Raw genomic sequence first — 55,436 nt, forward strand, 5'->3', positions numbered from 1 at the left:
CGATCAGGAGAAGGCGCAGTCCCTCGGCGTGAACCTCGCGGATATCAACCAGACGATAGCCACGGCGCTCGGCGGCTCGTACGTTAACGACTTCATCGACCACGGCCGCGTGAAGAAGGTCTATGTCCAGGCCGATGCGCATTACCGCATGCTGCCGAAGGATATCGACAATCTGTACGTGCGCGGTACCTCCGGGCAGATGGTGCCGTTCTCGGCGTTTTCCACCTCGCACTGGATGTACGGCTCTCCACGTCTGGAACGCTATAACGGCCTGCCGTCGATGGAGCTGCTGGGGGAAGCCGCACCGGGGAAAAGTACCGGTGAGGCGATGGACCTGATGGAGCAGCTGGCGGCGAAACTGCCGTCCGGCATAGGCTACGACTGGACGGGGATGTCCTATCAGGAACGGCTTTCCGGCAACCAGGCGCCTGCGCTTTACGCCATCTCGCTGGTCGTGGTGTTCCTGTGCCTGGCGGCGCTCTATGAAAGCTGGTCGATACCGTTCTCGGTCATGCTGGTCGTGCCGCTCGGCGTGGTGGGCGCGCTGCTGGCCGCGGCAATGCGGGGGATGAACAACGACGTTTATTTCCAGGTGGGGCTGCTGACCACCATCGGCCTGTCGGCGAAAAACGCCATACTGATTGTGGAGTTCGCCAAAGACCTGATGGAAAAAGAAGGCAAGGGGCTGCTGGACGCCACGCTTGAAGCGGTGCGCATGCGCCTGCGCCCAATCCTGATGACCTCGCTGGCCTTCATCCTCGGCGTCCTGCCGCTGGTGATGAGCAGCGGAGCAGGGAGCGGCGCGCAGAACGCCGTAGGCACCGGCGTGATGGGCGGGATGCTCTCGGCAACCCTGCTGGCCATCTTCTTCGTGCCGGTGTTCTTCGTGGTGATAAGAGAGCGTTTCAGCAAGCCGAAGGAGTGATGACGTGCTGAAGTGCAGAAAGCCCGGACTCAGGTTCGGGCTTTTTTTTGCGTTCGGAATGGCGGATGTCTGTGGGGATAAACGAAACGTCAATCACGGGATATTTTAAAGACGAAAAAAAAGCCCGCATTTGCATGCGAGCTCTTCTTTAAATGTGGCGGTGAGAGAGGGGCTGATTCGCTGCGCTCACCCTGCGGGCGTCATGGCCATATCTGTCCCTGACGTCCAACAGGCTAAAGCCTGTTGTCGAACCCTGTCGAGGATTCTCACCCCTCTCTCGTGGTGCTATATGCGAAAAAAAAGCCCGCATTTGCATGCGAGCTCTTCTTTAAATGTGGCGGTGAGAGAGGGGTTCGAACCCTCGATACGTTGCCGTATACACACTTTCCAGGCGTGCTCCTTCAGCCACTCGGACACCTCACCGTATTGTTTTTGCTACCCACTTACGGGGGCAACGGGGCGCTACTATAGGGAGTCAGCCCCTTTCGGTCAAGCGTAATTTATTCTTTATAGCGCGTTTGCTTAAGGGGTGAGCAAAAGAGCCCGAAAAGATCATTTTGTCGTTTGGATGATAATAAACGGCGGATGACGCTGTGCTTATCCGCCCTACGTGTGGCCTGGTAGGGTGGATAAACGAAGTGCCATCCACCGAAGGTTTTAAAGACGAAAAAAAGCCCGCATTTTCATGCGGGCTCTTTTTTAAATATGGCGGTGAGGGAGGGATTGATTCGCTGCGCTCACCCTGCGGGCGTCATGGTCATATCTGCCCCTGACGTCCAACAGGCTAAAGCCTGTTGTCGAACCCTGTCGAGGGTTCTCATCCGCTCCCTTTTAGGGGCGACGGGCAATAAAAAAGCCCGAACGTGAGTTCAGGCTTTCCTATGAAATATGGCGGTGAGGGAGGGATTCGAACCCTCGATACGTTGCCGTATACACACTTTCCAGGCGTGCTCCTTCAGCCACTCGGACACCTCACCATATTGTTGCTCCAGCGCTGCTGGAACGGGCGCTAATGTAGGGAAAATGGCGGGGTGCGTCAACGCTATTTTTGCTGAATTCCGCGCGTTTAGCCAAACTTCAAACAACTTGCGCTTTAAACCAGCAAAGGGCGCTGCTTTTTTATTACATTCAGGACTTGAATTGATTTGCGTTTCGCGTAATCCTGGGGAAAAAAGAGGAGAAAGCGTGGATATCATATTTTATCACCCAACGTTCGACACCCGGTCCTGGCTGACTGGCCTGCAAAAGTTAATGCCCGACGCCCGCGTTCGCGAGTGGAAGCCTGGCGATAATGAACCTGCCGATTACGCGCTGGTCTGGCATCCGCCGGTGGAGATGCTTGCCGGGCGCGGCCAGCTGAAAGCGATTTTCGCCCTGGGCGCTGGCGTGGACTCGATTCTCAGCCGGCTTCAGGCGCATCCCGATATGCTGCCTGCCGGCGTGCCTTTATTCCGTCTGGAAGATACCGGCATGGGGCTCCAGATGCAGGAGTATGCCGTAAGCCAGGTGCTACACTGGTTCCGCCGCTTTGATGACTATCAGGCGCAAAAACTCGAGGCCAGCTGGCAGCCGCTGGAAGATTATCGTCGCGAAGAGTTTACGATTGGCCTGCTCGGCGCGGGCGTGCTGGGCAGCAAAGTGGCGGAAAGCCTGCTGGCGTGGGGATTCCCGGTGCGCTGCTGGAGCCGCAGTAAGAAGGATTACCCTGGCGTGACGAGCTTTGCGGGCGAAGAGCAGCTCGGTGAATTCCTGCAGGGGACGCGGGTGCTGATTAACCTGCTGCCCAACACGCCGCAGACCGTTGGCATCATTAATCAGTCTCTCCTGTCCCGGCTTGCCGACCAGGCCTTTGTGCTCAACCTGGCGCGCGGCGTTCATCTTGTTGAGGCCGATCTGCTGGCGGCGCTCGACAGCGGTAAGGTTAAAGGCGCAATGCTGGATGTCTTCGCCAAAGAACCGCTGCCTGCCGACAGCCCGCTCTGGAAGCATCCTTGCGTGGCTATCACCCCACACATCGCGGCGGTAACGCGCCCGGACGAGGCGATGGCCTATATCGCGAAAACCATCGGCCAGATAGAGAAGGGCGAGAAGCCGACAGGGGAAGTTTCCCTCCAGCACGGCTACTAAACCGGTGCCCGGCGGCCATGCCGGGCTAAAATTCAGCGGCGATAACTGCTATCCTTGGCTAAAAGAGAAAAGGAGAGAGCCATGTATCCCGTTGACCTGCATATGCATACCGTCGCCAGCACCCACGCCTACAGTACCCTTCACGATTACATCGCCATCGCAAAAAGCAAAGGCATTAAATTATTCGCCATCACCGACCACGGCCCGGACATGGCCGACGCCCCGCACTACTGGCATTTCGTGAATATGCGCATCTGGCCGCGCCTGGTTGACGGCGTGGGCATCCTGCGCGGTATTGAAGCGAACATTAAAAATACCAGCGGCGAAATAGACTGCACCGGCCCGATGCTGGACGCTCTCGACCTGATTATTGCCGGTTTCCACGAGCCTGTTTTCCCCCCGCAGGATGAAGCGACCCATACCGAAGCCATGATTGCCACGATGGCGGCGGGGGATGTGCATATCATCAGCCATCCCGGCAACCCTAAGTTCCCGGTTGATATTCCCGCTATTGCCGAAGCCGCAGCGAAATACCATGTGGCGCTAGAGCTGAACAACTCCTCCTTTACCCATTCCCGCAAGGGCAGCGGCCCCAACTGCCGCGCCATTGCGGCCGCCGTGCGTGATGCGGGCGGCTGGCTGGCGCTGGGCTCTGACTCCCATACGGCCTTTAGCCTGGGCGATTTCAGCGAATGCCGTAAAATCCTCGACGAAGTTGAATTCCCGGAGGAGCGTATTCTTAACGTTTCGCCGCGCCGTTTATTAGCGTTTCTTGAATCCCGTGGCATGGCACCGATTGCCGAGTTCGCCACGCTTTAATCTTCACCCCTGAATGGACCCTGAGCATGAATGAGTTTTCAATTATTTGCCGTATTTTAGGATCGCTGTTTTATCGTCAGCCGCAGGATCCCCTGCTGGTACCGCTGCTGACCCTGATCCGCGAAGGAAAGCTTGCGGCAAGCTGGCCTCTGGAACAGGACGAGCTGCTGGGGCGCCTGCAGCAGAGCTGCGATCCCCAGCAGATGGCGGCAGATTACAACGCGCTGTTCGTGGGCGAAGAGTGCAGCGTTTCACCTTACCGTTCGGCCTGGGAAGAGGGCAGCCAGGAAGGGGAAGTACGCGAGTTCCTGAAAGCGCGCGGTATGCCGCTGGGGGAAACGCCTGCCGACCATTTTGGCACGCTGCTGCTGGCTGCCTCATGGCTTGAAGATCAGTCTCAGGAAGACGAATACGAAGCGCAGGTCACGCTGTTCGACGAGTATCTGCTGCCGTGGTGCGGCACCTTCCTCGGCAAGGTTGAGGCCCACGCCGCAACGCCTTTCTACCGCACGCTGGCGGCCGTCAGCCGGGAAGCGATTCAGGCGATGCGTGACGAGCTGGAAGAGTCTGAAGAGGAATAAATGTGATTTTAATCGCAATTAATCTGCAATAAATTTCTGTTTCTTTCATAAAATGTGCGGCAGATCGTGGTGGGGCCGAAAGGCTCTGCTATGATACGCCGCCATGAACATACTCATTTCTCTTGCACTGACTACCGGTATTCTCTCAGGCCTTTGGGGCTGGGTGGCGGTGAGTCTCGGCCTGCTTAGCTGGGCAGGTTTCCTCGGCTGTACGGCCTACTTTGCCTGCCCGCAGGGGGGGCTGAAGGGCTTGTTTATCTCGCTTTGCACGTTGTGCAGCGGGGTAGTCTGGGCGCAGGTCATTATCCAGGGTAGCGCGCTTGCGCCGCATCTGGAGATCCTGGGCTATGTGGTTACCGGCGTTGTGGCCTTCCTGATGTGCATCCAGGCCCGGCACGTTCTGCTTTCATTTGTTCCCGGCACTTTTATCGGCGCCTGTGCGACCTTTGCCAACCAGGGCGAGTGGCGGGTCGTTGTGCCTTCTTTACTGCTCGGGCTGGCGTTTGGTTTTGCGATGAAGAACAGCGGGCTTTGGCTTGCGGCCAGAAAGGCAAAACAACTCTCGGCGATGGCTGAATAAATAAAAAAACCAGCCGAGGCTGGTTTTGGATTACCCGGGGGCATCAGGCTTCCGGCGGTACCGACATCTCTTTATATTTCACGAGAATCGGGTTTGTTCTGTCGGACGGGTTTTTCAAATCCCACAGCCCGCGGTCGATACCGTCATTCACCAGGTAAATGACCCCGGTTTCGATGGCGGACATCAGGCACATCATAACCGGTTCATTGCTGGTGTAGCCGATTTCACCCTCCAGTAAACGCTGGTAATCGATAAAGCGGAATACCCCGGCCTGCACTTCATAAGACAAAATAGTTTTGCTGGTGTTGACTGAAGAAAGGACTTCACCGGTGCTTACATTAACGACGCGTAAGTTCACCGCAATCTGATCTAGCTGATATTCCGTATTGGCGCCAATCCCGAAGTAACGCGCCCCGACCCCGCCGGATTTCACATTGCTTTCATAGCCAATAATAGACCCTTCAATCATGACGTTTGCCGCCATCAGAGATTGCAGAGGCTGCCGGTTATTATCTGCGACGGTGCCGTTTTCCTGGGCCGCACGGATAATTTTTCGTTCATTAAGCAGGTTTTGTAATCCCTGACGTTCCAGAGGAATAAACCAGCGCGAGTCCTTCAGGGCCGTCACCAGCATCGCGGTGGCGCTTTGCGGTACGGCCGTTGAGAAGTTACTCGCCGGATAAGGTTTAAACTGACCGGTTTCATCCTGAATGTTATAGACCGAGACAAACAGTTTTCCCTGAGCTTCCGGCAGATGGGTCAGATCGCGGTAGCTCTGGGCCCGAGGCATCAGAGTAGGTCGTGCAGCTTCTTTAGGTGGCGCGGTTAAACAACCACTTAATAAACACACTGCTACGATAAGAAGTAAGCGCTGCATGATGTTTATCCTTAAATACTTTTTGATTGTTTATGCCCACTAGAAATCAGTAGAGTTACTTTGTAAGCCAGCGACCTGAATGGTTGAGACTTTCCCTGTTTTGCGGTCAGTGACGTTGAGCTGCAGCTGGCCATCCGTATTGGCGATATCAACAATAAAGTCGTTGGTTACCATGCGACCAGGCTTGCCGGTATTAATATTGGTCAGCAGTCCGCCCAGTACCTGGGACTGAATAGCCTGAGTAAAGTTATCCAGCGCGGACGGGGTCTCAATACCAAAGTCGTCGTTATAACTCGGGTCTTTATACGAGTTTTGCGCCTGTGCTCCGTTTAATAAATATGAGCCGTTATTGGGGTTGCCGCCAAAGTTAGGGTTTACGAACTGGAAAACCATGTTTCCTCCCCAGGCCAGCGGTGTGACCAGCATTAACGGTAAAACTGCATGAACAATACGCATGACAGCCTCCTAAAACTCATCGTGGGTTAAATCACCGGTGCTCAACAACGCTTTGTCGACCTGCCGGCGTTTAATGGCCTCATCGGTTTGAATCAGTGCGACCTCGACGTTGCGGTCAAAGTCACGTTTCGTGGGGAATAAAAAAGCCTGGTAGATCACGTCCTGATCGATAGTAATGGTTATCCAGCTTCCCCAACGGGCACTGGGCCGCTCATTAATAGTCAGATTCCCGGTAAAACTGCTTTCCCACTTATCGCTGAAGGCACGGTAAAAGTCGTGGCCCACAGAAGAAACGGTGTGATCCGTCAGCAGTCCGGGGATTTCCACTTCAACGGCGCGAACGCCGCCTGAAGCGCACAGCAAAACTGCCGCCAGCAGTAAAGCAGGGTGTCGTTTCATGGCCTTATCGCCTGAGATTATCGTTTGCCCAGGAGACCGCCTGAGTGCGGTTCTTAACAGCTATCTTCTTGAAAAGGTTGTAGAGATGTGTTTTTACCGTGTTCTCACTAATAAACAGCGAACGGGCAATTTCAATATTCGAAGCGCCAATGCGTAATTTATTAAGGATTTCCTTTTCACGGTGCGTTAATAACGACGACTCAACGTTATTAAAGCGATAATTACCAGAGTGGTTGATTAAATAGCTGGCTAGCTTTTGTGAGAAGTAGCATTCGCCATCCATCACCCCCCTAATACCCTCGACGACACGCGGCTCCTCTTCCGTGGTATAGAAAACCCCATTAATATGCGGCCAGTTTTCTATGTCACGGAACTGATACTCTTCCGGGGTATTAAGAAGAAGGAGCTTGATGCTGCTGTGCTTGCGGCTTAAGGTATCCTGCCAGTAATTAATAAGCTTCTTATCCGCCTCTACCATATCGAAAAGCACCAGAACATTGCCCGCTATCTCTTCAAGAGAGCGTTGAATGTTATGAAGTTTTCCGTTGACAGCCAGAGACGACTTTAAATGCTGTAATAAAGCCGTAGCCTGCAGCGAAGGTTTGGTGATCAACAACAATGTGTGACCATTTAAAGTATGGACTTCATTAAACATGATGGAACTCCACCCGGTTTTTATGCACTATCAGCTGAATTAACAGGAAGTTAATTCACCAGAGGTACTGATAAATGCGGCACTGCTGTGTGTTAAAAATAAAACACTTTCATAAATGCGTTTTAAATACGCTGAGAGTGTTAAAGGAATCGTTACTGCTGATTCCAATCTAGCGGTTACTAATCTTAAAGCAAGTGTTAAACGTGTAACAGAATGTAACTCAAGATATTAAAATGTTGCATGATGAAATTTTGACTATTTAGTCCTGCTACTAAAGTTGTACAATTTTATTAGTTTGCACAATTATATATGTCATACAAACAATTGTAACTGCTTGTATTTAATGTGTTTTAGTAATTTAGTTGCGACGTGAATTAATTTTAACATATGTAAGTGACAGGTAACTTACTGAAAGTTGCCGCTTCGCTTAAGGAAACGCATCCTGGTGACATAGGTTATGAATAATTTGTTCTTACCCTCTCAAGTCCCACAGCCAGACGGTAAACATAGATCCCCGCAAAGTTCGGCTGTCGTCGGTTAATGCTGGCCTGTTTATTTATGCAAAGAACGCTTTGTTGATATTGGTTTTTTTTAAATAACTCATACTTTGAGGTGAGTATAATTATCAAAATACAACGTGCGGGTGAGATATTTTAAATGTTTCGACAGACATACTCATTTTCGTAACGCAGCAATAACTTCTTACCGCTGGCGTTAACAGGAAATAATTTTGGCTTAATTACCTGGCAGCATCCAGGTCCAGGATGACAACATGAAAAACAGATCGTTATTTATGGTGTTAGCATTGCTGGGTGCGCCTGGTTATGTATTAGCAGCAGGTTCTGACCTCGCTGCTTCAGAGTATAACTTTGCCGTTAATGAGTTAAGCAAAGGCTCTTTTAATCAGGCAGCAATTATCGGTCAGTACGGCAGCAACAACAGTGCTGACGTCAACCAGAAAGGGTATCGGCAGCTGGCGGAAGTCTCTCAGAGCGGGAGCAGCAACCGGGCAAATGTCGACCAATCAGGAAGTTACAATCTTGCATATATCTCGCAACAGGGCAGCGCCAATGATGCGGATATTAAGCAGAGTAATTCTGGAAATGCCGCGCTTATTATTCAGAAAGGCTCTGGTAATAAAGCAAGCATTATTCAGGACGGTACGCAAAAAACAGCAGTTGTAGTGCAGAAACAGTCACAAATGGCGGTTCGTGTTATCCAAAGATAATACACAAACTATTTGGGCTTACATTCTCAATCCGATGGGGGTTTCACCATGAACTTTTTCAAAATGGCAGCATTAGCAGCATTGGTGGTTTCAGGTAGCGCACTGGCTGGTTTCCAGCACAATTATGATGAAAATTCGACGTTGAAAATCTATCAGCAGGGCGGCGGTAACAACGTGACGGCGCTGCAGGCTGATGCCAGAGATTCAACTACCGATATTAAACAGTACGGCGGCGGCAACGGTGCTGATGTAGGCCAGGGTTCTGATGACAGCAAAATTACCCTGCTGCAGGATGGTTTTGCTAACAACGCCACCATCGATCAATGGAACGGCGATGATTCTAAAATCAACGTCAAACAACACGGTGGCGGTAACGGTGCTGTTGTAGACCAGACTGCTTCCAGTTCAAGCGTTCAGGTTACCCAGGTTGGCTTTGGTAACCATGTCATGGCTTCCCAGTACTAACTGAGAATCTGCGCTATATAAAAACAGGGCCACGGCCCTGTTTTTTTATGGGAGAAAATCATGCACACCTTAATTTTACTGGCTGCCCTTTCAAACCAGCTGACCTTTTCTACCCAGCAGCAGGGCAATGTTTACACCATTGAGCCCGTTGCCACGCTGACCACCGACTGCCGGTGCGCCATGCAGCTTGCGGCTACGCGTGCCGGGGCAGGGGGAAGCAGTATCAGCAGCCAGCGTACAACCCTCTTTATTAAAGCCAATGAGCCGATCAGGCTGACCAGCCTGAGCCTGAATATTGACCCCGGCGATACGGTGTCGATCACCGTTACGCTGAGCGACGGTAATAATATTAATTTAGAAAAACAGTGGGTTATGCCAGGAAAGATTTAAGAACGTTTCAAGCACTTTTTATTTGTAAATATATTGTTGCGAATGTGTCGTTCCTGAACCAATGTTTTACTGTAGTGCATTCATCGTTTGCCGATAACCCTCAGTACACTTTGCGTTGAGGAGTCAACATCGTGGTAAAAGCAACATTAAAGATGTTTTTATGTATTGCCGCGCTGGCCAGCGTTTCAACCTTCGCTCATGCTGACGGAAATAGCGGCGTAATTCATTTCCGTGGGGAGATAGTCGAAGGAGGATGCGGCCTCTCGCCACAGGAACAGCGGGTGAATATCACCTGCAGCAATAAAGGAAAACCTGTCACCCATACCGTTGCGCTGGCGGGCCTCAACGCCTGGTCCGTGCGCGGTGACAGCCTCATGCACACCAATATTCACTACCTCGATCCCCAGAAGCGCCTGGCTATTATCAGCGCGACCTACGAATGATCCCGCCTGGTCCGGTCCCCCCGGACCAGCCGTTTGCAAAAGTGATGATTTATTTCCGCGCTGGTTTTGTTACTATTCCGGGCCTTCGGATCATTCAATGATAGAAAGGCTTCATTTCTGAGGATTGTCCGAAGGATTAAGAGTTATTCGATAGCCCGCGCCATAAAAAAAAGCTACATATGCGGGCCGCAGCAAATGATGATGGTAGCGAGAATGAAGCTAGGGTTTAACATTACTGACTGGCAGGCCAGCGCCCCCGGTCTGTCTGACGTCGCGCTTTGGCGCGCGTGGGGAGACGCACCGGCAGCTATTGACGTGAAAGCGGCAATAGCCAAATGCACCCATCTGCCCATGATGACGGCCCGACGCCTGGCTTCCGGAAGCCGCCTCGCCGTTGACACGGCGCTTGCCGTGCTCGCCCGCAGCCAGGCCGATGCGCTGGTTTTTTCCAGCCGCCACGGCGAGCTGGAGCGCAACTACCGAATCCTTACCGCGCTTGCTGAACAGCAGGCGCTCTCGCCTACCGATTTTGCCATGTCCGTTCATAACTCTGCCGTGGGCAACGCCACTATCGCTGCGAAAACGCCGTATGTCTCCTCTTCCGTTTCGGCCGGGCGGGACACCTTTTCGCAGGCCCTGATCGAGGTGGCTGCTTTTCACCACGCTGGCTATCGGCGCGTGCTGCTGGTGGATTTTGACGGGGCGATCCCAGAATTTTATCAGCCGCATCTTGAGGAGGGTGAAGCACATTACCCTTACGCCGTGGGTCTGCTGCTGGAAGAGGGGGAGCAGCTGCAGGTTGAAAGTATGCCCGCAGCAGAAAAAAGCGCGCTGCCGTTACCCCAGAGCCTGGCTTTTCTTCATGCCTGGCTGGGTCAGGAAAGCAGTTTTGCCGTCACCGGCGAACGGTTAACCTGGCAGTGGACGCGCGGCTGATGTGGCTTTTGGTCCGGCGGCGGATGGCATGGGGCTGGCGCGTCATCATGACCGGCTTTCTGTTCATCCTGTTTGGCAGCGGCGGCCTGCTTTTGTCGCTGGTCTGGTTCAATTTGCTGCTTCTTGCCGTGCGCGAGCCGGATAAACGCCGCAGCGTTGCCCGCCGCAGCATCAGCGCAAGCTTTCGTCTGTTTTTGCGCATCGGCAGGCTGCTCGGCGTGTTTGATTATCAGATTGAGGGCGCGGAGGCTTTGCGAGCCGAAAAAGGCAGCCTCATCGTTGCCAACCATCCCACGCTGCTGGATTATGTTTTTATTGCCTCCCAGGCCCCGGAGATCGGCTGCCTGGTGAAAGCGAGCCTGATCGGTAACCCCTGTTTCCGGGGCGTGATTCGGGCCGCAGACTACCTGATTAACAGCCAGGGAGAAACGCTGCTGCCGGAAAGCCAGTGCAGGCTGGCGGCGGGGGAGAGCATCCTTATATTCCCCGAAGGCACGCGTACGCGCCCAGGCGAGCCTCTGACGATACAGCGAGGCGCGGCGCAGATTGCGGTGCGCAGCGCCTGTCCGCTTCGGCTGGTGCATATTGACTGTGACCAGCGCTATCTGGACAAGCATAGCCGCTGGTATCAGATCCCGCCGCGCAGGCCAATGATTAGGGTTTCGGTGCGACAGCGCATCGAAAGCCTGGATTTTGTGGAGAAGTGCGACGACGTCCCGGCGATGGCGGCGCGTCGCCTGAGCCACTATTTACGTCAGGCGCTCGTCCCTGACCCCCGTTAAGACCCGGATGCACATATGGAATCCTTACAGAACGACATTAAGCAATTAATCATCGACACGCTGAATCTGGAAGAGACGGCCGTGGATGATATCGACAGCAACGCGCCGCTTTTCGGTGACGATGGCTTAGGGCTGGACTCCATCGATGCCCTCGAGCTGGGCCTTGCGGTGAAAAAACGTTATAGCGTCGTCCTCTCAGCGGAAAACGAAGCTATGCGTCAGCATTTTTACTCTGTGGCGACGCTTGCGGCCTTTATTGCCAGCCAAAATCCCGGCCATAGCGCCTGAAAAAGAACGAGTCAGTTATGAATCAAGAAGCGATTTATCAAGAAGTTACCGATCTGCTGGTCAAGCTGTTTGAGCTGGACGCAGCGCAGATCAAACCTGAAGCCCGCCTGTACGAAGACCTGGATCTGGACAGCATCGACGCCGTGGACATGGTTGTTCACCTGCAAAAGCGCAGTGCAAAGAAGATCAGGCCGGAAGATTTTAAAGCGGTACGCACCGTACAGGATGTGGTTGACGCTGTTGAACGGCTGTATCAGGACTCCTGATGCGCGGGCAGGGCGCACAAGCGTTGAGCATTGCAGGCTGGCTGGCCGTTATCGGCTGGCCTTTTGCCGTCTGGCTTGCGCTAACTTACCCGCAGCTGCGCTGGCTGCTGCCGCTGCTGGCCCTGCTTTTTGTTCTGCGCCTGGCCGCGCTGCGCGGTAAAACGGGTACCTTAAGCCGTGCCGCTCAGGGTCTGGCGGGAGTCGGTATTCTTCTTACCCTGGCAAGCGTAGGGCTTCGCGAGGCCCGGCTGCTGATGTGGTATCCCGTCGTGGTGAACATCGTGATGCTCGCTCTGTTTGGCGGCTCGCTGTTCAGCCGGATGCCGCTCATTGAGCGTCTCGCCCGCTGGCGAGAAGGGGAGCTCAGCCCGGCGGCGGTTCGCTATACCCGGCAGGTCACCCAGCTCTGGTGCGGTTTTTTTGTCGTTAACGGGGCCGTGGCCCTGTGGACCTGCCTGCACGGCAATCTGCATATCTGGACGCTGTGGAACGGCATGCTCAGCTATCTTCTGATGGGCGCACTGTTCGCCGTAGAGTGGCTGGTACGCCAGCGGGTGAAGCGCCGCCATGGTTAATATTCTGCCGCTGGGCCAGTGGCTGAGCGCTTCGCGCAGGGCCGGACATCTGGTTGCCTTCGATGGTGATAAGTGCTGGACGCAGGCGATGCTGCAGCGCGATGTCCAACGCCTGTATGGCGAACTGCGCCACCGGCCCGGCGAACGCTGGGCGCTCTGTTTTGATAACGGCTACCGTTTTCTTGTGGCGCTACTGGCTACGCTTCACGCGGGTAAAACGCCCGTTCTTCCTGGCCACTGCCGCGAAGCGCAGCTGCGGGAACAGCACGCGTTTTTTAGCGGCGTGATTGCCGACCAGCCTTTCATGCTTGATTGCCCGGTCATCGTGCCTGACGGCCTTGCCCCCGATTTAGATATTGCTTTACCGCCCGTACCCGACGGCGCGGGTGTCGTGCTGTTTACCTCAGGCTCGACCGGGCAGCCCACGCAAGTCTTCAAAACCGTGCAGGCGCTGGATGAGGAAAGCGCCTGGCTCGCGGCGCTGTGGGGCGAGGAGCTGACCGGCTGCCGGGTTGTCGCGTCGGTCAGCCATCAGCATATGTACGGCCTGACGTTCCGCATTATGCTGCCGATGGCGCTGGGCCTGCCGTGCGACACCGCAATGATCCATTTCCCCGAGCAGCTCGCCGCCCGCAGGGGCTCTCCTTTACTGTTTATCAGCAGCCCCGCGTTTCTGAAGCGCCTGGATCCCGGGCTTACGGCTCCCCCCTGTCGGATGACGATTTCGGCAGCCGGTAAGCTGGATGACGACATCGCCCGGCGGGCAGGGGAGTGGCTGGGTGCGCCGGTTTGCGAAATCTACGGCACGACCGAAACGGGCGTGCTGGCGTGGCGAAAGCATCTGAAGGCCGGGCAGCCCTGGCAGCCGTTTCCGAAAGTTAAGTTTGCCGCTGACGAACAGGGATGGTCGGTGCGTTCCCCATTGGTTGGGGGAGGGGTGTGTACTCTTGATGACAACCTGGCTTTCAATGCGCAGGGCGAATTTACGCTGCTGGGCCGCCGCGACCGCATCGTTAAAATTGAAGAGAAGCGGGTGTCGCTCAGCGAAATTGAGCGCCGCCTGCTGGCGCTGCCGATGATCAAAGACGTAGCGGTTGTCACCCTGACGCGCGGCGGCCGCACGGTGCCCGGCGCCGTCGTGGTATTGCACAAGCCTCACGAACCGCTGATAAAATTAAAAGCCCAGTGGCGCGACTCCCTGAGCCCTTGGCTCGAGCCGGTGGCCATCCCCCGCTACTGGCGCATCGTCGAAAGCATTCCGCTGAACAGCCAGAGCAAGCGGGCGTGGGCGCAACTACAGGAATTATTTGATGAGACCCCTTGAAGAGAGCCGCACGCAGCCGGAAGCGAACCAGCTGTGCCTGCTGCTGCGCGTTCCGGCTGGCCTGAGCTGGTTTCGCGGCCACTTTCCGGTGCAGCCGCTGCTGCCGGGCGTTGCCCAGCTTGACTGGGTCATGGCCTACGGCGCGGAGCTTGCGCCAGGGCTGCGGTTCAGCTCGATTGAGAACGTCAAGTTCCAGCGTCCGGTGCTGCCCGACAGCCTGCTGGAGCTGAACTTACGCTGGGATGCGGGCCGCAGCGCGCTGAGTTTTGAATATCGGCTGGTAAACGACGATGTGCGCCAGCCGGTCAGCAGCGGAAAAATCAAGCTATGTCCGTAACGCAGCCTGATTTTCGCCCCTGCGTGGTGATCCCCTGTTATAACCACGGGGCCGCAATGCCGGACGTGCTTGCGCGCCTGCAGCCTTTCGCGCTGCCGTGTTTTATCGTCGACGACGGCAGCGAGCCGCAGACGGCAAACCAGCTCGTGGCGCTGGCCGCCAGCCATCCCGACGTGACGCTGGTTCAACTGGCCGTTAACGGCGGCAAAGGGCAGGCTGTGATTTCCGGTTTGCAGGCGGCGCAGCGGGCAGGTTTCACCCACGCCGTCCAGCTGGACGCCGACGGGCAGCACCGTATCGAAGATATTCCCCGCTTTCTTGATGAGTCCCGTCTCCACCCTGACTCGCTGATTTCCGGGCAGCCGGAATACGACGACTCGGTGCCAAAGGCGCGCCTTTATGGCCGCTACGTCACCCACGTCTGGGTATGGATTGAAACGCTGTCGCTGTCGCTGAAGGACAGCATGTGCGGCTTCCGCGTTTATCCGCTGGCCTCTACGCTCGCCCTGATTGCGCAGCATCCGCCGGGCAGGCGTATGGATTTCGACACCGAAATTATGGTGCGCCTTTACTGGTCCGGCGTGGACAGCCGCTTCCTGCGCACCCGCGTTACCTATCCCGCTGACGGCCTGTCGCACTTTGACGCCCTGCATGACAACCTGCGCATCTCGTGGATGCATACGAAGCTGTTCTTCGGCATGCTGCCGCGCATTCCCGCTCTGCTGATGCGCCACCGCCGTAACGCGGATCACTGGGCGCAGGTGCCGGAGCGCAAAGGGCTGGCGGGCATGCGCCTGATGCTGCGCATCTACCAGATTCTGGGGCGGGGAGCCTTTACGCTGCTGCTGTACCCGGTGGTGGCGTGGATGTGGCTGACCGGTGGCGCTCAGCGTCAGGCATCGCAAAGCTGGCTGCAGCGTGTGCAGCAGCAGGCGAAGAGTAAAGGAATAGCGCTGCCCGGCGGGCTGAACAGCTTCCGTCACTTTTTACGTTTCGGCGACGCGATGCTCAATAAAATTGCCGCCTGGCGAGGGGATATTAAATGGGGAAGGGATATCAGCTTCGCCCCCGGCAGCCGCGAAGTGTTGCAGCCCCAGCCGGGCAGCGGAAAGCTTATCCTTGCCGCGCATCTTGGGGACATTGAGGCCAGCCGCGCGCTGGCCCAGGTTGACGAAGGGCTGGTGATTAACGCGCTGGTCTTTACCGATCACGCCCGGCGCTTCCGGCAGATCGTTGAAGAGATTGCCCCGCAGGCCGCCGTCAATCTGCTGCCGGTCACCCATATTGGCCCGGAAACGGCCATGATGCTGCGCGAGAAGCTCGACGCCGGGGAGTGGGTTGCCATCGTCGGCGACAGAATTGCGGTTACCCCCCAGCGCGGCGGCGAAAGGCGCGTATGCTGGAGCCAGTTTATGGGCGCACCTGCGCCGTTCCCCCAGGGGCCGTTTATTCTGGCCGCCGCGTTGCGCTGCCCGGTGATCCTGATGATGGTCCTGCGTGAACAGGGAAAGCTCCGTATACATGCCGAGCCGTTTGCTGACCCGCTACTTTTACCGCGTTCTACGCGCCAGCAGGCACTTCAGCTGACCGTGGACCGCTACGCCGAACGGCTTGAGGCTTATGCTTTACGCTCGCCGCTCGACTGGTTTAACTTTTATGATTTCTGGCAGCTTCCGCCGGAAAAGGAGTCCGCATGCTGAGTGACCCGCGCTTTCACGTTGAGGTCAGCATTAAGGTGCCGTTTCACGACGTCGACGCCATGGAAGTCGTCTGGCACGGCAACTACTTCCGCTATTTTGAAATCGCCCGCGAGGCGCTGCTTGACCAGTTTGACTATGGCTATCGCGCCATGCGGGACTCCGGCTACGTGTGGCCGGTGGTCGATACCAGGGTAAAATACCGCGACGTGGTGACCTTTGGGCAGCAGATCCTCGTGCAGGCAAGCGTGCTCGAGTTCGAAAACCGCCTGAAGATCGGCTATCAGATCGTTGATGCCGCCAGCGGCAGGCGTACCACCTCGGGCTATACCATTCAGGTTGCCGTAGACGCCGCATCCGGCGAGATGTGCTTTGTCTCACCGGACGTGTTATTTGAACGCATGGGGATGAAGCCATGAAAAAACTCTTACTGTCCGCGCTGCTGCTGGTCAGCTACGCCGCCGGTGCCGTCACCCTCGACGATATTCAGCAGCGCTTTGCCGCCCAGCAGGTGGTGCGCGCCAAATTCCAGCAGGAGCGGCAGATAAGCGGCATGAGCCAGCCCCTGTACTCCAGCGGCGAGGTGCTGATCGCTAAAAATACCGGGCTGTGGTGGCAGCAGAAGCATCCTTTCCCGATGACGCTGATCCTCGACGACAGCCATATGGTGCAGGTGATGGGCACCCAGGCCCCGCAGGTGATCACCGCCGACAGCAACCCGCAGATGTTCCAGTTTAACCATCTGCTGCGCGCGCTGTTTCAGGCCGATCGTAAAGTGCTCGACGAGAACTTTACCCACGAATTTTCCGACCTCGGCAAGGGCGAGTGGCAGCTGGTGCTGACCCCGACCAGCACGCCGCTCGATAAGCTCTTCAGCACCATCACCCTGAAAGGGCAGAAGTACCTGAACGTCATTGAGCTTAACGATACCCAGGGAGACTTCACGGAAATCACCTTCAGCAACCAGCGCCCGGAACCGCGAACGCTAACCCATGAAGAGCAGCAGCGCTTTGCCTTCTGAGTGGCCGCGCCGCCTGGCGTGGGGCTGGCTGACCGTCGTCGCCCTGCTGATCGTTGCTCTGTGTCTGCTGCTGCCAAAAGCCCGGCTGGACAGCAGCGTGCTCTCTTTGCTGCCCGCTCAGAGCCTCGGCAAAGTACCCCCGGCTATCGAAGCGGGCTTCCTGCAGCGTCTCGACAGGCAGATGCTCTGGCTGGTCAGCCCTGGCACCAGTGCGGATCCCGCCGTGGCGAAAGCCTGGCAGGCCCGGCTTAAGCAGCAGCCTTTTTTAGAAAACGTTGAGGGGCCGATGGACGCGGCGGGCCAGCAGGCCTGGGGCAAATTTTATTTCGAGCACCGCAACGGGCTGGTGGACGCGCATACCCGCTCCCGCCTGCAAAAAGGAGGCGACGCCCAGGCCGACTGGGTGCTGGCGCAGCTCTACTCTGCCTTTTCCGGCGTCAGCGGCAAAGAGCTGGCAAACGATCCTTTAATGCTGGTGCGCGGTTCCCAGCTGGCGCTACAGCAGAGCGCCAGCCAGCTAAGGCTTATCGACGGCTGGCTGGTGGCGCGGGATAAACAGGGGCGCTACTGGTACATGCTGCACGGCGAGCTGAAAGGCTCTTCATTTGATATGCAGCGCGGGCGTGAGGCCGTAAGCCAGCTGCGGGCGCTGCAGCACAATCTGCAGCGGCAGTTTCCGGGAGCGGAAGTCATGTCCCGCGGCACGCTGTTTTACAGCGATTACGCCAGCCAGCAGGCAAAGCACGATGTCTCCACCCTGGGGCTTGCGACGGTTGCTGGCGTGCTGCTACTGATCCTTCTGGTTTTCCGTTCGCTTCGTCCTTTGTTGCTTTGCGTGACCTCCGTCGCGGTCGGCGCGCTTGCGGGTACGGCCATCACGCTGCTTTGTTTCGGCCAGCTGCATCTGATGACGCTGGTGATGAGCCTGGGAATTGTTGGCGTATCGGCTGACTACACGCTCTATTATCTGACGGAGAGGATGGTGCACGGGGCGGAAAGTTCGCCGTCTGAGAGCATGCGCAAAGTGCTTCCCGCGCTGCTGCTGGCGCTGGGTACGACGGTGCTGGCCTATCTCATCATGATGTTCGCGCCTTTCCCGGGTATCCGGCAGCTCGCCGTATTCGCCGCCAGCGGGCTAACCGCTTCCTGCCTCACGGTTGTCTGCTGGTATCCCTTCGCGGTGCGCGGCCTGCCGGTGCGTCCGGTTCCCTGCCGTCGCTGGATGCAGGCCTGGCTTGCGGCCTGGCAAACGAAGAAAGCCGTGCGGGTGGGGATCCCCTGCGTTTTACTGGCTATCAGCCTTGCGGGCATCTCGCTGCTGCGCATTAACGACGATATTTCCAGCCTGCAGGCCCTGCCGCAGGATCTGCTGCGTGAAGAGCAGGCGATGACCCTGCTGACCGGGCAGGGCATGGATCAGAAATGGTTTATGGTTTACGGCACCAGCGCGGAAGAGACCTTACGGCGCCTGGAAAAGCTGGCGCCGGAGCTGGCGAAGCTGCGTGAACGCAAGCTTATCGACGGTTACCGCCTGCTCCCGCTGGCCTCCCTTGAGCGCCAGCAGGCAGATTTACGCCTGCTGCGCGAAGCCGCCCCGGTGCTGCAAAAGCGCCTGGCGGAGACGGGCATGAACGTGAGCGCGCCGAATTTGCAGCAGATGCCGGTCACGCCGGATCTCTGGCAGAAAAGCGTCATCAGCAGCGGCTGGCGCTTATTGTGGCTGTCGCTGCCCGACGGGCGGAGCGGGGCGCTGGTGCCGGTAAATGGCGTGCATGACGGCGCGGCGCTGAACAGCCTTGCCGCTAAGCTGCCGGGCGTCAGCTGGGTGGATCGCAAATCCTCCTTCAACGAGCTGTTTGGCTTTTATCGCGCTCTGCTGGCCGGTTTGCTGGCCGCGGCCGTGGCGGCGATTGCCGTCAGCTATGTGCTGCGCCTCGGGGTTAAAAGAGGGTTGCTCAACGTGGTGCCTTCGCTGCTTTCCCTTGGCGGCGGGCTTGCGGCACTGGCGTTTAGCGGTCACGATCTGAACTTATTCTCGCTGCTGGCCCTTGTGCTTGTTCTGGGGATCGGCATTAACTACACGCTGTTCTTCAGCAATCCGCGCGGTACGCCGTTGACCTCCATGCTGGCGGTGAGCGTTGCCTTGCTGACCACGCTGCTGACGCTCGGCATGCTGGTCTTTAGCCAGACCCAGGCTATTGCCAGCTTCGGCATCGTGCTGAGCTGCGGGATCTTCTGCGCATTTTTAACCGCGCCGCTGGCAATGCCGGTCAGGGATTAAGGAAAATCATGAACACCATAAAACAGAAATTTTTTGCACTCGCAGGGTGGAAAAGCGGTAGCGTCTTCCACCATTTTTCCGCTTTCGTTCTGGTTCTGAGCGTATCGCTGCTTAGCGCCTGTAACACGCCAAAGCAGGATCCGACGCGCCCGCAGGCCTGGCTTAAGCCGGGGACGCTGGTAACGCTGCCCGCGCCGGGCATTACGCCCGCTATTAATCAGCAGCAGCTGCTGACCGCCAGTCTGAAAGGCAAAACCCAGTCGCTGATGGTGCTGCTCAACGCCGATGACCAGAAGGTTATGCTGGCGGGCCTGTCGCCGCTGGGCATCCGCCTGTTCCGCCTGACCTATGACAAAAGCGGCGTGAAAACCGAGCAGTCGATAACGCTGCCGGAAATGCCACCGGCAAGCCAGGTGCTGGCCGATATTATGCTGAGCCACTGGCCGGTCAGCGCCTGGCAGCCCCAGCTGCCGAAGGGCTGGACGCTGAAAGATATCGGCGCAACGCGCGAACTGCGTGATGACACCAACGCGCTTATCGAGACCATTAGCTACGTCACCCGGGACGGCAGGCGCCTGCCCGTCAGCATTCAGCACCATCGCTTTGGCTACCTCATCGCGATCCAGAACCTGGACGGCCAGCCATGATTTTCGTGACCGGGGTGGGCATGGTTAACGCCATGGGGAATACGCTCGATGAGATAGCCGACAGCCTGGCTGCCGGACGCTCCCCCGGCATGGTGCCGGACACCGACGGCTGGCTGCAGCAGGGCGACTGTTGGGTTGGGCGGGTGACGGGAGAGCTTCCCCCGATGCCCGACACGCTGCCCCAGCACAACAGCCGAAACAACCGTCTGCTGCTGGCGGCGCTGGCGCAGATCGGGCCGCAGATAAATGAGCTGATTGCGCGCTATGGCCGGGACAGGGTTGCCGTGGTGCTGGGAACCAGTACCTCGGGGCTTGATGAGGCAGACCGCAAAGTGAGCGGCACGCACGATACGTACCATTACGGACAGCAGGAGCTGGGCGACCCGTCGCGCTTCGTCAGTGAATATCTTGACCTCGACGGTCCGGCCCTGACGGTTTCGACCGCCTGCTCCTCCAGCGCCCGGGCGGTCATTACCGGCAAACGCCTGATTGAGTCCGGCATGGTGGACGCGGCAATTGTGGGCGGGGCAGATACGCTAAGCCGCATGCCAATAAACGGTTTTAGCAGCCTGGAATCCCTGAGCGAGCGGCGCTGTCGGCCTTTTAGCGCCGAACGTAACGGTATTACCATCGGTGAGGCGGCCGCTTTGCTGCTGCTCAGCCGTGAATCCGGCCCGGTTCAGCTGCTCGGCGTGGGGGAATCTTCCGACGCCTGGCATATGTCCGCGCCGCACCCGGAAGGGGCGGGAGCCATTCGCTCCGTTGAAATGGCGATGAAAGAGGCTGGCTTAACCGCGAAAGATATCGGCTATATCAATATGCACGGCACGGCCACGCGCTTAAATGACGAGATTGAAGCGAAGGTGGTCAATACGCTGTTTGGCGACGGCGTGCCGGGCAGCTCAACGAAGCATCTGACCGGGCATACTCTCGGCGCTGCGGGAGCCTGCGAGGCGGCGCTTTGTTATCTGATGTTAACCCGCCGTTTACCCTTGCCGGCGCAGGATTTCAGCGATAGTACTCAGGACGCAGAGCTGGCACCGTGCGGGTTACTGACTTCACCTCGGGCGGAGTATAAGCCGGTCATGCTCTCTAACTCTTTCGCCTTTGGCGGCAACAACGCCACCCTGATTTTTGGAGCGACGCATGACTGACTATTCCCCCCCGCAGCGCTATCTGCCCCATGAAGCGCCGATGTGCCTGCTGGAAAAGGTCGTGGAGGTCACGGAATCAGGTGCCCATTGTCAGGTAAAAGTCAGCTCAGCGGGCGTGCTGGCTCCTTTTCTTAGCGATGATGGCTCGCTGCCGGGCTGGTTTGCCATCGAAATCATCGCGCAGACGGTGGGGGTATGGTCCGGCTGGCATACGGTGAGCGCCGGTGAAGAGTCGGTTGGCGTGGGGATGCTCCTCGGCGGGCGCGGGCTGCGCTGTCCTGACGGAAAATTTGCGGCCGGTACGCTACTGGATTGTAAGGTCACGCTGTTAATGCGTGACGATAAAATTGGCAGTTTTGAAGGCGAAATCCTCGCGGATAACCGCGTTGTGGCAAGCGGGCGGGTGAATACGTATCAACCAGATAAGAACGAATTAGAACAATTATTTTAATGGGATAGCAGGTATGACACGAACAGTACTGGTGACCGGAGCCAGCAAAGGCATCGGCAGGGCAATAGCCCTTGGGCTGGCGGAAGACGGGTTTTCCGTGGTGGTGCATTACCACCGCGATATTCATGGCGCACAGCAAACGCTAAATCTTATTGAACAGCAGGGCGGCACGGGCCGTCTGATGCAGTTCGACAGTGCGGACCGGGCGCAGTGCCGCGCAGTCCTGCAGACAGATATCGAAGCTCACGGCGCCTACTGGGGCGTGGTTAACAACGCGGGTATTGCGCGCGATGGCGCGTTTCCCGCGCTGAGCGACGAAGACTGGGACGGGGTTATCCATACCAATCTCGACAGCTTCTATAACGTTATTCAGCCCTGCATGATGCCAATGATTGGCCTGCGCGACGGCGGACGCATTATTACCCTGTCGTCGGTATCGGGCCTGATGGGCAACCGTGGTCAGGTGAACTACAGCGCGGCCAAGGCGGGCATTATCGGCGCCACGAAAGCGCTGGCGGTTGAGCTGGGAAAACGCAAAATTACCGTGAACTGCATCGCGCCGGGGCTGATTGATACCGGCATGATCGAAATGGAAGAGGCCGCGCTCAAAGAGGCGATGCGCACTGTTCCCCTGCGGCGCATGGGCCAGCCGGAAGAAGTGGCCGGGCTTGCCCGCTACCTGATGTCGCCGGTGGCAGGCTATGTCACCCGCCAGGTCATCTCCATCAACGGAGGCATGCTGTGATCCGCCGCGTGGTGGTAACGGGAATGGGGGGCGTGACCGCCTTTGGAGAAGACTGGCAGTCGGTCTCCGCCGGGCTGCGCTCCGGTCAGAATGCGGTCAGGCACATGCCGGAATGGCAGATTTACGAAGGGCTGAATACCCTGCTCGGCGCGCCGGTGGATAAATTTGTCCTTCCCGGGCATTACACCCGCAAACGCATCCGCGCCATGGGGCGTGTTTCGCTGATGGCTACGCGGGCAACGGAGCTGGCGCTGGAGCAGGCTGGTTTGCTTGACGATCCGGTGCTCACCAGCGGGGAGACAGGCATTGCCTACGGCTCGTCTACGGGCAGCACCGGGCCGGTGAGTGAGTTCGCCACCATGCTGACAGAAAAGCATACGCGCAATATCACCGGAACAACCTACGTGCAGATGATGCCGCACACGGCGGCGGTGAACGCCGGTTTATTCTTCGGCCTGCGTGGCCGGGTGATCCCGACTTCCAGCGCCTGTACATCAGGCAGCCAGGCCATCGGCTACGCCTGGGAGGCGATTCGCCATGGCTACCAGACCGTGATGGTTGCAGGCGGCGCGGAAGAGCTTTGCCCGTCGGAAGCCGCCGTGTTCGACACGCTGTTTGCCACCAGCCAGCGCAACGAGCAGCCGAAAAGCACGCCGGCTCCCTTTGACCAGACGCGTGACGGCCTGGTGATTGGCGAAGGAGCGGGCACGCTGATCCTGGAAGATCTTGAGCACGCCCGGGCACGAGGGGCGAAGATCTACGCCGAGATTATCGGCTTCCACACCAACTGCGATGCGGCGCATATCACCCAGCCGCAGAAAGAGACCATGCAGATTTGTATCGAACGCGGCCTCGGCTCCGCCGGGCTTGCCGCCAGCGACATCGGCTACATCAGCGCGCACGGCACGGCGACGGACCGGGGTGATATAGCCGAAACTCAGGCGACCGCCGCCGTGTTCGGCGACAAAACGCCGATCTCCTCGCTGAAGAGCTATTTTGGCCATACGCTCGGGGCATGCGGTTCGCTGGAAGCGTGGATGAGCATTGAAATGATGCGGGAGGGATGGTTTGCGGAGACCCTGAACCTGCGTAACCGGGACGAAGCGTGCGGCGAGCTGGATTACATCATGGGCAGCGCCCGGTGCCTGGATACCGAATTCATCCAGAGCAATAACTTTGCTTTCGGGGGGATTAACACTTCGCTGGTGCTGCGCCGTTGGCCGTAAAACCCTATCGCCTGGCCTTTGCGGACGTCAGCCGCCTGGCGGACGACGCGCTGGCCGGGCGCTGGCTTTCCCCCGAGCTGTTCGCCACGGCACCGCACGGCAGCCGCCGCCAGGTATGGCTGGCCGGGCGTATTCTGCTGTCTATACTGCTGGATAAAGGGCCGCTGCCTCTGCTGGCTATTGGCCCTAACGGCAAACCCTCCCATCCGCAGCTTCCCCACTTTAATATCAGCAACAGCGCAACGGGCGTGGCGGTGCTGCTGGGCGAGAGGGAAGTGGGCTGTGATATGGAGCTGCTGCGGCCGCGCCCTCGTTTTATGGCGGTGGCGCGACACAGTTTTTCAGCCGGGCTGGTGGAGTGGCTCGAGGCGCTGCCGGTGGAGGAGCAGCTGCATGCTTTCTGGCGCTTATGGACAGCACATGAGGCGGTACTGAAGCAGCAGGGGGGGACGGTATGGCAGATATCTTCGCTGGATTTGCCGCTGGACACGCTCTGCCCGGCGGGCCGCTGGCTGACGCATCTGGCGGTCAACGGTGCGCTGATTGCCTGCTGCGGGCGTGAACCTTTTCCTGCCGAATTCACGCCCGAGCTGGTTTTGCTTTAGCTCTGCTGCTGGCCCGCTCCCGCGAGCGCCGTCAGGTTACGCATATCATTCCCGGTAGGCGACTGATAAACCCGCAGGCCAAATTCGCCCATCACCGCATAAATATGATCAAAAATATCTGCCTGAATCGCTTCATATTCCAGCCACGCGGTGGTGTTGGTAAAGGCGTATATTTCCAGCGGCATGCCCTCCGCGCCCGGAGCCAGCTGGCGGACCATCAGCGTCATGTCCTTACGAATTTTTGTATGGTGCTGTAAATATTCCGCCAGATAGGCGCGGAAGGTGCCGATATTGGTCATGCCGCGGCAGTTAAGCGCGTTACCTTCATCCTCGTTATATTGCTGATTATAGCTGCTAATTTCTTTATTACGCGCTTCAATATAAGGCTTTAACACCCGGGATTTATACAGGCGTTCAACTTCTTCAGGGGTAAGAAAATGAATGCTGGTGGCGTCAATATTAATGCTGCGCTTAATACGGCGGCCGCCGGATTTTGACATGCCGCTCCAGTTTTTAAACGCATCAGAAACAAGGGCGTAGGTCGGGATAGTGGTGATGGTATTATCCCAGTTCTGCACTTTTACCGTGGTCAGGCCAATATCAATCACCGAGCCGTCCGCGCCAAACTTCGGCATTTCCAGCCAGTCACCGAGCATCAGCATATTGTTGGCGGAAAGCTGAATGCCCGCCACCAGGCCGAGAATCGGATCTTTAAAGACCAGCATCAGCACGGCGGCCATGGCGCCCAGGCCGCTAATCAGTATCGCCGGGGACTGATCGAGCATCACGGAAATCATCAGGATGCCAATAATAATGGCGGCGACCAGCTTAATGCCCTGAACGATGCCCTTCAGCGGCAGCTGCGAGGCAATGGCGAATTTGTGGGAGATTTTTAAGGCAATATCCAGCAGCGAGAAAAGCGACAGCAGCGCGAAAAGCATGATCCACAGCTGCGCGCAGGAGGAGATAAGTTCGCTGGCCTGGCCATTTTTATGCAGCCAGATCACGGCCTGGAAATTGACGATGATCCCCTGCAGCGTAAAGGCGACGCGGTTGAATAATTTATTTTGGGTAATAATCTGCAGCCAGAGCTTCGAGCTGGCGTTGGCGTGCTTTTCAAAAATACGCAGGACAATGCGGTGCAGAATAAAATGTACGACAACGGCGGTCAGTACAATCACGCTCAGCATAACGGCTAAATAAGTATATTTATTTAATTCCATGCCGTAATTTTTCAGAAGCAGTAAAAAGTCCTGCATATCATCTCCAAAGCAAAGGGCGCTATGATGCCTATCTGAGCAGCATATTTCAATCACACAAGGGAGATTTGTCTTAATTATTACCGGCAATTAAGACGTTTCTTGCGTGAGTAATGGGCGCGGAAAATAACTTATATTAAGAAATAATATTACAAATTATATTCCCGCATTTACCTTCAGCGGCGTTTGTTTACGGCCTGCCGCTGGCAGGGCGGAAATGTCCTCAGATGCGGATGATATATCCTGAAACGCCGTGTCATTTCTGCTTGCAATTCTTAGCTGACAAACGATAATCATGCGCAAAATAAGAAGCATTCTCATTATTATTTGTCAGGGAAAATCTCATGCAACGACCGACTCATGCTCAGCCAGGGCTGCGACCGCGCCTTCTCGCTGCGCTTATCAGCGCCAGCCTCACGCCTGCCGTGGCTGCCCCGAACCTGGCGGACACCACCGCGAAAGAAGATACCATCACCGTGACCGCCACCCCGGAAACTCCTTTCCGCGCCGGGGGCGATGAGCTGGTGCCTGCCTATCTTGACGGCCAGGTTGCCAACGGTGGCCGCCTGGGCATGCTGGGCGAGCAGGAGGCGAAAAACGTCCCCTTTAATATCATTGGCTATACCTCAAAGATGATTGAGGACCAGCAGGCCACGACCCTGACGGACGTTATCCGTAACGATGCCACGGTCCAGGCGGTGCGAGGCTACGGCAACTTTGCCGAGTCCTACAGAATTCGTGGCTTCCAGCTGGACGGTGACGATATCGCCTTCGGCGGCCTGTACGGGGTACTGCCTCGCCAGGTGGTGACGACAAATATTGCGGAACGCGTCGAAGTGATTAAAGGATCGAACGCATTTCTTAACGGCGTGCCGCCGGGCGGCTCGGGTGTTGGCGGCTCCATCAACGTGGAGCCGAAGCGTGCGGATAGCATCCCGCTAACCCGTGTCAGCGTGGATTATGGATCTGACTCGCAAATTGGTACCTCGCTGGATGCCGGACGCCGCTTCGGCGACAGCGACCAGTTTGGCGCGCGCGTAAACGTGCTGCACAGGGAAGGTGAAACCGCCGTTGATAACGAGAAGGATCGCACCACGCTTGCCAGCATTGGGCTGGACTATAAAGGCGATCGCCTGCGCGGCTCCCTCGATGCGGGCTGGCAGAAATCCACCATGCATAACGGCAGGATTGGCGTCGGGGTAGGGGACATCACGGAAATGCCGGAAGTCCCCGATAACAGCGACAACTACAGCCAGCAGTGGGTCTATTCAGATATGACGACCCATTTTGCCGCCCTGCGTGGGGAATATGACGTTGCGAATAACTGGACGTTTTATGGCGGCATCGGCGGCAACAATACCGACGAGCGCGGCGAGTACAGCCTGCCGAAGCTGCTGGACAGCGAGGGCAACGCTAGCGTCAGCCGTCTGGGAACGCGCTACGTTGCCGACAGCTTCTCCGGCATGACCGGCATTCGCGGCAGGTTCGACACGGGCGTAATTGGGCACAGCGTGAATCTGGGCTACTCCGGCGTCTATCGTAAAACCCGCTCGGCCTACACGCTGTCCGACGCGAGCAGCACCATCAATATTTATGATCCCACGACGATTAACTACCCGCCGACGCTTTACCGCGGCGGTAATATGGATGACCCGAACGACCGCAGCCGCACCAGAACCTCAGGCGTTTCCGTATCCGATACGCTTTCGGCGCTTGATGAACGAGTCCTGTTGACCGTTGGCGCCCGTCGCCAGGATGTCACCGTGCGCAACTACGATTATAACGGCGTGGAAACCCCAGCCACCCGCTTTGATGCCTTTAAAGTTACGCCCGTCTATGGCCTGGTGGTGAAGCCATGGGAGCAGGTTTCTTTCTACGCCAACCATATCGAAGCGCTGCAACCGGGGCCAACCGCCAGCAGCAAAGCCTCTAACGGGGGCCAGGTGGTCGGTATCGTGCAGTCGAAACAGAACGAAGTCGGCATGAAGGTGGACTTTGGTCGCGTTGGCGGCACGCTGGCGCTGTTTGAAATCAAGAAGCCTGTCGGCATGGTCGATGATAAAAACGTCTACGGCCTGTACGGCGAGCAGCAAAGCCGCGGCATGGAGCTGAACGTCTTCGGCGAACCGGTTTACGGCGTGCGTCTGCTGGGCAGCGCGCTGTGGCTCGATCCTGAACTGAGCAAAACCGCCGGTGGGGTGAACGACGGAAACGACGCCGTGGGCGTGCCACGCTATGCCGTCACTCTGGGCGGAGAGTGGGATCTGCCGTGGATCCAGAATCTGACCGCTACCGGCACCGTAACCCGTACCGGCTCGCAGTACGCTAACGCCAGCAACACCATCAGGCTGGACGGCTGGACGCGCCTTGACCTGGGCGCACGCTACAGCATGAAGGTGAACGAGCAGACGCTGACCTGGCGTGCGGCCGTGGAAAACGTCACCAATGAGAAGTACTGGGCGTCGGTAGACGATTCCGGCACCTATCTCACCCAGGGCGACCCGCGCATGCTGAAACTTTCCATGTCCGTGGACTTCTGATGTAACGCTTTTCTTCAGCTTTGCGGCACGCCCCGACAAAAAGAGGCGTGCCCATCGCCCCCGCCGTTTTCTGTCGTTAAAGTGCCCGTCCGCGTTCATGTCGAACTTGTTTTTATTCTTAATAAGCTGTTTAACATTCCTGCTGAGCATTTGATCGGCAGTTAACGGCTTTTTCCGTCGCTGACGCTGGCCTGCGGGTTGAACCACAGGCGCAGCGTCATCCGGTCGCTACGCCTTCATCGCCCAGATATGGTAGACGCCGTCGATAAGCTCGGCGCCCTCCAGCTCCTTCTCAAAGCCCGGGAACTTCTCGCCCCATTCCGCGATGCTGCGGATGTACTGCAGCCACGGCTCGTCTGCGGCACCAAAGCTTTCGCCCGGCATGACGATCGGGATCCCCGGCGGGTAAGGGATCACGCCGACTGCCGACACGCGATGGGCAAGCTGGGTGATAGGCAGATGCTCCGCTTTACCGGCCATATGGTGCTGGAACGCGATGCGGGGGCGGGTGACCGGCAGCGGGATATTGCCAAACGCCTCGGCCTGTAGTTTATCCATCTGGCTGGTTTTCATGTAGTTGAACATCTCATCGCAGAGATCTTTCAGCCCCATGCCCGCATAGCGCTGTGCATCGGCGGCGATCAAATCGGGCAGACAGCGCTTGAGCAGGGTGTTGTTGTCATAATCATCCTTGAACTCCAGCAGCACGTTGATCAGCGTGCCCCATTTCCCCTTCGTTACGCCGATGGAGAACAGGCACAGCACCATAAAGTCCGTGGTGCGTGACGGGACAATGCCGCGCTCGCCGAGATAGGCCGTGACCATCGCCGCCGGAATGCCGCTCTCCAGCAGGTTGCCGTCGTCGCCCATGCCCGGCGCCAGAATGCCCGCTTTGATTGGGTCGAGCAGGCACCATTCATCTTCCAGCTGCTCAAAGCCGTGCCACTTTTCGCCGGGTTTCAGCGTCCAGCAGCCGGGGTCGGTGGTCAGCTGTTCGCGCGAGGCTTTGGCAAACGGGACTTCCTGGCCCGAGCTGTCGGTAACGGTTGGCGCATTCCACGGCGAGAAGAACCATTCGCCTTTCTTAGCGAATGCGGCGTGAACCTTCGCCAGCGCCAGGCGGAAATCCACCGCCTCGTTAATCACTTCCTGGGTCAGCGCCTCTCCCTGGCCGCCGTCCATCATTGCCGCGCCTATCTCATTGGCGGCGATAATGGCGTAGAGCGGGGAGGTGGTGGCCTGCAGCATATAGGACTCATTGAAGCGCGAGTGCTCCACCGGCTTCCTGCCGTTGCGAATGTGGATATAAGACGCCTGGGAAAGCGAGGCGAGAAGCTTGTGCGTTGAATGGGTGGCGAAGACGGTGGGGCCACTTGCGTCGAAGTCTTTCGGGTCGCCGCGCATGGCGAAGCGGCCTTTGTACATTGGATTGAAGCGCGCGTAGGCGTACCAGGCTTCATCGAAATGAATCTGATCCACGCTCTGCGCCAGCAGATCCTGCGCGGCTTCGGCGTGGTAGCACATGCCGTCATAGGTACAGTTGGTGACCACGGCATAAACCGGCTTATCGCTGACGACCTCGTGCTTCAGCGGGTTGGCGTCGATAGCCTTGCGGATGCTGTCCGGTTCGAACTGACGCTTAGGGATAGGGCCGATTATTCCGAAGCGGTTGCGGGTCGGGATAAAGTAAACCGGCAGCGCGCCGGTCATCACCAGCCCCTGCTCGATGGATTTATGGCAGTTGCGGTCACAAAGGGCGATCTCCTGCTCGCCGACCACGGCCTGCATAATCGCCCTGTTGGAGCCGGATGTGCCGTTCAGAACGGAGTAGCTCATGTGCGAGCCAAAGACCTCGGCGGCATAGATCTCCGACTCTTTTATCGGGCCGCTGTGATCCAGCAGGGAGCCCATAGCCGCACGTTCAATCCCCGTGTCCGTACGGAACAGATTTTCCCCGAAGAAATCCAGGAACTCCCGGCCCACCGCCGACTTGGTGAACGCCACGCCCCCCTGGTGACCCGGCGCTGCCCACGAGTACTCCGGATTCTCCATCGTGTAATTAAACAGCGCGCGGGTAAACGGTGGCAGAAGCTGCTCGTAGTAGCGCTGGATGAGCGAGCGGGCGCGGGCGGCAATAAACTCCGCCGTGTCTTCGTGCATCCAGACAAACTCGTTCACCAGCCGCATCGAGTCGAGCGTCAGCGTGTCGATACAGGAGTGCTCCGCCATCAGCAGCACCGGGACATTTTTGTTCCGGTGGCGGATGGTTTGCAGCAGTTTAAACGCCTGGCTGTGGGATTCATCGTCATCCCCGCCGGAGGTCCAGTCGACAAAAATGCAGCACAGCGAGGCGTCGGAGGTTACCGTCGCGATGCCGTCTTCGAAAGTGGCGGCGCTGATCACCGCGAAGTTATTCTCCTCAAGCGCCTCAATCAGTTCGGCAATTGCCCTGCCGTTAGCCGTGGTGGCGTCCTGAATGCTGCTGTCGACCACCAGAATTTTACGTTTTTGATGCGTGCCTAAATCAAGCATGGTGCCTCCTGTTAATCGTTAACCACGGGTTTATCCAGCGGGTAGGGGTTTTTGTGGCGACGGTTGTAGTTCACGGTATACATCGCGGTGATGAGCATGATGGCGACGAACGACCACATGACCTCAGTCGCGCCCGAACCGACCACGGCCCAGATGCAGTAGATAAACGCGATCAGCGTGATGAACAGGAACGGCAGGCGCTGGTTGCCAAGATGCCCCTGACCAACGAGCATTAACGCGGCGCAGGTATAGATGTAAGGCACTAAGGTAAAGATGACGGAAACGGACGATACAACCGCAAACTGCGAGGTGGCGTCCGGGGAGATGCTCGCCAGCTGGAACAGCGTCATCAGCACGCCGACGATGATTAAGCCATAGACCGGCGTCTGGTCTTTATTGACCTTCGCAAAGACTGGTGGAAATAGCCCGTCGTCCGCGGCGGCCTTCGCCGTTTGTCCCGCAAGCAGTGTCCAGCCCCCAGGCTACCTAAACACCCGGCGGCGGCGCAGAAGGAAACAATTGCCCCGGCCGTTGGCCCAAGCGCCATCCGCGCCGCATCCCCGAACGGCGAGGCGGAAACTTTCAGATCGGCGTTGGGGATCATCCCCATGATGGCCGTCGTCGACAGCACGTAGCAAACCGCCGCAATCAGCACCCCGCCAATCGTGGCAATCGGCACGTTGCGCTTGGGGTTTTTCACTACCGCTGCGGCAACCGAGGCGCTTTCCACCCCGATGAATGACCAGAGCGTGACGCTTAAGGTGCTTTGTATCGCGCCGAAAGTGCCTTTCCCGCTGACGTTCCAGGCCGCCATGTAAGTATCGCTCTGGAACCAGAACCAGCCGAGCACCGCCACGGCCACAATCGGGATCAGCGCCAGAATCGTCGCCACCGCCTGCACGCGGGTGATCATCTTCGGCCCGAGAATATTCAGACCGACAAACAGCCACAGGATCGCGATACAGGTAACGGTAAGCGGCCAGGGCTGGTTGAGGATGGGAAAGAAGTAGCTGAGGTAGCCGACGCCGATAACCACCATAGCAACGTTACCGATCCAGCATGCCAGCCAGTACAGCACGTTCGTTTGATAACCGAGGAACGGCCCGAACGCTCGCCTGGCGTAGGCGTAGGAGCCGCCTGGGCTGTCATCAAGGGACGACATTTTGGCGTACACCATAGAAAGAGACAGGGCGCCGATGATGGTCACCGCCCAGCCGAATATGGCAATTCCCCCCGTGGCGGCAAGGCTTGCCGGGAGTAAAAAGACCCCGGAACCCATGATATTCCCCGCCACCATTAGCATCACCGGGACCAGCCCGACTTTTTGCGCTTCACTAGCCATAGAACCTCTCCTGAAAAAAGTATCGTTTGAGATGCGTGTTGCGTTGCATTTCATCGCTCACTTTTGCAGCGAAAGCCGCCCGGACAGGGGCGCCTGCAGTCTTAAAGTCGATCAAGAGTTTCTGGAAATTTCTGGTCATCAAAGAGCATGCAGAGGTATTGCGAATCGGGAGTCGGGAAAACCCTCAGTAAGTGGTATACGTCAGCTGTTGGCTAAGTTTAGACTACTATCAAAGACTAACTGGAGGTTTGCCAATGAGTGAACGAATGTCGGTAGTTCAGGGCGATATTACGACCGCTGCCGTGGACGTCATTGTGAATGCGGCGAATGCTTCGCTGATGGGCGGAGGCGGCGTGGATGGCGCCATTCATAAAGCTGCCGGTCCCGCACTGCTGGAAGCGTGCAAACTCATCGTACGTCAACAGGGCGAGTGCGCGCCGGGACACGCGGTGATTACCGAGGCCGGGAATATTCCGGTAAAAGCGATTATTCATACCGTCGGCCCGGTCTGGCACGGCGGTGACCGCCATGAGCCCGAGATACTGGAGCAGGCGTACCGCAACTGCCTGGATCTGGCTGCGGCGAATGGCTACCGCACGATTGCGTTTCCGGCTATCAGTACCGGCGTCTACGGCTATCCGAAAGAGCAGGCCGCGCGCATTGCGGTGGACGTAGTTTATAAATATATCGGCATCAGGCCGCTGCCCGAAGAGGTGGTTTTTGTCTGTTTTGACACCGAAAATACCCGTATCTATCAGCAATACCTTGCCCAGCTCTGACGTGGAAAACCAACACGCAACCCGCCTGGGGCGGGCCATCACCCCTACGACCGCCGAGCACCCGGGTCTGAGCGGTATTCATACGCTAGGCGACAGCCTGGACGCCTTTGCGGCGCGCTATTTGCTGTGCGGCATGGCTGAAAAAACGCTGGATGTGCAGTACTACATCTGGGAAGACGATATGTCCGGCCGCCTGCTGTTCGGCGCGCTGCTGGCGGCAGCCGATCGCGGCGTAAAGGTCCGACTGCTGCTGGACGATAACAATACCAACGGCATGGATGACACGCTGCGGATGCTCAATGCCCATCCGGAAATCGAGATCCGTCTTTTTAATCCCTTCTCGTTTCGCCTGTTTCGCGCTATCGGCTATCTCACTGATTTCGCACGCTTAAACAGGCGCATGCACAACAAGAGTTTTACCGTAGACGGCGAAACGACAATCATCGGCGGGCGTAACGTCGGGGATGCCTATTTTGGCGCCGGGGAGCAGCCGCTGTTTTCGGATCTGGACGTGCTGGCGGTGGGGCCGGTGGTGACCGAGGTCTGTCACGATTTCGAGCGCTACTGGCACTGTCAGTCCGTCTCCACGCTGGAGAAGGTGCTCGACGTGGATCAGGAGGTGCTGCACGAGCGCGTGACGCTGCCGGAAGACTGGAAGGATGACCCTATCGCGAGGCGCTATCTTGACCGCCTGACCACCAGCCAGTTTGCTACCAACCTCGTTTCCCGCACGCTTAGCATGTACTGGGCGAAAACAAAGCTGCTGAGCGACGACCCGCGTAAAGGGCAGGGGAAGGCGCGTAACCATACCCTGTTGCCGCAGCGCCTGCTGTCGGTCATCGGCCAGCCGAAAGAGGAGATCGATATTATCTCCGCCTACTTCGTCCCAACCCGGGCGGGCGTCGCGCAGATACTTGGGCTGGTTCGCAAGGGGGTAAAGGTCGTTATCCTCACTAACTCGCTGGCCGCCAACGATGTGGCCCCGGTTCATGCTGGCTATGCCCGCTGGCGTAAAAAACTGCTGCGCCACGGCGTGCAGCTGTTCGAGCTCAAGCCTAAACACGATGGCCGCTATGTTCCCCACGACCGGGGGCTGACGGGGAATTCCGGCTCCAGCCTGCACGCCAAAACCTTCAGCGTCGATAAGCAGCAGGTGTTTATCGGCTCGTTTAACTTCGATCCGCGCTCCGCCATGCTGAATACCGAGATGGGGTTTGTCATCGAGAGCGCAAAGCTTGCCGAGGATATCCACGCCAAATTTACGAAGAGCCAGAAAGAGGCCGCCTGGGCGCTGCGCCTGGACCGCTGGGGGCGAGTGAACTGGGTGGAAAACAGCGAGGGCAAAGAGATTGTCTGGAAGAAAGAGCCGCACACCCGCTTCTGGCAGCGGGTGCTGGTTCGCCTGGTCTACCGGCTGCCGGTGGAGTGGCTGCTCTGACCTGACTCTTTGCACTTGAGCCAATGCATCAGGGGAAACCGCAGGATCTGGTTCCCGGAGGGACGCCAGACCCGGTGGTCGCCCCCGGTAACCCGATCGCAAACGTCAGGGCGTTATGCTTTAGCCGCTTTATTCTGCGGCTTGCCGGAGAACAGGAAGCGCAGCACGGGAATGCGCAGATGAATTTCATACAGCGCGATGGCAATGCCCACCACAAAGATTAGGCCGGTGAAGAAACCCAGCGCGTTGGAGCTGATATGCGGCGTGATATACGCGCCGAAGAACAGCGTCAGCGGATGGTGGACCAGATAAATAAACAGCGACGCATTCACGAAGTAGGTCACGCGCGGGGAGTGGAAGTTCAGCAGCTTGTGCCCCAGCGAGAAGACGACGTTGACCATCCACAGCCCCATCAGCATGGTAATCACGCTTTCCGTTTCATACATCCACGCGTCACCGCTGCCGTAGCGCTGATTCAGTAAATAAGCGGCAAAGGCCAGCGCTGCGCCAACGGCGCACCACGGTGAAGTCCTGGTGAAAAGGTTTTTCAGGCCCGGACGGGTAAAGGCCAGCGCGCCGAGCAGGAAGAAGGGCAGGTAAAAGAGCGTCTGCATCACCGCGAAATTGAACAGGCCATCGCTTAACAACGGCGCGTGAATAATAAAAATCGTCCGGCGAAGCGCGCCATACAGTACGCCGCAGGCCAGGAAGATGAGTGAGAGGGTTCCTAAAGACCAGGGGGCATCACGGGTTTCTTTATGACGGGTAATGTATCTGTTCATCTTTTTAAACACAAAAAGACAGACCGTGGTCAGGACGACCATCACCAGCAGGAACCATAAATGTGAGATCAGCTCCCACACCAGCGTATTGTACTTTTCATAAGCCGTGAGGTTGTGCCAGTCCGCGCCTTTACCACTGATATGCTGCAGCATCAGAAACTGAGGCAGCGTCAGCAGCGGAATGGCCGTCAGCATCGGGATGCCTACACGCTCGACGCGCACTTTCCACCAGCGCTTAAGGGGATAGCGCAGAAAAAGCATGTAGGAAAAATAGCCGGAAATGACAAAAAACACCTGCATACGAAACGCGTGAATAAAGTCATTAAACAGGGTCAGCCACCAGGAGGGCAGGGCGCTGTTCACGTGCCACTGGTGACTGGAGTAAATCAAAGAAATGTGAAAGGGAATGCCCAATAACATTAGCCAGGCCCGGATAGAATCCAGGAAAAACTCGCGTTGAACAGGTGCGTTACTCATAATACTCCAGACATTATCGGACTAATCGTCTTATCCTTAAGAACATTATCCATCAGGCTCCAGCACTAATAGGATACTTTCCGTGGCAACCCTACACTAACCGTGACATTCTGTCTGTAGAGTGGACTCTTAAAGCGTAAGCAGTTGTCTTTTTTTGCTTAAAGCCTGAGCCGGCGCGCTGAACGATGCGGGTATTTGGTTGTCGGAAAGCAGAAGTTTCCATTAAAATGGATTGGATTGATTTAAGCACACAAAGGGGGATGTGCTGGTTAATATGAAACATAAACCAAAAATGATGAAGATGTGTGCGCTGGGTGCTGCAGTGATGCTGTCCCTTTATACCACTACGGTTTGGGCCTTCACTATCGATGACGTCGCAAAACAGGCGAAAACCTTAGCGGGCAAAAGCTACGAGGCACCTAAAACTAATCTGCCTTCGCAATTTCGCGACATGAAATATGCGGACTATCAGCAGATCCAGTTCAACCACGACAAAGCCTACTGGAGCAAGTTAAAGACCCCATTTAAGCTCGAATTCTACCATCAGGGTATGTACTTCGACACGCCGGTGAGCATTAACGAAGTGACCGCCACCGCCGTTCATAAGATCAAGTACAATCCGGATTACTTTAATTTCGGTAACGTCAAACACGACAAAGATACCGTCAAAGACCTCGGCTTCGCCGGGTTCAAAGTGCTCTATCCGATCAACAGCAAAGATAAGAACGACGAAATTGTCAGCATGCTCGGGGCGAGTTACTTCCGTGTGATCGGCTCCGGTCAGGTCTATGGCCTGTCTGCCCGTGGTCTGGCTATTGATACGGCGCTGCCGTCCGGCGAAGAGTTCCCGCGCTTCCGCGAGTACTGGATTGAACGTCCTAAGCCTGGCGAAAAAACGCTGACCCTTTATGCGCTGCTGGATTCCCCTCGCGCCACCGGTGCGTACCGCTTTGTGATAACGCCAGGACGTGACACGGTAGTTAACGTGCAGTCTAAGGTCTACCTGCGCGATAAAGTGGGCAAGCTGGGCGTAGCGCCGCTGACCAGTATGTTCCTGTTCGGGCCAAACCAGCCGTCGCCGGCCACCAATTTCCGTCCGGAGCTGCATGACTCCAACGGTCTGTCGATTCATGCCGGTAACGGTGAATGGATCTGGCGTCCGCTGAACAATCCTAAGCACCTGGCGGTAAGCTCATTTGCGACCGAAAATCCGGTAGGCTTTGGCCTGCTGCAGCGTGGCCGTCAGTTCTCTCGCTTCGAGGATCTTGACGATCGCTACGACCAGCGTCCAAGCGCGTGGATCGCACCGCAGGGCGACTGGGGCAAAGGCCGCGTTGAGCTGGTAGAAATCCCGACCAACGACGAAACCAACGACAACATCGTTGCCTACTGGACGCCGGACCAGCTGCCTGATCCGGGCAAAGAGATGAACTTCAAGTACACCATTACCTTCAGCCGCGACGAAGACAAAATGCACGCGCCGGAAAGCGCCTACGTCTTGCAGACTCGTCGTTCAACGGGTGATGTGAAGCAGTCTAATCTTATCCGTCAGCCGGACGGCACCATCGCTTTCGTGGTGGATTACACCGGTGCGGAGATGAAAAAACTGCCGCAGGATACTCCGGTAACCGCGCAGACCAGCATCGGCGACAACGGTGAAATCGTTGACAGCAAGGTGCAGTACAACCCGGTCACCAAAGGCTGGCGCTTAACGATGCGCCTGAAAGTCAAAGACGACAAGAAGCCGACGGAAATGCGTGCGGCGCTGGTCAATGGCGATCAGACACTGAGTGAAACCTGGAGCTACCAGTTACCTGCTAATGAATAAGTCTACCGAAATTTCGCCTGACTATATTGAGGCACTCCCCCTGACCGCCGCCGAAAAGGCGGCGCTTCCTGCAAGCGATCTGCAAGCTGTGCATGAAGCCCTGGATGAGCAAAAGCAGCATTTCGACCGCGCGGACGACTCCCCTTTAGCGTCCGTTAAGGCCCGGCTTAAAGCAAGCTGGCCCGGCTCGCTGGGCGGCAGTCAGCTGATTCAGGATGAGGAAGGGCGTACTCAACTTCAGGCCATGCCGAAAGCAACCCGCTCCTCGATGTTTCCGGATCCGTGGCGCACCAACCCGATTGGGCGCTTCTGGGACCGTCTGCGAGGCCGCGAGGTTAACCCCCGTTACCTGTCTAAAGAAGAGGCGGAAGCCGAACAGAAGTGGCGTACCGTCGGGACTATCCGTCGTTACATCCTGCTGATCCTTACCCTCGCGCAGACGGTAGTCGCCACCTGGTACATGAAGACCATTCTGCCTTACCAGGGCTGGGCGCTGATCAACCCTTCCGACATGGTGGGGCAGGATCTGCTGGTCTCCTTCATGCAGCTGCTGCCTTACGTGCTGCAGACGGGGATTCTGATCCTCTTCGCCATCCTCTTCTGCTGGGTCTCCGCCGGTTTCTGGACCGCGCTGATGGGCTTCCTGCAGCTGCTGATGGGCAAGGACAAATACAGTATTTCCGCCTCAACCGTTGGGGATGAGCCAATCAATCCGGAGCACCGCACCGCGTTGATTATGCCTATCTGTAACGAAGACGTGGATCGCGTGTTTGCCGGCCTGCGGGCGACCTGGGAGTCGGTTAAGGCTACCGGCCAGGAGAAGCAATTCGACGTTTACATCCTGAGCGACAGCTACAACCCGGACATCTGCGTTGCCGAGCAAAAAGCCTGGATGGAACTGATCGCCGAAGTGCAGGGCGAAGGGCAGATCTTCTACCGTCGCCGCCGTCGTCGCGTGAAGCGTAAAAGCGGCAACATCGATGACTTCTGCCGTCGCTGGGGCAATCAGTACAGCTATATGGTGGTGCTGGACGCGGACTCCGTAATGAGCGGTGACTGTCTGACCAACCTTGTGCGCCTGATGGAAGCGAACCCGAACGCCGGGATCATCCAGTCTTCCCCGAAAGCGTCCGGTATGGACACGCTGTATGCGCGCTGCCAGCAGTTTGCGACACGCGTTTACGGGCCGCTGTTTACCGCCGGTCTGCACTTCTGGCAGCTTGGTGAATCTCACTACTGGGGTCACAACGCGATTATCCGCGTGAAGCCGTTTATTGAGCACTGTGCGCTTGCGCCGCTGCCGGGTGAAGGCTCCTTCGCGGGCTCCATCCTGTCCCACGACTTCGTGGAAGCAGCGCTGATGCGCCGTGCGGGCTGGGGCGTGTGGATTGCCTATGACCTGCCGGGCTCCTATGAGGAGCTGCCGCCGAACCTGCTGGATGAGCTGAAGCGTGACCGTCGCTGGTGCCACGGTAACCTGATGAACTTCCGCCTGTTCCTGGTGAAAGGCATGCACCCGGTTCACCGCGCGGTGTTCCTGACGGGCGTCATGTCCTATCTGTCCGCGCCGCTGTGGTTTATGTTCCTGGCCTTGTCGACCGCCCTGCAGGTGGTGCATGCGCTGACCGAGCCGCAGTACTTCCTGCAGCCGCGCCAGCTCTTCCCGGTATGGCCGCAGTGGCGTCCGGAGCTGGCGATAGCGCTGTTCGCGTCAACCATGGTGCTGCTGTTCCTGCCGAAGCTGCTGAGTATTATCCTCATCTGGTGTAAAGGCTCGAAGGAGTACGGCGGCTTCCTGCGCGTTACGCTCTCCCTGCTGCTGGAAGTGCTGTTCTCCGTGCTGCTGGCGCCTGTGCGCATGCTGTTCCACACCGTGTTTGTGGTCAGCGCGTTCCTGGGCTGGGAAGTGGTGTGGAACTCGCCGCAGCGTGATGATGACTCTACCCCCTGGGGCGAAGCCTTCATGCGCCATGGCTCGCAGCTGCTGCTGGGCCTGGTCTGGGCGGTTGGCATGGCGTGGCTGGATTTACGCTTCCTGTTCTGGCTGGCTCCAATCGTGTTCTCGCTGATCCTCTCGCCGTTCGTGTCGGTGATTTCCAGCCGGGCAACGGTGGGGCTGCGGACCAAGCGCTGGAAGCTGTTCCTGATCCCGGAAGAGTACTCGCCGCCGAAGGTGCTGGTGGATACCGACAATTACCTGAAGCTCAACCGCAGCCGTACGCTGGAAGATGGCTTTATGCACGCGGTGTTCAACCCGTCGTTTAATGCCCTCACCACGGCGATGGCAACGGCCCGTCACCGTGCGAGCCAGGTGCTGGAAATTGCCCGCGACCGTCACGTTGAGCAGGCGCTGAACGAAACGCCGGACAAGCTCAACCGCGACCGTCGTCTGGTGCTGCTGAGCGACCCGGTCACCCTGTCGCGCATGCACTACCGCGTGTGGTCGAACCCGGATCGCTATTCGTCCTGGGTAGACAGCTACAAAGCGGTCACGCTGAACCCGGCTGCTTTACCGGCTAAGTAAAAGCATTTACAGTAAATGGCTTTGGTGGACGGTGCGAAATACTGTCCATCCTACATAACGCGAAATGCCGACCAACTGGTCGGCATTTTTTTGCTGAAAGGAGACCTGCGTTGTTAAGAGCGATAGTTGTGATAGTGGCGGCCTGCGCGCTGAGCGGCTGCGGCAGCATCATCAGCCGTGCGGTGCCGGGGCAGGGACATGGCAATCAGTACTACCCCGGCGTGCAGTGGGACATGCGTGACGGCGCGTGGCGCTACGTCACGGTGCTTGATTTACCGTTCTCGCTGGTGTTTGACACGCTGCTGCTGCCAATTGACGCCAGCCACGGCCCCTACGAGTAACGATTACCGTTCATCCCATTCGTCCGCGGCGGCCTGCCCCTCTTCGGTATCCAGCGGCGGCTCGAGCTGGAACTCTCCTTCATCCCATTCGTGCAGCGTGTTCTCTTCCAGCCACTCCTGGCGCAGTTCGATCTCATCAAACTCGCCGTCAAACACGCTTTGCGCTGCTTCACCGCTCAGCATCGGTAAACACTCACCGTCTTCACTGTCGGTGGCGAAAAATTCCGCCTGCCACATGATATCGCCATCCTGCAGGATGTATTTCTGGACGTTGAGCTGCTGGACGTTGGCAGACTCCTCATCCACATCCGTATTGTCGGCGAGGAATAACTCTCGTGCGGCATCTATGGCTTCTTCAAGCGTTGCGTACATGCTCATGAAATATCTCCTTATGGCAGAGGTCGGGGAGCGGGTGCTCCATTACAATTTCATGTTAATTGTTGACGCTGTTCGCAAAGTTGCAAGTATGAGATTGCTCTGGGGCGTTATTCTCCGGGAATGCGTATCCGTGCCGCCGGGCGGCGCAGGCTGTACCAGGAATAAAACGCATTGAATAACACCACGCTTGCGGTGACCAGGAACACGGTTCGGAAGCCGTAGTTAGCAGAAACCGCCGCGCCGATGAGCGGGCCCGTGACGTTACCGATATCGCGGAAGGACTGGTTGTAGCTGAATATGCGTCCGGCAATCTGGTTGCTGGAGTTATAAACCAGCAGGGTCTGCACCGCAGGAAGCAGCGCACCGTCGGCAGCGCCCAGTAAGAAGCGCAGCAGCCCAAGCTGCCAGGGATTCTGCACCATCGACATAGGGATCAGCAGCAGAACGGAGATCACCAGCGCGCAAATAAGGATCTTTTCCGGCCCGATGCGATCGCCAAGCTTGCCCAGACGCGGCGCGCTGATCAGCGCGGCGACGCCGGGCACCGAGGCTATCATGCCGCTGATAAACGCCAGGTTGTTTACGTTGCCTGCCAGATCGCGCACGTAGAGCGTAAGAATCGGCGCAATCGAGCCGGTCGCGACCTGAATAATCATCGTGGTGACAAACAGGCTAAGGATCAGCTTAGGATTTTTGAGCGAGGTCAGCACCTGGCGGGCGTGCAGCATGTCTTTTTTGGTGACCGGGGTGAACTCCTCCCGGATATAGAGCAGCGTCAGGATAAAGCAGGCGAACAGCACCGCAGCGGTAATGAAGAAGACCGGCCGCAGCCCGTAGCTGTCCGCAAGCAGGCCGCCGATCAGCGGGCCAAGCAGCGCACCGCTCACGCCGCCGGTGGAAAGCGTGCCGAGCGCCCAGCCGCTTTTATGGCGCGGCACCTGGGTGGCTATCAGGGCGTTAGCATTGGGAACAAAGCCGCCCAGCAGCCCCAGCAGGGCGCGCAGGGCAAGAAACTGCCAGATATTCTGTGCAAAACCCATCAGCACCATCACCACCGCCATGCCCAGCGCCGAGCGCAGCAGCATGATCTTGCGGCCTTTACGGTCGGCAAGTCCGCCCCAGAAGGGAGAGGCGATGGCGGAAAACAGGAAGGTGATGCTGAACACCAGGCCCGACCACATATTCAGCGCGCTGTGTCCGGTGACGCCGAGCTGTTCGACGTACAGCGGCAGGAAGGGCATTACAAGGCTGAAGGCTGCGCCGGTGAGAAAGCATCCCAGCCAGGCGACGGTGAGATTACGCTTCCAGTTGATACTGCTGTCAGGGGGGGTCATACCGCTCCGGTAAATAGCTGGTAACAGGAAAATATTACCCTGCTAAGTATGCGCCCGATGAATGGAAAGTGGCAAACCGGAAAGCTTTTTTAGCTAAATGACGAGCAGGAAGAAGAGACTTCCGCAACCGCAGGAATACTGGAGGGCGCAAGCGCCATCCAACCTGCGTTGCGAAACAGGATCAATACCGGGAAGGCACGCCCTCCGGGCGGGTCTTAAAGCGGCGGTGCAGCCACATATACTGTTCCGGCGCCATCAGAATGCACTGCTCGACGATCTTGTTCATCCACAGCGCGGTGCCTTCCGGCGTTTCCAGAGGCGGGTCAAATTCGGCGGGCAGAATAATCAGCTCGTAGCCTTTACCGTCTGGCTTTCTGCGCGGCACCATCGGCACAATCGCCGCCCCCGACATTCTTGCCAGCGTATAGGTACCCGAAGTGGTAGCTGCCTGGTCTACACCAAAAAACGGCACGAAGACGCTGCCGCGCGGGCCGTAGTCATGATCCGGGGCGTACCAGATTATCTCGCCCTGCTTCAGCGCGCGGATCATGCCCTTCAGATCTTTACGGTCAATCATGCTCTTATTGGAGCGCATACGGCCCCACGTTTGTAGCCAGTCCAGCAGCGCGTTGTCATTCGGACGGTAAACGCCGATACCGGGCGTATTCATCCCAAACATGCGAGCGCCCAGCTCCAGCGTCAGGAAGTGGATGCCGATGAGCAGCACGCCGCGCTTTGCTTCCTGTACCTTGTGAATCTCTTCCACGCCCGATACGTCGCACCAGCGCTGAATGCGCCACAGGGGCCAGAACCAGGCAATCCCCGTTTCCATCAGTCCCAGACCAACGGACTCAAAGTTTTTAACCAGGATGGCTTCGCGTTCCGCTGGCGTTTTCTGCGGGAAGGCCAGCTCCAGGTTGCGTCGGGTGATCCTGACGCGGCGCTTCATAAACTTCATGGCTAACTGACCAAGGCCGCGGCCAAGACGATAGATAACCGGGTAGGGCAGCAGGGTCACAACATACAGTAGGCCAATGCCAAACCAGGTTCCCCAGTAGCGGGGATGGAGTAAGGCGCGCGAGAATTGCGGTAAGTTCGTCATGTAAAACCTATTGTGACGGCAAATGCCGGATCTTCGTGATAAGACTATTGTGGCATTTTTTGAGGTCCAGCCAAAATTAACGGCGGCGGAGTGGCTGAAATTTCGCCACAATGTTATTTTATATGCCTTCAGATGAGGGAAATGTAGCGCAAAACGTAGGGATGTAAATTAACGTTAATTGCTTTATGATGCGCACCTCTTTTTTTTTTTTACGATTGCAGAGCGAACACCATGCCAGTGTTACACAACCGCATATCGAATGAGGAACTGCGCGTGCGCATGCTTGCCGAAACCGAGCCGCGCACCACTATCTCATTCTACAAGTATTTCACCATTGATGAGCCGCAGGCCACCCGCGACGCGCTGTATAAAGCCTTCGTGGCGCTGGATGTTTTCGGCCGTGTCTACCTCGCCCGGGAAGGGATCAACGCACAGATTAGCGTGCCGCAGAGCCGCGTCGATGCGTTCCGTGAAACCCTGTATGGCTTCCATCCTGCGCTGGAAAACCTGCGTCTGAACGTTGCGCTGGACGATGACGGCAAGTCCTTCTGGGTGCTGCGCATGAAGGTGCGCGACCGCATTGTGGCGGACGGGATTGAAGATCCTGACTTTGATGCCAGCGACGTGGGTGACTACCTGAAAGCCGCGGAAGTGAATGCGATGCTGGATGACCCGGAAGCGGTATTCATCGATATGCGTAACCACTACGAATACGAAGTGGGCCACTTCCAGAACGCGATGGAAATTCCGGCGGATACTTTTCGCGAACAGCTGCCCAAAGCGGTTGATATGCTGCAGGATGATAAAGATAAAAAGATCGTCATGTACTGCACCGGCGGTATTCGCTGCGAGAAGGCGAGCGCCTGGATGCGCTATAACGGTTTTAAAAACGTCTATCACATTGAAGGCGGAATAATCGAATACGCCCGTCGTGCCCGCGAGCAGGGGATCCCGGTTCGGTTCGTGGGTAAAAACTTTGTCTTTGACGAACGCATGGGCGAACGCATTTCAGACGACGTTATCGCACACTGCCACCAGTGCGGCACCGCCTGCGACAGCCACACCAACTGTAAAAATGACGGTTGCCACCTGCTGTTTATCCAGTGTCCTGAATGTGCGGCGAAGTTTGAAGGGTGCTGTAGCGAGGTCTGTCGGGAAGAGCTGGCCCTGTCGCCGGAAGAGCAGCGCCGCCGCCGCGCGGGCCGTGAAAATGGTAATAAAATCTTCAACAAATCTCGGGGTGCGCTGAACACCACGCTGGGTATCCCGGACCCGGAATAAATCTAAGGCCTCCTGATGAAGGAGGCCTTCACACGTTTACTGACGAACGCCTTCCACAGAGATTATCAAATCTACCTCCTGCGAGGCCGGGCCGAGATCGGTCGTGATATTAAAATCCTTCAGCTTGATCTTCGTTTCCGCTTCGAAACCGGCACGCACGCCGCCCCACGGATCGTTACCCTGACCAATCAACTTCGCCTCCAGCGTCACCGGTTTTGTCACGCCGTTGAGCGTCAGGTTACCGGCAATATCCAGATCCTCGCCGTCCTTCTTCACCCCGGTAGACACGAATGTCGCCTGCGGGAATTTGCTCACGTTGAGGAACTCGGCGCTGCGCAGGTGTTTGTCACGCTCGGCGTGGTTGGTATCGACGCTGGTGGTGTTGATGGTGACGCTGACTTTATCCGCAGCCGGGTTCTTCTCGTCGAAGGTGAAGGTACCGTCAAAATCGCGGAACGTGCCGTACAGCCAGCTGTAGCCAAGGTGCTGAATACGGAAGTTAACGAAGGCGTGCTGCCCCTGTTTGTCAATTTTATAATCGGCGGCAACGGCCGAGCCGGTGGTGAACATCAGGGCGCCAGCGGCAATGCCCAGCAGGCTTTTTTTCATCATCATTCGCTCCATAATTAACGAGAAGGTTTCCCAAGCATCCGCCTGAGCGTAACGTCTTTATCAATAAAGTGATGCTTCAGGGCCGCGAGGCCGTGCAGCACGGAAAGCACCACGACTCCCCATGCCAGCCAGAGGTGCAGGGTACCGGCCAGATCCGCCTGGGCGCCGTAGTCGCTGAGGGTTGCGGGGATCTCAAACAGGCCGAATACGCTGACGGGCTTGCCGTCTGCGGTAGAAATCAGGTAGCCGCTCAGCAGGATGGCGAACAGCAGGACGTAAAGCAGAATATGGGCCGCTACGGCGCTGACGTGCGTCAGACGTGTGTAGCTGGCAAGCGCGGGCGGAGGAGGGGAAATAAAGCGCCACAAAACGCGAACGACCATTGCCAGCAGAACGACCATGCCGATGCTTTTGTGCAGTTCCGGTGCTTTGTGATACCAGCCGTCATAATAGCCGAGGGTGACCATCCACAGACCGAGGCCGAACATCCCGTATACGGTTAAAGCGATAAGCCAGTGGAGAAGGACTGATATATGCCCGTAGCTTTGAGAAGTGTTACGCCATTGCATATTAATGCGCCCGCTGTCCGTTCCGAATAAGGCAGAACATAAACTGACTGTTAACGTCGACGCAACATAAAAAGGGCCGGGAAGAAATAATAAAAATCTCAACCTAAAAATTTGAATGAAACCTGGCTATCAACATCATTTGATTAGAATGAAGAGGCGATTTATTGCCTGGAGTGCACTGTGTGAGCGGGATTTGTTATGCGAAGCGTGAAGTCGACTTCAGCTAAAAATTTGTCCAAAACTATATTTATATCAGCAGTATGTCAGGTTTCGTCAATATCACATGCAGTTATAAACTCAGTAGAAATAAATATAAGCGATGTCGAGCAGCGCCAGGCAGGACCATAAAATAAGGTACAGCATTAAGTGTTCGCGAACATTGTTAACAAGAAACAGAATAAAGCGACGCATCATTTGCAATCCAAAAACCAGAGCCCCTCTGCTGGCGGGCTCCGGCAGCAGTTATTTGAAACGCTGGAGTGAAAAAGGCGTCAGATCGTAGTCCGACGCTTTCCCCTGAGCAAACAGGCAGGCGATTTCCCCCAGTACGGAGGCGAATTTAAACCCGTGCCCGCTCAGCCCTGTTATTACCAGCGTGTTGTCATGGTCGGGGAGAGTATCGACGATGAAATCTTCATCCGGAGAATTATCGTAGGTGCAGGCCGCGCCGTGAAGGCAAACGCCGACGCCGGGGAGGAACTTACGCAGGAAGCCAAATACTTCGCTGCCGTCGCTTGCCACGCTGCCGAAAGGCTTGCGCTGCGCGGGCTCGCTGAGAGGCTGCCCGCCGTCGTGCCTGCCGATCTTCAGCTCGTTATCCTGAGACGGGAATCCGTAATACTGGCTGCCGTCGGGCATTTCGCCCGTAAAGGCCGGGAAGTGGTTCTCTTCGCTGTAGCGTCCGTCCGCCTGGTGCCAGGCGAAGATCTTACGTACCGGGGAAACGGGCAGGTCAGGCAAAAGTTTTTTTACCCAAGTACCCGCGCTGACCAGAAGCCTGCTTGCGGAGAATTCGCCTTCGGCAGTTTCGACCACCACGCCCTCTTCGTTATGACGAATGCCGGTTACAGCACAGTTGAACAGCTGAGCGCAGCCGCCCTGTTTCGCCAGGCGGATATAGGTGGCCACGGCGGCTTCGCTGCGCAGTACGCCGGAATTGGGTTCGAACAGGCCAACGTAGCCGTCGGGAACGCTTATGTTGGGCCAGCGTGCCATAACGGCATCAGCCTCCAGCGTCTCGAGAGGTAAAGAGAATTGTTGCGCGCTGCTTTGCACCGTAGAGATAAAAGTGGAGTCTTTCGGACCGAGGTTGATAACGCCTGTGCGATGGAAAAGCTTTTCGCCACCGATCTCTTCCAGCGCCTCCCAGAGCTTCTGCGCGCGCAGCACCAGCGGGACATACTTCTCACCTTCGCCGTAGGCGTGGCGCATCAGGCGGGTATCGCCATGATGGCTGCCCTGCTGATGAGGTGGATGGTCGCTGTCGATCATCAGGACATTGAGCCCGGAATGCGCCGCGTAGCATCCTGCGGCGGCACCCACCGAACCACTGCCGACAATGATAAGATCGTAATGCATGTCGCTTTTTCTCCTCCCGCAAATAGTAGCCAGCAGAGTAAATAATTCTTAACTGGCAGGCAAATGAACCGGGCATAAAAACGAAAAAAGGCACCACTTCGGTGCCTTCGCTTAAACGTTCGCATTATTCGTCAATGCTTACGATGATCGTTTACCTGGTATTCACTTGATTCAATTTTTGCGATCCCGGCCTCTAAAATAGAAATAAACTGCCGGGCAACATCCGTGGTCAGCCACAAAGTCTGGCCGATTTCTGTTTCATCTTGCTTTTGCTTATCGGATGTCAGGTAGTGCAGGCGAAGCATCAGCGCATCGTAGCTATCAACGGTGCTGATGTCCCATCCGACGAGGGGATGGGTCTGGATTACATCACTATTTTTTTCCATCATAACCCCTTTTATACGTGTGTTGAGACAACGGCTAGCGAGGTTTAATGCTTGTTTAATGTGAAGCCAGTTAAGTATATCAATGATTAAGGGATTTCGCGGAAGAAATAAATACCTTACAGCACTTTTTTTATATTATTGAAGACGATTGAACAATAAAGCGGCAAGTTATTCGGAGGATTCTGTGCATTATCGATAGCAATCGGAAATGTGCCTGAAATTTCGGCGGAGTGACAGAAAGGGATAAAAAAACCGGATGGCGACACCCGGCAAAAAATAAAACAAGGAGGGATTCTTTATTTATTCTGAGTCAAACCAGTCATCTGCGCTCTCCCAGGTTTCCTGCAGGATTTCGCTGATGCGGTCTTTATCTTCTTTAGCCCCGCCCAGCACCGACAGGTTGTTACCCGTGGCGTAGCGCACCTGGACGTGGTTGTCCGTTTCCGGAAAATGCTGGCTGATACGGCGAGTCAGTTCTTGTGTCAGCGCATCTACTGCGCCGGCCGGCAACTGCGTGGTTTTGGCAATGGTCACTTCAATACGCATAACAACCCCCTGTACAATATACTGTTTATTTATACAGTTAAAATGCGCGTCCTGCAACAGGGGGAGTTAAAATAGTTAGCCTTTCACAGACCAGGCCACCTGCTCGCCCGCGAGGAACGGCACGATGGTGTCCTCGCTGGTGGCGATGGTTTCCGGGATAAGCACGGGTTCACGAACCAGCTCGATAGACTCTTCGTTAACCGGCAGACCGTAGAAACGCGGGCCGTTAAGGGACGTAAAGGCTTCAAAGTGTTCCAGCGCATTCAGCTCTTCAAACACCGTGGCGTAGGCGCCCAGCGCGGAAGGGGCGTTGAAGCACCCGGCGCAGCCGCAGCTGGCTTCCTTGCGGTGGCGAGCGTGAGGGGCTGAGTCCGTACCGAGGAACACACGGTCGCAGCCGCTGGCCACCAGCGCACGTAATGCTTCCTGATGGGTGCTGCGCTTTAAGATTGGCAGGCAGTACAGGTGAGGACGCACGCCGCCCACCAGCATGTGGTTGCGGTTAAACATCAGGTGCTGGGGGGTGATGGTTGCCCCGAGCAGGGAGTTACCTTCCTGCACGTACTGCGCCGCATCTTTGGTGGTGATGTGCTCGAAGACGATTTTTAGCGCGGGCAGCTGGCGGCGCAGCGGCTCCATCACCGTTTCAATGAAGCGGGCCTCGCGGTCGAAAATGTCGATGTCGGCATGGGTAACTTCGCCGTGGATCAGCAGCGGCATGCCAATCTTCTGCATGCGCTCCAGCACCGGCATGATGGCCGCGGTGCTGGTGACGCCGTGGCTGGAGTTGGTCGTGGCGTTGGCAGGGTAGAGCTTGGCGGCGGTGAACACGCCTTCGTTAAAGCCGCGCTCAACTTCGTTGGGATCCAGCGAGTCGGTCAGGTAGCAGGTCATCAGCGGCTCGAAGCTGTGCCCCTGCGGCACGGCGTCCAGAATGCGCTGGCGATAGCTGATGGCGGCTTCTACGCTGGTGACCGGCGGCGCCAGATTTGGCATCACAATTGCGCGACCATAGGTTTCAGACGTCATTGGCACCACGGTTTTCAGCATGTCTCCATCACGAAGATGAACGTGCCAGTCGTCTGGGCGGCGAATTTTTAATACCTGAGGTAATACGGTCATTGCGATGCTCCGGCTGGAAGGGAAAATCAGTCATGTTGGGCTGGTTTTATGCCGGGCACTAAGGATAGGCGGAATCGTTTTCGTTTGCACGACTTTGTTGCGAGATTTCTTTGCGGGACCGCGCCGGGCAGCGTGGGCTGCCCGGAGGGTAAGATCAGTTAACGAAAGGAATGATGATTTCCCCGGGCTTCACTTCAATGCCCTTGGCATATTTCTTCGCCATGGATTCACCTTCGCTTCTGTCCTCGCTAAGCACGTAGGCCGGCTGCTCGTTGAAATACTTGCGCAAAGACTGATTCAGGTAGGGAATAAGGGTCTGCACAATCGTCTGCATTTTTTCCGGCTCGACGGTGGCGTCGACCACCTCCATCTCCTGCAGATAGATAGCCCCTTTCTCTTTGTTAAACACCGGCAGCGCCTTCAGCTTCAGCCTGATGTTGGCTTTTTGACTGCCAAACAGCGAGGTCATATCCAGCTTTGCATCGCCCGTCAGGGTCACTTTATTGGGTTCTTCGCGGCCAATCTGCGAGGCAAGATTAGAGAGAATAATGTGCGCATCGGCCACGCCCGGCAGGCCAATATCCTTCGAAAAATTGTTGTGCTTAGCCAGCGCCTGGTTGATCTCTTGTTCGCTAACGGTGTACTGCGTGAGTTGGTTACAGCCAACCAGCAGGCCGGTCAGTATTAACAGTCCGGCAAAAATAATCTTCTTCATGACGCTCCTCAACATCCTGCTTTGGCCCCGAATCGTGACATAAAGCAGCATGATGCACCAGCGCAGGCCGTGCTACAGGAAAAGGATGAAATGCCGGCGCGGGGCCGGCAGAAGATTAAAGCGCGATGGAAGAGAGCAGGTTTATCTGCGTTTGCTTGGCCATGTTATCGCGGTAGTCCCTTACCCGGCTTGGGTATTCAATGCCTGCCACCAGGGAGAGGCTACGCAGCAGCGGGAAGAGGTGGATATCATCTTCCGAAAGTTCGCCGTTAACGGCGTTGGGCTGCACGATAAGCTTGTCGAGCTTGCGCAAATCGTCGCTGATTTTTTTAATCAGGCCCGGCGAGTGGCTGAGGTGCTCCTCGAAAGAACCAATCATCGCCTCTTTCTTTTTCACGAAGTAAGCGCGGGCTTCGGGCGTGGCGAACTCATCGAACGGCGCTTTTGCCACGCGCGGGATGATGAGGTTCTGGGTATAAGCCTGCACGTGGCGCAGCCATTCGCCGATGGCGGCGTTGGTGGCTCCCGTCAGCAGCGGCTTGCCGTCCAGCCTGTCGATATAGTGAACGATGTCCATGCTCTCAGGCAGATAGCGGCTGTCATCTTTTTGCAGAATCGGCGCCATTTTCTTGCCAATCATCTTCGTTGGCGTCGCCTCGTCGTCGTTGAGCAGCACGTTCAGCTCAACGGGAACATTCTTGAGGCCAAAAATCATGCGCGCTTTTACGCAGAACGGGCAGTGATCGTAAATATATAATTTCACGTTCTCCTCCATTGATAAGCGGATAAAATCCGTTAACAAATGAGTATGGAAGAGAACGTGGGCTACCGCAAATCAGCTGCCCGGTTCCAGCATGGAAGGTGCAACGGGCTTCATGCTGAACTGCCACCACAGGGCAAGCAGGGTGATAAAGCCGACGATGCCCAGCATCATCCACGGCAGCTCCGGCTGATTCATCACTTTACCCGCGTCAAATAGCCAGCCGCCTCCCGCATAGCCAACCGCGCCTCCCAGAGCCAGACCCAGACGGCTGAAGCCCATATAGCTGCCGCGCGCTCTTGAGTCAGCGAGCGAGGCCCCGAGCGTTTCGCGGGCAGGCTCAGCGATGATGGTGCCGACGTAGAACACGCAGATCAGGGTGAAGAGCTGCTGCAGCGTGCTGGTGAAGCCGATGGGTATCATGGCAAGCGTCATTAGCAGCAGCCCGGCCATTAAGCGCTGTTCAAGCCGGAAACGCTTTTCGCTCCAGCGGGCAACGGGATAGAGCAGCGTCAGCGACAGCGCCGCCTCGATGGCATACATCCATTTCACCGCCGCCGGCGTGCCCGCGATTTCGTTCACCATGATCGGCAGCATCAGCATCACCTGCACGGCCAGCATGTAATAGCCCGCCAGGGTCAGCACATAGGTAACGAAACGCCTGTCCCGCATCACGCGGCCCATGCCTTCGAGCACCGGCGTGCGGATGGTGGAAAGCTTGTAGGCGGGCAGAAGCCAGGCGTTGACCCCGGCGCAGATAATGAACATTACCGCCCCGGCGGCGCAAACCAGACGGAAGTCATACTGTAACAGCCAGCTGCCGAGCAGGGCGCCGATCACGGCTCCCGCGCTGTCCTGCATCATCAGCAGAGAGAAAAACCTCCCGCGCTGGTGTGGACGAACAAGTTTGACCACTAGCGCCGCACGAGGCGGGTCGAAGAGCGTGCCGCCAATGGCCGAGATAAAGCAGGAGAGCCACAGCACCCAGGGTTCATGCGCGATGCCCATCAGCGCGAAGCCGACCGCGCGCAGCAGCATGCCGGTGACGATCATCGGTTTGGCTCCCAGCCGGTCGGCAAAGGCGCCGCCAAATATCCCCAGCCCCTGCTGCGTAAGCTGCCGCAGGCCCAGGGCAATCCCGACCATTAAGGCCGCCCAGCCCATCTGGTCAACGAAGCGAATAGAGATTAACGGGAAGACCACGAAGAAGCCTAAAACCACCAGCATGTTATCAAGCAGCAGAAAATATTTACCCAGGCTTCTTGCCTGCGCCACCCGCGCCATCTCCCCTCCCGGGTAAGTGTTCAAAATGCGACAGAGATTCATTCTCCACCGCCTTTACATTTTTTGACAGATGGGCAGGCGACAATATTTTTTTATCGATCGGCCCGTTTGATTGAAGCCATTCATCGAAAAAATGTATGACGGAGGAAGAATTCTGCATGTTGTTGTTTTCCTTCCTCCGTAAGGGGCAGGTATAGTAGTTATGATAGGTAGAAAACTATGGGATGTGAGGAGCTGGGGACATGTTTGGTTATCGCAGTAACGTGCCGAAGGTGCGTTTAACTACCGACAGGCTGGTGGTGCGTCTGGTCTATGAACGGGACGCCTGGCGGCTGGCTGATTACTACGCTGAGAATCGCCAGTTCCTGAAGCCCTGGGAACCCGTTCGCGACGACAGCCACTGTTATCCCTCCGGCTGGCAGGCTCGCCTGGGCATGATTAACGAAATGCACAAAACCGGCAGCGCTTACTACTTCGCCCTGCTCGATGAAGAAGAAAAAGAAATTCGCGGCGTGGCCAACTTTTCCAACGTGGTGCGCGGCTCGTTCCACGCCTGCTATCTCGGCTATTCGCTGGGTGAAAAATGGCAGGGGCAGGGGCTGATGTTTGAAGCGCTCACCACGGCCATCCGCTATATGCAGCGCACCCAGCACATTCACCGCATCATGGCCAACTATATGCCCCATAACCAGCGCAGCGGCGACCTGCTGGCGCGTCTGGGCTTTGAGAAAGAAGGCTACGCCAAAGATTATTTACTTATTGACGGCGTCTGGCGCGATCACGTTCTGACGGCGCTGACGTCAAAACTATGGACCCCTGGCCGTTGAGGATATGAGATGAAGTATCAGTTAACTGCGGTAGAAGCGCGCGTGGTGGGCAGCCTGATGGAAAAACAGGTCACGACGCCGGAGCAATATCCCATGTCGGTGAACGGCGTGGTGACGGCCTGCAATCAGAAAACGAACCGCGAACCGGTGATGGATCTTAAAGAGCATGACGTTCAGGAAACGCTGGATACGCTGGTTAAACGCCACTTCCTGCGCACGGTCAGCGGATTTGGCAACCGGGTCACCAAGTACGAGCAGCGCTTCTGCAACTCTGAATTTGGCGATCTGAAGCTGTCCGCTGCTGAAGTCGCCGTGGTTACCGCGCTGCTGTTGCGCGGGGCGCAAACGCCGGGTGAACTCCGCAGTCGGGCCGGGCGAATGTTCGAATTTACCGATATGGCCCAGGTTGAAAACGTGCTTGAAACCCTTGCCGGCCGCGAAGACGGCCCGTTTGTCGTGCGTCTGCCGCGCGAGCCGGGCAAGCGTGAAAGCCGCTATATGCATCTGTTCAGCGGTGAGTCAGAGACGCTGGCTACCGTTGCGGACGCCGTGGCTTCCGCACTACCCGCCGACGATCTGAATGCGCGGGTAGCCCTGCTGGAAGAAGAAGTAGCCGAATTAAAACAGCGCCTGGACTCACTGCTCGCGCATCTCGGGGATTAAACCATGACTAAATTACGAGTCGGCGTAGTCGGGCTGGGCGGCATTGCGCAGAAGGCCTGGCTGCCGGTGCTGAGTGTCGCAGGTGACTGGCACCTGCAGGGGGCTTTCTCCCCGACTAAAGAAAAAGCGCAAAAAGTTTGCGATGCATACCGCATACCCTACGTTTCCTCCATTGCGGAACTGGCCGCGCAGTGCGATGCGGTCTTCGTACACAGCTCCACCAGCAGCCATTTTGCCGTAGTCAGCGAACTACTGAACGCGGGCGTTAGCGTCTGCGTGGATAAACCTCTTGCCGAAAGCCTCGCGGATGCGGAGCGGCTGGTCGAACTGGCGGAACGCAAAAAGCGCACGCTGATGGTAGGGTTCAACCGCCGTTTTTCGCCGCTTTATCGGGAGCTAAAAGAGAGGCTCTCCAGCGGCGCGTCTTTGCGCATGGACAAGCACCGCGCTGACAGCGTAGGGCCAAACGATCTGCGCTTCACCCTGCTGGACGACTATCTTCACGTGGTGGATACCGCGCTCTGGCTTGCCGGTGGCGAAGCCCAACTGCAAAGCGGCACGCTGCAAACCAACGAGCAGGGGCACATGCTTTTTGCCGAGCATCATTTCGCGAAGGAGCATCTGCAAATCACCACCAGCATGCACCGCCGGGCGGGCAGCCAGCGCGAGTGGGTTCAGGCCGTTACCGACGGCGGCTTGTATGACGTCACAGATATGCGTGACTGGCGCGAAGAGTGCGGTGCGGGCATCGTTACTCGTCCGGTCCCTGGCTGGCAGAGCACGCTTGAGCAGCGGGGCTTCGCGGGCTGCGCTCGTCACTTCCTTGACTGTGTGGCAAATCAGACGGTTCCTGAAACATCCGGGGAGCAGGCGTTAATGGCGCAAAGAGTGGTGGAAAAGCTCTGGCGCGAGGCGATGAGCGAATAGCCTGTAACAACTGATGGTAGTATTTCCGCGGTGTATCGGTAGACTACGCCGCTGGATTTGACGAAAAGCCGTTGCTGGCTGGTCGGGCAAGCGAAGCGCCACCCGACAAATCAAGCCATACGGTGGATGAGGCGCTGCTTATCCACCCAACAACTGCTGTTATCGACAACGCCTGCGCCGCAGGCGTTGATGTTTGTGGAACCGAATAACAATGAATCTCTTAAAATCGCTGGCTGCCGTCAGCTCGATGACCATGTTTTCTCGCGTGCTCGGCTTCGCGCGCGACGCCATTGTGGCAAGGGTGTTTGGGGCAGGGATGGCGACGGACGCCTTTTTTGTCGCCTTCAAGCTGCCGAACCTTTTACGCCGTATTTTTGCCGAAGGGGCTTTCTCCCAGGCGTTCGTGCCCATTCTGGCCGAATACAAAAGTAAGCAGGGCGAAGATGCGACCCGCGTGTTTGTCTCCTATGTCTCGGGCCTGCTGACGCTCGCGCTGGCGGTTGTCACCGTGCTGGGCATGATAGCCGCGCCGTGGGTGATTCTGGTGACCGCGCCGGGCTTTGCCGACACCGCGGACAAATTCACGCTGACCACTAACCTGCTGCGCGTCACTTTTCCTTATATCATGCTGATCTCGCTGGCATCGCTGGCCGGGGCAATCCTTAATACCTGGAACCGCTTTTCCGTTCCGGCGTTTGCGCCTACCTTCCTCAATCTGAGCATGATTGGCTTTGCGCTGTTTGCCGCGCCGCACTTCCACCCGCCGATTATGGCGCTGGCGTGGGCTGTCACCGTGGGCGGGGTACTGCAGCTGGCCTATCAGCTGCCGCACCTGAAGAAAATCGGCATGCTGGTGCTGCCGCGCATCAACCTGAAGGACGCGGGCGCTACGCGGGTGATTAAGCAGATGGGGCCTGCGATTCTGGGCGTTTCCGTCAGCCAGATCTCGCTTATCATCAACACGATTTTTGCCTCTTTCCTGGTTTCCGGCTCGGTTTCCTGGATGTACTATGCCGACCGCCTGATGGAGTTTCCGTCCGGGGTGCTGGGCGTGGCGCTGGGGACTATCCTGCTGCCTTCCCTGGCGAAGAGCTTTGCCAGCGGCAACCACGACGAATATTCGCGTCTGATGGACTGGGGCCTGCGCCTGTGCTTCCTGCTGGCGCTGCCAAGCGCCGTCGCGCTGGGTATCCTGGCTAAGCCTCTGACCGTCTCCCTGTTCCAGTATGG

General features: G+C 57.0%; 58 protein-coding genes, 2 tRNA genes and 1 pseudogene (2 of these 61 cut by a window edge). 38 read left to right on the forward strand and 23 right to left on the reverse strand.

From position 1 onward, the window contains the following. Positions 1-925, forward strand: partial view of an efflux RND transporter permease subunit gene (locus AAE045_RS09940; RefSeq protein ID WP_455547576.1) — the final stretch only. Its footprint begins 2,186 nt before the window's first position; 925 of the gene's 3,111 nt are visible here — the last part of the coding sequence; its start codon lies beyond the left edge, outside the window; it ends in the stop codon at positions 923-925. A 335-nt stretch (positions 926-1,260) separates the two neighbouring features. Here the strand turns inward: AAE045_RS09940 and AAE045_RS09945 are convergent. Together AAE045_RS09945 and AAE045_RS09950 are read right to left on the reverse strand one after the other, a co-directional pair. Continuing rightward, positions 1,261-1,348: transfer RNA gene (locus AAE045_RS09945), tRNA-Ser, on the reverse strand. Between the two features lie 466 nt (positions 1,349-1,814). Then, a tRNA-Ser gene (locus AAE045_RS09950) sits at positions 1,815-1,902 on the reverse strand. 208 nt (positions 1,903-2,110) lie between these two features. Here AAE045_RS09950 and ghrA point away from each other — a divergent pair. The 4 genes from ghrA (at position 2,111) to AAE045_RS09970 (ending at position 5,032) form a co-directional block, all read left to right on the forward strand. Further along, positions 2,111-3,052 (forward strand): glyoxylate/hydroxypyruvate reductase GhrA, encoded by a 942-nt coding sequence (gene ghrA / locus AAE045_RS09955; protein WP_455547577.1) that lies wholly within the window; start codon positions 2,111-2,113, stop codon positions 3,050-3,052. An 81-nt stretch (positions 3,053-3,133) separates the two neighbouring features. Further along, positions 3,134-3,871, forward strand: coding sequence for a PHP domain-containing protein (locus AAE045_RS09960; RefSeq protein WP_455547578.1), 738 nt, complete (start codon positions 3,134-3,136; stop codon positions 3,869-3,871). A gap of 26 nt (positions 3,872-3,897) precedes the next feature. Next, a complete protein-coding gene (locus tag AAE045_RS09965) occupies positions 3,898-4,452 on the forward strand; it encodes a TorD/DmsD family molecular chaperone (RefSeq protein WP_455547579.1) in 555 nt (184 codons plus the stop codon). Positions 4,453-4,555: 103 nt separating this feature from the next. Further along, positions 4,556-5,032: a DUF1097 domain-containing protein gene (locus AAE045_RS09970; protein ID WP_455547580.1), complete on the forward strand. Its 477-nt coding sequence runs from the start codon at positions 4,556-4,558 to the stop codon at positions 5,030-5,032. Between the two features lie 43 nt (positions 5,033-5,075). On the opposite strand, the gene csgG is transcribed toward AAE045_RS09970, so the two are convergent. From csgG to csgD, 4 genes are read right to left on the reverse strand one after another with little or no spacing between them, the layout of a single operon-like run. After that, entirely contained in the window at positions 5,076-5,909 is an 834-nt protein-coding gene (gene csgG, locus AAE045_RS09975; protein ID WP_455427698.1) for a curli production assembly/transport protein CsgG, read from the reverse strand. Between the two features lie 39 nt (positions 5,910-5,948). Further along, positions 5,949-6,365, reverse strand: coding sequence for a curli production assembly/transport protein CsgF (gene csgF / locus AAE045_RS09980; protein ID WP_455547581.1), 417 nt, complete (start codon positions 6,363-6,365; stop codon positions 5,949-5,951). A gap of 9 nt (positions 6,366-6,374) precedes the next feature. After that, positions 6,375-6,764, reverse strand: a complete 390-nt coding sequence (gene csgE, locus AAE045_RS09985; RefSeq protein ID WP_455547582.1) for a curli production assembly/transport protein CsgE — start codon at positions 6,762-6,764, stop codon at positions 6,375-6,377. A gap of 4 nt (positions 6,765-6,768) precedes the next feature. Next, positions 6,769-7,419: a biofilm master transcriptional regulator CsgD gene (csgD, locus tag AAE045_RS09990; RefSeq protein ID WP_455547583.1), complete on the reverse strand. Its 651-nt coding sequence runs from the start codon at positions 7,417-7,419 to the stop codon at positions 6,769-6,771. Between the two features lie 772 nt (positions 7,420-8,191). Between csgD and csgB the strand changes: the two genes are divergently transcribed. From csgB to AAE045_RS10095, 21 genes are all read left to right on the forward strand, one after another. Then, positions 8,192-8,647 (forward strand): curli minor subunit CsgB, encoded by a 456-nt coding sequence (gene csgB, locus AAE045_RS09995; protein ID WP_455547584.1) that lies wholly within the window; start codon positions 8,192-8,194, stop codon positions 8,645-8,647. 48 nt (positions 8,648-8,695) lie between these two features. Continuing rightward, entirely contained in the window at positions 8,696-9,112 is a 417-nt protein-coding gene (gene csgA / locus AAE045_RS10000; RefSeq protein WP_455547585.1) for a curli major subunit CsgA, read from the forward strand. A gap of 60 nt (positions 9,113-9,172) precedes the next feature. After that, entirely contained in the window at positions 9,173-9,502 is a 330-nt protein-coding gene (gene csgC, locus AAE045_RS10005) for a curli assembly chaperone CsgC (RefSeq protein ID WP_455547586.1), read from the forward strand. A gap of 131 nt (positions 9,503-9,633) precedes the next feature. Next, positions 9,634-9,945 (forward strand): hypothetical protein, encoded by a 312-nt coding sequence (locus AAE045_RS10010; protein ID WP_455547587.1) that lies wholly within the window; start codon positions 9,634-9,636, stop codon positions 9,943-9,945. Positions 9,946-10,158: 213 nt separating this feature from the next. Beyond that, positions 10,159-10,881: a beta-ketoacyl synthase chain length factor gene (locus AAE045_RS10015; protein ID WP_455547588.1), complete on the forward strand. Its 723-nt coding sequence runs from the start codon at positions 10,159-10,161 to the stop codon at positions 10,879-10,881. A gap of 23 nt (positions 10,882-10,904) precedes the next feature. Continuing rightward, complete coding sequence (locus AAE045_RS10020; protein WP_455547589.1) at positions 10,905-11,663, forward strand: lysophospholipid acyltransferase family protein; 759 nt, start codon at positions 10,905-10,907, stop codon at positions 11,661-11,663. Between the two features lie 15 nt (positions 11,664-11,678). Further along, positions 11,679-11,951, forward strand: coding sequence for a phosphopantetheine-binding protein (locus AAE045_RS10025; protein WP_455547590.1), 273 nt, complete (start codon positions 11,679-11,681; stop codon positions 11,949-11,951). Positions 11,952-11,968: 17 nt separating this feature from the next. Then, entirely contained in the window at positions 11,969-12,217 is a 249-nt protein-coding gene (locus tag AAE045_RS10030) for an acyl carrier protein (protein WP_455547591.1), read from the forward strand. Next, positions 12,217-12,792 carry a hypothetical protein gene (locus AAE045_RS10035; protein ID WP_455547592.1) on the forward strand — a complete coding sequence of 192 codons (576 nt, stop codon included), beginning with the start codon at positions 12,217-12,219 and terminating at the stop codon, positions 12,790-12,792. The genes AAE045_RS10030 and AAE045_RS10035 overlap by 1 nt, the downstream gene beginning before the upstream one ends. Continuing rightward, positions 12,785-14,116, forward strand: coding sequence for an AMP-binding protein (locus AAE045_RS10040; protein ID WP_455547593.1), 1,332 nt, complete (start codon positions 12,785-12,787; stop codon positions 14,114-14,116). The genes AAE045_RS10035 and AAE045_RS10040 overlap by 8 nt, the downstream gene beginning before the upstream one ends. Further along, positions 14,103-14,453, forward strand: coding sequence for an ApeI family dehydratase (locus tag AAE045_RS10045; RefSeq protein ID WP_455547594.1), 351 nt, complete (start codon positions 14,103-14,105; stop codon positions 14,451-14,453). The genes AAE045_RS10040 and AAE045_RS10045 overlap by 14 nt, the downstream gene beginning before the upstream one ends. Beyond that, a complete protein-coding gene (locus AAE045_RS10050) occupies positions 14,444-16,153 on the forward strand; it encodes a glycosyltransferase family 2 protein (RefSeq protein ID WP_455547595.1) in 1,710 nt (569 codons plus the stop codon). Before AAE045_RS10045 ends, AAE045_RS10050 begins: the two co-directional genes overlap by 10 nt. Then, positions 16,147-16,569, forward strand: a complete 423-nt coding sequence (locus AAE045_RS10055) for an acyl-CoA thioesterase (RefSeq protein WP_455547596.1) — start codon at positions 16,147-16,149, stop codon at positions 16,567-16,569. Before AAE045_RS10050 ends, AAE045_RS10055 begins: the two co-directional genes overlap by 7 nt. After that, complete coding sequence (locus AAE045_RS10060) at positions 16,566-17,171, forward strand: outer membrane lipoprotein carrier protein LolA (protein ID WP_455547597.1); 606 nt, start codon at positions 16,566-16,568, stop codon at positions 17,169-17,171. Before AAE045_RS10055 ends, AAE045_RS10060 begins: the two co-directional genes overlap by 4 nt. After that, positions 17,143-19,452, forward strand: a complete 2,310-nt coding sequence (locus AAE045_RS10065) for an MMPL family transporter (protein ID WP_455547598.1) — start codon at positions 17,143-17,145, stop codon at positions 19,450-19,452. The genes AAE045_RS10060 and AAE045_RS10065 overlap by 29 nt, the downstream gene beginning before the upstream one ends. An 8-nt stretch (positions 19,453-19,460) precedes the next feature. Further along, positions 19,461-20,099, forward strand: a complete 639-nt coding sequence (locus tag AAE045_RS10070; protein ID WP_455547599.1) for a DUF3261 domain-containing protein — start codon at positions 19,461-19,463, stop codon at positions 20,097-20,099. Next, positions 20,096-21,253, forward strand: a complete 1,158-nt coding sequence (locus tag AAE045_RS10075) for a beta-ketoacyl-[acyl-carrier-protein] synthase family protein (RefSeq protein WP_455547600.1) — start codon at positions 20,096-20,098, stop codon at positions 21,251-21,253. Before AAE045_RS10070 ends, AAE045_RS10075 begins: the two co-directional genes overlap by 4 nt. Continuing rightward, positions 21,246-21,704, forward strand: coding sequence for an ApeP family dehydratase (locus AAE045_RS10080; RefSeq protein ID WP_455547601.1), 459 nt, complete (start codon positions 21,246-21,248; stop codon positions 21,702-21,704). The genes AAE045_RS10075 and AAE045_RS10080 overlap by 8 nt, the downstream gene beginning before the upstream one ends. Before the next feature lie 13 nt (positions 21,705-21,717). Next, complete coding sequence (locus AAE045_RS10085; RefSeq protein ID WP_455547602.1) at positions 21,718-22,449, forward strand: 3-ketoacyl-ACP reductase FabG2; 732 nt, start codon at positions 21,718-21,720, stop codon at positions 22,447-22,449. Further along, entirely contained in the window at positions 22,446-23,675 is a 1,230-nt protein-coding gene (locus AAE045_RS10090) for a beta-ketoacyl-ACP synthase (protein WP_455547603.1), read from the forward strand. The genes AAE045_RS10085 and AAE045_RS10090 overlap by 4 nt, the downstream gene beginning before the upstream one ends. Next, positions 23,666-24,280, forward strand: a complete 615-nt coding sequence (locus AAE045_RS10095; protein WP_455547604.1) for a 4'-phosphopantetheinyl transferase superfamily protein — start codon at positions 23,666-23,668, stop codon at positions 24,278-24,280. The genes AAE045_RS10090 and AAE045_RS10095 overlap by 10 nt, the downstream gene beginning before the upstream one ends. Here the strand turns inward: AAE045_RS10095 and AAE045_RS10100 are convergent. Then, a complete protein-coding gene (locus AAE045_RS10100; RefSeq protein WP_455547605.1) occupies positions 24,277-25,539 on the reverse strand; it encodes a mechanosensitive ion channel family protein in 1,263 nt (420 codons plus the stop codon). The genes AAE045_RS10095 and AAE045_RS10100 overlap by 4 nt on opposite strands. 344 nt (positions 25,540-25,883) lie before the next feature. On the opposite strand from AAE045_RS10100, the gene AAE045_RS10105 reads away from it, so the two are divergent. After that, positions 25,884-28,079 carry a TonB-dependent receptor gene (locus AAE045_RS10105; RefSeq protein WP_455547606.1) on the forward strand — a complete coding sequence of 732 codons (2,196 nt, stop codon included), beginning with the start codon at positions 25,884-25,886 and terminating at the stop codon, positions 28,077-28,079. Between the two features lie 228 nt (positions 28,080-28,307). Here AAE045_RS10105 and AAE045_RS10110 read toward each other — a convergent pair whose 3' ends face one another. Next, the gene (locus AAE045_RS10110; RefSeq protein ID WP_455547607.1) at positions 28,308-30,611 is read right to left on the reverse strand and encodes an Orn/Lys/Arg family decarboxylase; all 2,304 of its coding nucleotides are present in this window, start codon (positions 30,609-30,611) and stop codon (positions 28,308-28,310) included. An 11-nt stretch (positions 30,612-30,622) separates the two neighbouring features. Then, positions 30,623-31,953 (reverse strand): annotated as a pseudogene (adiC, locus tag AAE045_RS10115) (arginine/agmatine antiporter). Positions 31,954-32,207: 254 nt separating this feature from the next. Between adiC and ymdB the strand changes: the two are divergent. Then, positions 32,208-32,732, forward strand: a complete 525-nt coding sequence (ymdB, locus tag AAE045_RS10120; RefSeq protein WP_455547608.1) for an O-acetyl-ADP-ribose deacetylase — start codon at positions 32,208-32,210, stop codon at positions 32,730-32,732. Further along, on the forward strand, positions 32,695-34,170 hold the full coding sequence (locus AAE045_RS10125) for a phospholipase D-like domain-containing protein (RefSeq protein WP_455547675.1): 1,476 nt from the start codon (positions 32,695-32,697) through the stop codon (positions 34,168-34,170). Before ymdB ends, AAE045_RS10125 begins: the two co-directional genes overlap by 38 nt. Positions 34,171-34,283: 113 nt before the next feature. Here AAE045_RS10125 and mdoC read toward each other — a convergent pair whose 3' ends face one another. Continuing rightward, the gene (gene mdoC, locus AAE045_RS10130) at positions 34,284-35,429 is read right to left on the reverse strand and encodes a glucans biosynthesis protein MdoC (RefSeq protein WP_455547609.1); all 1,146 of its coding nucleotides are present in this window, start codon (positions 35,427-35,429) and stop codon (positions 34,284-34,286) included. Between the two features lie 292 nt (positions 35,430-35,721). Here mdoC and mdoG point away from each other — a divergent pair, with 292 nt between their 5' ends. The 3 genes from mdoG (at position 35,722) to AAE045_RS10145 (ending at position 40,122) form a co-directional block, all read left to right on the forward strand. After that, positions 35,722-37,257, forward strand: a complete 1,536-nt coding sequence (gene mdoG / locus AAE045_RS10135) for a glucans biosynthesis protein MdoG (protein WP_455547676.1) — start codon at positions 35,722-35,724, stop codon at positions 37,255-37,257. Continuing rightward, positions 37,250-39,781, forward strand: a complete 2,532-nt coding sequence (gene mdoH, locus AAE045_RS10140) for a glucans biosynthesis glucosyltransferase MdoH (RefSeq protein WP_455547610.1) — start codon at positions 37,250-37,252, stop codon at positions 39,779-39,781. Before mdoG ends, mdoH begins: the two co-directional genes overlap by 8 nt. A gap of 122 nt (positions 39,782-39,903) precedes the next feature. Then, complete coding sequence (locus tag AAE045_RS10145; protein ID WP_455547677.1) at positions 39,904-40,122, forward strand: YceK/YidQ family lipoprotein; 219 nt, start codon at positions 39,904-39,906, stop codon at positions 40,120-40,122. Between the two features lie 3 nt (positions 40,123-40,125). Here the strand turns inward: AAE045_RS10145 and AAE045_RS10150 are convergent, their stop codons facing one another. The 3 genes from AAE045_RS10150 to AAE045_RS10160 all read right to left on the reverse strand — a co-directional run bounded on the left by AAE045_RS10150 (position 40,126) and on the right by AAE045_RS10160 (position 42,936). Further along, complete coding sequence (locus tag AAE045_RS10150) at positions 40,126-40,500, reverse strand: MysB family protein (RefSeq protein WP_455547611.1); 375 nt, start codon at positions 40,498-40,500, stop codon at positions 40,126-40,128. A gap of 107 nt (positions 40,501-40,607) precedes the next feature. After that, complete coding sequence (gene mdtG / locus AAE045_RS10155; protein ID WP_455547612.1) at positions 40,608-41,834, reverse strand: multidrug efflux MFS transporter MdtG; 1,227 nt, start codon at positions 41,832-41,834, stop codon at positions 40,608-40,610. A gap of 181 nt (positions 41,835-42,015) precedes the next feature. After that, positions 42,016-42,936 (reverse strand): Kdo(2)-lipid IV(A) acyltransferase, encoded by a 921-nt coding sequence (locus AAE045_RS10160; RefSeq protein WP_455547613.1) that lies wholly within the window; start codon positions 42,934-42,936, stop codon positions 42,016-42,018. Between the two features lie 231 nt (positions 42,937-43,167). Between AAE045_RS10160 and trhO the strand changes: the two genes are divergently transcribed. Beyond that, positions 43,168-44,217 (forward strand): oxygen-dependent tRNA uridine(34) hydroxylase TrhO, encoded by a 1,050-nt coding sequence (trhO, locus tag AAE045_RS10165; RefSeq protein WP_455547614.1) that lies wholly within the window; start codon positions 43,168-43,170, stop codon positions 44,215-44,217. Between the two features lie 36 nt (positions 44,218-44,253). Here the strand turns inward: trhO and AAE045_RS10170 are convergent, their stop codons facing one another. The 10 genes from AAE045_RS10170 to mdtH all read right to left on the reverse strand — a co-directional run bounded on the left by AAE045_RS10170 (position 44,254) and on the right by mdtH (position 51,789). Beyond that, on the reverse strand, positions 44,254-44,826 hold the full coding sequence (locus AAE045_RS10170; RefSeq protein ID WP_455547678.1) for a YceI family protein: 573 nt from the start codon (positions 44,824-44,826) through the stop codon (positions 44,254-44,256). A 17-nt stretch (positions 44,827-44,843) separates the two neighbouring features. After that, positions 44,844-45,398 carry a cytochrome b gene (locus AAE045_RS10175; protein ID WP_455547615.1) on the reverse strand — a complete coding sequence of 185 codons (555 nt, stop codon included), beginning with the start codon at positions 45,396-45,398 and terminating at the stop codon, positions 44,844-44,846. Positions 45,399-45,695: 297 nt separating this feature from the next. Then, positions 45,696-45,809, reverse strand: coding sequence for a YceO family protein (locus tag AAE045_RS10180; RefSeq protein WP_455427734.1), 114 nt, complete (start codon positions 45,807-45,809; stop codon positions 45,696-45,698). Positions 45,810-45,860: 51 nt separating this feature from the next. Continuing rightward, positions 45,861-46,976 carry an N-methyl-L-tryptophan oxidase gene (solA, locus tag AAE045_RS10185; RefSeq protein WP_455547616.1) on the reverse strand — a complete coding sequence of 372 codons (1,116 nt, stop codon included), beginning with the start codon at positions 46,974-46,976 and terminating at the stop codon, positions 45,861-45,863. Between the two features lie 131 nt (positions 46,977-47,107). Then, positions 47,108-47,362 (reverse strand): biofilm formation regulator BssS, encoded by a 255-nt coding sequence (gene bssS / locus AAE045_RS10190; protein WP_455428252.1) that lies wholly within the window; start codon positions 47,360-47,362, stop codon positions 47,108-47,110. 300 nt (positions 47,363-47,662) lie between these two features. Beyond that, positions 47,663-47,908: a DNA damage-inducible protein I gene (gene dinI, locus AAE045_RS10195; RefSeq protein ID WP_455547617.1), complete on the reverse strand. Its 246-nt coding sequence runs from the start codon at positions 47,906-47,908 to the stop codon at positions 47,663-47,665. 75 nt (positions 47,909-47,983) lie between these two features. Then, positions 47,984-49,030 carry a dihydroorotase gene (pyrC, locus tag AAE045_RS10200; protein WP_455547618.1) on the reverse strand — a complete coding sequence of 349 codons (1,047 nt, stop codon included), beginning with the start codon at positions 49,028-49,030 and terminating at the stop codon, positions 47,984-47,986. A gap of 154 nt (positions 49,031-49,184) precedes the next feature. After that, positions 49,185-49,745 (reverse strand): lipoprotein, encoded by a 561-nt coding sequence (locus AAE045_RS10205; RefSeq protein ID WP_455547619.1) that lies wholly within the window; start codon positions 49,743-49,745, stop codon positions 49,185-49,187. A 115-nt stretch (positions 49,746-49,860) separates the two neighbouring features. Then, a complete protein-coding gene (grxB, locus tag AAE045_RS10210; RefSeq protein ID WP_455547620.1) occupies positions 49,861-50,508 on the reverse strand; it encodes a glutaredoxin 2 in 648 nt (215 codons plus the stop codon). A gap of 72 nt (positions 50,509-50,580) precedes the next feature. Further along, positions 50,581-51,789, reverse strand: a complete 1,209-nt coding sequence (gene mdtH, locus AAE045_RS10215) for a multidrug efflux MFS transporter MdtH (RefSeq protein ID WP_455547679.1) — start codon at positions 51,787-51,789, stop codon at positions 50,581-50,583. A gap of 242 nt (positions 51,790-52,031) precedes the next feature. Between mdtH and rimJ the strand changes: the two genes are divergently transcribed. From rimJ to murJ, 5 genes are all read left to right on the forward strand, one after another. After that, entirely contained in the window at positions 52,032-52,616 is a 585-nt protein-coding gene (gene rimJ / locus AAE045_RS10220; RefSeq protein WP_455427740.1) for a ribosomal protein S5-alanine N-acetyltransferase, read from the forward strand. A gap of 9 nt (positions 52,617-52,625) precedes the next feature. After that, positions 52,626-53,279: a YceH family protein gene (locus tag AAE045_RS10225; RefSeq protein WP_455547621.1), complete on the forward strand. Its 654-nt coding sequence runs from the start codon at positions 52,626-52,628 to the stop codon at positions 53,277-53,279. Positions 53,280-53,282: 3 nt separating this feature from the next. Further along, a complete protein-coding gene (locus AAE045_RS10230) occupies positions 53,283-54,206 on the forward strand; it encodes a Gfo/Idh/MocA family protein (RefSeq protein ID WP_455547622.1) in 924 nt (307 codons plus the stop codon). Between the two features lie 71 nt (positions 54,207-54,277). After that, a complete protein-coding gene (locus AAE045_RS10235; protein WP_455547623.1) occupies positions 54,278-54,415 on the forward strand; it encodes a hypothetical protein in 138 nt (45 codons plus the stop codon). A gap of 2 nt (positions 54,416-54,417) precedes the next feature. Then, on the forward strand, positions 54,418-55,436 hold the 5' portion of the coding sequence (murJ, locus tag AAE045_RS10240; RefSeq protein ID WP_455547624.1) for a murein biosynthesis integral membrane protein MurJ. Its footprint extends 517 nt past the window's final position; 1,019 of the gene's 1,536 nt are visible here — the first part of the coding sequence; the start codon lies at positions 54,418-54,420; the stop codon falls past the right edge of the window.

It is taken from the genome of Dryocola clanedunensis, assembly GCF_038405435.1.
Lineage (GTDB): Bacteria > Pseudomonadota > Gammaproteobacteria > Enterobacterales > Enterobacteriaceae > Dryocola > Dryocola clanedunensis_A.

Excerpts from the sequence above, each read along its gene's own strand:
- csgE (WP_455547582.1), bottom strand. The coding sequence starts at position 6,764 with ATGAAACGACACCCTGCTTTACTGCTGGCGGCAGTTTTGCTGTGCGCT.
- pyrC (WP_455547618.1), bottom strand. The coding sequence starts at position 49,030 with ATGACCGTATTACCTCAGGTATTAAAAATTCGCCGCCCAGACGACTGG.
- AAE045_RS10175 (WP_455547615.1), bottom strand. The coding sequence starts at position 45,398 with ATGCAATGGCGTAACACTTCTCAAAGCTACGGGCATATATCAGTCCTT.
- AAE045_RS10170 (WP_455547678.1), bottom strand. The coding sequence starts at position 44,826 with ATGAAAAAAAGCCTGCTGGGCATTGCCGCTGGCGCCCTGATGTTCACC.
- csgD (WP_455547583.1), bottom strand. The coding sequence starts at position 7,419 with ATGTTTAATGAAGTCCATACTTTAAATGGTCACACATTGTTGTTGATC.
- csgB (WP_455547584.1), top strand. The coding sequence starts at position 8,192 with ATGAAAAACAGATCGTTATTTATGGTGTTAGCATTGCTGGGTGCGCCT.
- trhO (WP_455547614.1), top strand. The coding sequence starts at position 43,168 with ATGCCAGTGTTACACAACCGCATATCGAATGAGGAACTGCGCGTGCGC.
- AAE045_RS10035 (WP_455547592.1), top strand. The coding sequence starts at position 12,217 with ATGCGCGGGCAGGGCGCACAAGCGTTGAGCATTGCAGGCTGGCTGGCC.
- AAE045_RS10180 (WP_455427734.1), bottom strand. The coding sequence starts at position 45,809 with ATGCGTCGCTTTATTCTGTTTCTTGTTAACAATGTTCGCGAACACTTA.
- AAE045_RS10060 (WP_455547597.1), top strand. The coding sequence starts at position 16,566 with ATGAAAAAACTCTTACTGTCCGCGCTGCTGCTGGTCAGCTACGCCGCC.
- csgC (WP_455547586.1), top strand. The coding sequence starts at position 9,173 with ATGCACACCTTAATTTTACTGGCTGCCCTTTCAAACCAGCTGACCTTT.
- AAE045_RS10230 (WP_455547622.1), top strand. The coding sequence starts at position 53,283 with ATGACTAAATTACGAGTCGGCGTAGTCGGGCTGGGCGGCATTGCGCAG.
- csgF (WP_455547581.1), bottom strand. The coding sequence starts at position 6,365 with ATGCGTATTGTTCATGCAGTTTTACCGTTAATGCTGGTCACACCGCTG.
- AAE045_RS10050 (WP_455547595.1), top strand. The coding sequence starts at position 14,444 with ATGTCCGTAACGCAGCCTGATTTTCGCCCCTGCGTGGTGATCCCCTGT.
- AAE045_RS10075 (WP_455547600.1), top strand. The coding sequence starts at position 20,096 with ATGATTTTCGTGACCGGGGTGGGCATGGTTAACGCCATGGGGAATACG.
- AAE045_RS10045 (WP_455547594.1), top strand. The coding sequence starts at position 14,103 with ATGAGACCCCTTGAAGAGAGCCGCACGCAGCCGGAAGCGAACCAGCTG.
- AAE045_RS10070 (WP_455547599.1), top strand. The coding sequence starts at position 19,461 with ATGAACACCATAAAACAGAAATTTTTTGCACTCGCAGGGTGGAAAAGC.
- AAE045_RS10100 (WP_455547605.1), bottom strand. The coding sequence starts at position 25,539 with ATGCAGGACTTTTTACTGCTTCTGAAAAATTACGGCATGGAATTAAAT.
- AAE045_RS09960 (WP_455547578.1), top strand. The coding sequence starts at position 3,134 with ATGTATCCCGTTGACCTGCATATGCATACCGTCGCCAGCACCCACGCC.
- AAE045_RS10150 (WP_455547611.1), bottom strand. The coding sequence starts at position 40,500 with ATGAGCATGTACGCAACGCTTGAAGAAGCCATAGATGCCGCACGAGAG.
- mdtH (WP_455547679.1), bottom strand. The coding sequence starts at position 51,789 with ATGGCGCGGGTGGCGCAGGCAAGAAGCCTGGGTAAATATTTTCTGCTG.
- csgA (WP_455547585.1), top strand. The coding sequence starts at position 8,696 with ATGAACTTTTTCAAAATGGCAGCATTAGCAGCATTGGTGGTTTCAGGT.
- ymdB (WP_455547608.1), top strand. The coding sequence starts at position 32,208 with ATGAGTGAACGAATGTCGGTAGTTCAGGGCGATATTACGACCGCTGCC.
- AAE045_RS10055 (WP_455547596.1), top strand. The coding sequence starts at position 16,147 with ATGCTGAGTGACCCGCGCTTTCACGTTGAGGTCAGCATTAAGGTGCCG.
- AAE045_RS10205 (WP_455547619.1), bottom strand. The coding sequence starts at position 49,745 with ATGAAGAAGATTATTTTTGCCGGACTGTTAATACTGACCGGCCTGCTG.
- mdoC (WP_455547609.1), bottom strand. The coding sequence starts at position 35,429 with ATGAGTAACGCACCTGTTCAACGCGAGTTTTTCCTGGATTCTATCCGG.
- AAE045_RS09970 (WP_455547580.1), top strand. The coding sequence starts at position 4,556 with ATGAACATACTCATTTCTCTTGCACTGACTACCGGTATTCTCTCAGGC.
- AAE045_RS10065 (WP_455547598.1), top strand. The coding sequence starts at position 17,143 with ATGAAGAGCAGCAGCGCTTTGCCTTCTGAGTGGCCGCGCCGCCTGGCG.
- AAE045_RS10080 (WP_455547601.1), top strand. The coding sequence starts at position 21,246 with ATGACTGACTATTCCCCCCCGCAGCGCTATCTGCCCCATGAAGCGCCG.
- dinI (WP_455547617.1), bottom strand. The coding sequence starts at position 47,908 with ATGCGTATTGAAGTGACCATTGCCAAAACCACGCAGTTGCCGGCCGGC.
- mdoH (WP_455547610.1), top strand. The coding sequence starts at position 37,250 with ATGAATAAGTCTACCGAAATTTCGCCTGACTATATTGAGGCACTCCCC.
- AAE045_RS10225 (WP_455547621.1), top strand. The coding sequence starts at position 52,626 with ATGAAGTATCAGTTAACTGCGGTAGAAGCGCGCGTGGTGGGCAGCCTG.
- mdoG (WP_455547676.1), top strand. The coding sequence starts at position 35,722 with ATGATGAAGATGTGTGCGCTGGGTGCTGCAGTGATGCTGTCCCTTTAT.
- AAE045_RS10025 (WP_455547590.1), top strand. The coding sequence starts at position 11,679 with ATGGAATCCTTACAGAACGACATTAAGCAATTAATCATCGACACGCTG.
- rimJ (WP_455427740.1), top strand. The coding sequence starts at position 52,032 with ATGTTTGGTTATCGCAGTAACGTGCCGAAGGTGCGTTTAACTACCGAC.
- AAE045_RS10040 (WP_455547593.1), top strand. The coding sequence starts at position 12,785 with ATGGTTAATATTCTGCCGCTGGGCCAGTGGCTGAGCGCTTCGCGCAGG.
- mdtG (WP_455547612.1), bottom strand. The coding sequence starts at position 41,834 with ATGACCCCCCCTGACAGCAGTATCAACTGGAAGCGTAATCTCACCGTC.
- csgG (WP_455427698.1), bottom strand. The coding sequence starts at position 5,909 with ATGCAGCGCTTACTTCTTATCGTAGCAGTGTGTTTATTAAGTGGTTGT.
- AAE045_RS10030 (WP_455547591.1), top strand. The coding sequence starts at position 11,969 with ATGAATCAAGAAGCGATTTATCAAGAAGTTACCGATCTGCTGGTCAAG.
- AAE045_RS10110 (WP_455547607.1), bottom strand. The coding sequence starts at position 30,611 with ATGCTTGATTTAGGCACGCATCAAAAACGTAAAATTCTGGTGGTCGAC.
- AAE045_RS10160 (WP_455547613.1), bottom strand. The coding sequence starts at position 42,936 with ATGACGAACTTACCGCAATTCTCGCGCGCCTTACTCCATCCCCGCTAC.
- AAE045_RS10105 (WP_455547606.1), top strand. The coding sequence starts at position 25,884 with ATGCAACGACCGACTCATGCTCAGCCAGGGCTGCGACCGCGCCTTCTC.
- AAE045_RS10020 (WP_455547589.1), top strand. The coding sequence starts at position 10,905 with ATGGCATGGGGCTGGCGCGTCATCATGACCGGCTTTCTGTTCATCCTG.
- AAE045_RS09965 (WP_455547579.1), top strand. The coding sequence starts at position 3,898 with ATGAATGAGTTTTCAATTATTTGCCGTATTTTAGGATCGCTGTTTTAT.
- bssS (WP_455428252.1), bottom strand. The coding sequence starts at position 47,362 with ATGGAAAAAAATAGTGATGTAATCCAGACCCATCCCCTCGTCGGATGG.
- AAE045_RS10015 (WP_455547588.1), top strand. The coding sequence starts at position 10,159 with ATGAAGCTAGGGTTTAACATTACTGACTGGCAGGCCAGCGCCCCCGGT.
- solA (WP_455547616.1), bottom strand. The coding sequence starts at position 46,976 with ATGCATTACGATCTTATCATTGTCGGCAGTGGTTCGGTGGGTGCCGCC.
- AAE045_RS10085 (WP_455547602.1), top strand. The coding sequence starts at position 21,718 with ATGACACGAACAGTACTGGTGACCGGAGCCAGCAAAGGCATCGGCAGG.